At 42.1% G+C, this 57671-nt stretch carries 55 protein-coding genes and 3 pseudogenes; 33 read left to right on the forward strand and 25 right to left on the reverse strand.

Annotated features, from left to right (window positions below):
* Positions 1 to 492: IS66 family transposase (locus tag CZ367_RS00410; RefSeq protein WP_144006005.1), on the forward strand; the 492-nt coding region annotated here is incomplete at its 5' end.
* Between the two features lie 349 nt (positions 493 to 841).
* Here the strand turns inward: CZ367_RS00410 and CZ367_RS00415 are convergent.
* The 6 genes from CZ367_RS00415 to CZ367_RS00445 form a co-directional block, all read right to left on the reverse strand.
* On the reverse strand, positions 842 to 2056 hold the full coding sequence (locus tag CZ367_RS00415) for a BaiN/RdsA family NAD(P)/FAD-dependent oxidoreductase (RefSeq protein WP_077195266.1): 1215 nt from the start codon (positions 2054 to 2056) through the stop codon (positions 842 to 844).
* Positions 2057 to 2156: 100 nt separating this feature from the next.
* Positions 2157 to 2963: an MBL fold metallo-hydrolase gene (locus CZ367_RS00420; RefSeq protein ID WP_077195267.1), complete on the reverse strand. Its 807-nt coding sequence runs from the start codon at positions 2961 to 2963 to the stop codon at positions 2157 to 2159.
* A gap of 608 nt (positions 2964 to 3571) precedes the next feature.
* On the reverse strand, positions 3572 to 4780 hold the full coding sequence (gene mnmA, locus CZ367_RS00425) for a tRNA 2-thiouridine(34) synthase MnmA (protein ID WP_077195268.1): 1209 nt from the start codon (positions 4778 to 4780) through the stop codon (positions 3572 to 3574).
* A 9-nt stretch (positions 4781 to 4789) separates the two neighbouring features.
* Positions 4790 to 5716 (reverse strand): YitT family protein, encoded by a 927-nt coding sequence (locus CZ367_RS00430; RefSeq protein ID WP_077195269.1) that lies wholly within the window; start codon positions 5714 to 5716, stop codon positions 4790 to 4792.
* A 753-nt stretch (positions 5717 to 6469) separates the two neighbouring features.
* Positions 6470 to 7495, reverse strand: a complete 1026-nt coding sequence (locus CZ367_RS00440; RefSeq protein ID WP_077195271.1) for a porin — start codon at positions 7493 to 7495, stop codon at positions 6470 to 6472.
* A 130-nt stretch (positions 7496 to 7625) separates the two neighbouring features.
* On the reverse strand, positions 7626 to 8582 hold the full coding sequence (locus tag CZ367_RS00445; RefSeq protein ID WP_077195272.1) for a YitT family protein: 957 nt from the start codon (positions 8580 to 8582) through the stop codon (positions 7626 to 7628).
* A gap of 795 nt (positions 8583 to 9377) precedes the next feature.
* On the opposite strand from CZ367_RS00445, the gene CZ367_RS00450 reads away from it, so the two are divergent.
* A complete protein-coding gene (locus CZ367_RS00450) occupies positions 9378 to 10241 on the forward strand; it encodes an aldose 1-epimerase family protein (RefSeq protein WP_077195273.1) in 864 nt (287 codons plus the stop codon).
* Positions 10242 to 10821: 580 nt separating this feature from the next.
* On the opposite strand, the gene CZ367_RS14600 is transcribed toward CZ367_RS00450, so the two are convergent.
* Positions 10822 to 11127, reverse strand: a complete 306-nt coding sequence (locus tag CZ367_RS14600) for a hypothetical protein (protein WP_144005919.1) — start codon at positions 11125 to 11127, stop codon at positions 10822 to 10824.
* A gap of 117 nt (positions 11128 to 11244) precedes the next feature.
* Between CZ367_RS14600 and CZ367_RS00455 the strand changes: the two genes are divergently transcribed.
* The 6 genes from CZ367_RS00455 (at position 11245) to CZ367_RS00480 (ending at position 17918) form a co-directional block, all read left to right on the forward strand.
* Entirely contained in the window at positions 11245 to 12072 is an 828-nt protein-coding gene (locus CZ367_RS00455; protein ID WP_077195274.1) for an ABC transporter ATP-binding protein, read from the forward strand.
* A 13-nt stretch (positions 12073 to 12085) separates the two neighbouring features.
* Complete coding sequence (locus CZ367_RS00460; RefSeq protein WP_077195275.1) at positions 12086 to 12823, forward strand: GIN domain-containing protein; 738 nt, start codon at positions 12086 to 12088, stop codon at positions 12821 to 12823.
* A gap of 38 nt (positions 12824 to 12861) precedes the next feature.
* Positions 12862 to 13689, forward strand: a complete 828-nt coding sequence (locus CZ367_RS00465; protein WP_077195276.1) for a hypothetical protein — start codon at positions 12862 to 12864, stop codon at positions 13687 to 13689.
* Between the two features lie 24 nt (positions 13690 to 13713).
* Entirely contained in the window at positions 13714 to 14070 is a 357-nt protein-coding gene (locus CZ367_RS00470) for a GntR family transcriptional regulator (protein ID WP_077195277.1), read from the forward strand.
* A 211-nt stretch (positions 14071 to 14281) separates the two neighbouring features.
* Positions 14282 to 15511: a transglutaminase-like domain-containing protein gene (locus CZ367_RS00475; RefSeq protein ID WP_077195278.1), complete on the forward strand. Its 1230-nt coding sequence runs from the start codon at positions 14282 to 14284 to the stop codon at positions 15509 to 15511.
* A gap of 382 nt (positions 15512 to 15893) precedes the next feature.
* Entirely contained in the window at positions 15894 to 17918 is a 2025-nt protein-coding gene (locus CZ367_RS00480) for a M13 family metallopeptidase (protein ID WP_077195279.1), read from the forward strand.
* Positions 17919 to 18684: 766 nt separating this feature from the next.
* Here CZ367_RS00480 and CZ367_RS00490 read toward each other — a convergent pair.
* The 6 genes and pseudogenes from CZ367_RS00490 to CZ367_RS00520 all read right to left on the reverse strand — a co-directional run bounded on the left by CZ367_RS00490 (position 18685) and on the right by CZ367_RS00520 (position 23634).
* On the reverse strand, positions 18685 to 19746 hold the full coding sequence (locus CZ367_RS00490; protein ID WP_077195281.1) for a relaxase/mobilization nuclease domain-containing protein: 1062 nt from the start codon (positions 19744 to 19746) through the stop codon (positions 18685 to 18687).
* Positions 19730 to 20161: a plasmid mobilization protein gene (locus tag CZ367_RS00495; RefSeq protein ID WP_062433208.1), complete on the reverse strand. Its 432-nt coding sequence runs from the start codon at positions 20159 to 20161 to the stop codon at positions 19730 to 19732. Before CZ367_RS00495 ends, CZ367_RS00490 begins: the two co-directional genes overlap by 17 nt.
* Positions 20162 to 20526: 365 nt before the next feature.
* On the reverse strand, positions 20527 to 21060 hold the full coding sequence (locus CZ367_RS00505; protein ID WP_077195283.1) for a DUF3408 domain-containing protein: 534 nt from the start codon (positions 21058 to 21060) through the stop codon (positions 20527 to 20529).
* A 4-nt stretch (positions 21061 to 21064) separates the two neighbouring features.
* Complete coding sequence (locus CZ367_RS00510; protein ID WP_077195284.1) at positions 21065 to 22051, reverse strand: toprim domain-containing protein; 987 nt, start codon at positions 22049 to 22051, stop codon at positions 21065 to 21067.
* A 93-nt stretch (positions 22052 to 22144) separates the two neighbouring features.
* Positions 22145 to 22381: pseudogene (locus CZ367_RS00515) on the reverse strand (IS66 family transposase); the annotation flags it as partial.
* A complete protein-coding gene (locus tag CZ367_RS00520; protein ID WP_077195286.1) occupies positions 22378 to 23634 on the reverse strand; it encodes a virulence-associated E family protein in 1257 nt (418 codons plus the stop codon). The gene CZ367_RS00520 and the pseudogene CZ367_RS00515, both read right to left, overlap by 4 nt.
* Before the next feature lie 406 nt (positions 23635 to 24040).
* Here CZ367_RS00520 and CZ367_RS16045 point away from each other — a divergent pair, with 406 nt between their 5' ends.
* From CZ367_RS16045 to CZ367_RS00600, 15 genes are all read left to right on the forward strand, one after another.
* Positions 24041 to 24547 (forward strand): helix-turn-helix domain-containing protein, encoded by a 507-nt coding sequence (locus CZ367_RS16045; RefSeq protein WP_237581433.1) that lies wholly within the window; start codon positions 24041 to 24043, stop codon positions 24545 to 24547.
* 7 nt (positions 24548 to 24554) lie between these two features.
* Entirely contained in the window at positions 24555 to 24845 is a 291-nt protein-coding gene (locus CZ367_RS00530) for a helix-turn-helix domain-containing protein (protein WP_077195287.1), read from the forward strand.
* 104 nt (positions 24846 to 24949) lie between these two features.
* A complete protein-coding gene (locus CZ367_RS14605) occupies positions 24950 to 25141 on the forward strand; it encodes a hypothetical protein (RefSeq protein WP_144005920.1) in 192 nt (63 codons plus the stop codon).
* 128 nt (positions 25142 to 25269) lie between these two features.
* The gene (locus CZ367_RS00535) at positions 25270 to 26505 is read left to right on the forward strand and encodes a site-specific integrase (RefSeq protein ID WP_077195288.1); all 1236 of its coding nucleotides are present in this window, start codon (positions 25270 to 25272) and stop codon (positions 26503 to 26505) included.
* Positions 26506 to 26520: 15 nt separating this feature from the next.
* Positions 26521 to 26778 carry a hypothetical protein gene (locus CZ367_RS00540; protein WP_052046524.1) on the forward strand — a complete coding sequence of 86 codons (258 nt, stop codon included), beginning with the start codon at positions 26521 to 26523 and terminating at the stop codon, positions 26776 to 26778.
* A gap of 300 nt (positions 26779 to 27078) precedes the next feature.
* Positions 27079 to 28128 (forward strand): nucleoid-associated protein, encoded by a 1050-nt coding sequence (locus tag CZ367_RS00550; RefSeq protein ID WP_036866514.1) that lies wholly within the window; start codon positions 27079 to 27081, stop codon positions 28126 to 28128.
* Positions 28121 to 29653 carry a hypothetical protein gene (locus CZ367_RS00555; protein WP_077195291.1) on the forward strand — a complete coding sequence of 511 codons (1533 nt, stop codon included), beginning with the start codon at positions 28121 to 28123 and terminating at the stop codon, positions 29651 to 29653. Before CZ367_RS00550 ends, CZ367_RS00555 begins: the two co-directional genes overlap by 8 nt.
* Positions 29626 to 30663 carry a nucleoid-associated protein gene (locus CZ367_RS00560; RefSeq protein ID WP_036866518.1) on the forward strand — a complete coding sequence of 346 codons (1038 nt, stop codon included), beginning with the start codon at positions 29626 to 29628 and terminating at the stop codon, positions 30661 to 30663. Before CZ367_RS00555 ends, CZ367_RS00560 begins: the two co-directional genes overlap by 28 nt.
* Before the next feature lie 47 nt (positions 30664 to 30710).
* Positions 30711 to 31442, forward strand: coding sequence for a DUF6088 family protein (locus CZ367_RS00565; protein ID WP_077195292.1), 732 nt, complete (start codon positions 30711 to 30713; stop codon positions 31440 to 31442).
* On the forward strand, positions 31427 to 32401 hold the full coding sequence (locus CZ367_RS00570; RefSeq protein WP_036866522.1) for a nucleotidyl transferase AbiEii/AbiGii toxin family protein: 975 nt from the start codon (positions 31427 to 31429) through the stop codon (positions 32399 to 32401). The genes CZ367_RS00565 and CZ367_RS00570 overlap by 16 nt, the downstream gene beginning before the upstream one ends.
* On the forward strand, positions 32401 to 33015 hold the full coding sequence (locus tag CZ367_RS00575; RefSeq protein ID WP_036866523.1) for a DNA alkylation repair protein: 615 nt from the start codon (positions 32401 to 32403) through the stop codon (positions 33013 to 33015). The genes CZ367_RS00570 and CZ367_RS00575 overlap by 1 nt, the downstream gene beginning before the upstream one ends.
* A gap of 491 nt (positions 33016 to 33506) precedes the next feature.
* On the forward strand, positions 33507 to 34037 hold the full coding sequence (locus CZ367_RS00585) for an HXXEE domain-containing protein (RefSeq protein WP_077195293.1): 531 nt from the start codon (positions 33507 to 33509) through the stop codon (positions 34035 to 34037).
* Positions 34038 to 34071: 34 nt separating this feature from the next.
* Positions 34072 to 34920 (forward strand): AraC family transcriptional regulator, encoded by an 849-nt coding sequence (locus CZ367_RS00590; RefSeq protein WP_036866529.1) that lies wholly within the window; start codon positions 34072 to 34074, stop codon positions 34918 to 34920.
* A 96-nt stretch (positions 34921 to 35016) separates the two neighbouring features.
* Positions 35017 to 36375: an MATE family efflux transporter gene (locus tag CZ367_RS00595; protein ID WP_077195294.1), complete on the forward strand. Its 1359-nt coding sequence runs from the start codon at positions 35017 to 35019 to the stop codon at positions 36373 to 36375.
* A gap of 151 nt (positions 36376 to 36526) precedes the next feature.
* Positions 36527 to 37813: an IS1380 family transposase gene (locus CZ367_RS00600; protein WP_077195295.1), complete on the forward strand. Its 1287-nt coding sequence runs from the start codon at positions 36527 to 36529 to the stop codon at positions 37811 to 37813.
* A 263-nt stretch (positions 37814 to 38076) separates the two neighbouring features.
* On the opposite strand, the gene CZ367_RS16050 is transcribed toward CZ367_RS00600, so the two are convergent.
* Genes CZ367_RS16050 through CZ367_RS16060 form a run of 3 tightly spaced genes read right to left on the reverse strand, consistent with a single transcriptional unit; the run spans position 38077 to position 39302 of the window.
* Positions 38077 to 38256, reverse strand: a complete 180-nt coding sequence (locus CZ367_RS16050) for a hypothetical protein (protein ID WP_237581435.1) — start codon at positions 38254 to 38256, stop codon at positions 38077 to 38079.
* 60 nt (positions 38257 to 38316) lie between these two features.
* Entirely contained in the window at positions 38317 to 39036 is a 720-nt protein-coding gene (locus tag CZ367_RS16055) for a transposase (protein ID WP_237581437.1), read from the reverse strand.
* A gap of 2 nt (positions 39037 to 39038) precedes the next feature.
* Entirely contained in the window at positions 39039 to 39302 is a 264-nt protein-coding gene (locus CZ367_RS16060; RefSeq protein WP_237581439.1) for a hypothetical protein, read from the reverse strand.
* A gap of 208 nt (positions 39303 to 39510) precedes the next feature.
* On the opposite strand from CZ367_RS16060, the pseudogene CZ367_RS00615 reads away from it, so the two are divergent.
* Positions 39511 to 39924 (forward strand): annotated as a pseudogene (locus CZ367_RS00615) (HlyD family secretion protein); the annotation flags it as partial.
* Positions 39925 to 40136: 212 nt separating this feature from the next.
* On the opposite strand, the gene CZ367_RS16065 reads toward CZ367_RS00615, so the two are convergent.
* Positions 40137 to 40493, reverse strand: a complete 357-nt coding sequence (locus CZ367_RS16065; protein ID WP_237581441.1) for a hypothetical protein — start codon at positions 40491 to 40493, stop codon at positions 40137 to 40139.
* Positions 40494 to 41076: 583 nt separating this feature from the next.
* Here CZ367_RS16065 and CZ367_RS00625 point away from each other — a divergent pair.
* The 9 genes from CZ367_RS00625 (at position 41077) to CZ367_RS00665 (ending at position 46588) form a co-directional block, all read left to right on the forward strand.
* Positions 41077 to 42309, forward strand: a complete 1233-nt coding sequence (locus tag CZ367_RS00625) for a site-specific integrase (RefSeq protein WP_202613102.1) — start codon at positions 41077 to 41079, stop codon at positions 42307 to 42309.
* Between the two features lie 27 nt (positions 42310 to 42336).
* Positions 42337 to 42804: a DUF1896 domain-containing protein gene (locus CZ367_RS00630; RefSeq protein ID WP_077195296.1), complete on the forward strand. Its 468-nt coding sequence runs from the start codon at positions 42337 to 42339 to the stop codon at positions 42802 to 42804.
* Positions 42805 to 42944: 140 nt separating this feature from the next.
* Positions 42945 to 43295, forward strand: coding sequence for a hypothetical protein (locus tag CZ367_RS00635; protein WP_077197312.1), 351 nt, complete (start codon positions 42945 to 42947; stop codon positions 43293 to 43295).
* A gap of 355 nt (positions 43296 to 43650) precedes the next feature.
* Positions 43651 to 44082 (forward strand): hypothetical protein, encoded by a 432-nt coding sequence (locus tag CZ367_RS00640; protein WP_004338373.1) that lies wholly within the window; start codon positions 43651 to 43653, stop codon positions 44080 to 44082.
* Positions 44083 to 44088: 6 nt separating this feature from the next.
* Positions 44089 to 44508, forward strand: coding sequence for a PcfK-like family protein (locus tag CZ367_RS00645; protein WP_036927959.1), 420 nt, complete (start codon positions 44089 to 44091; stop codon positions 44506 to 44508).
* A gap of 4 nt (positions 44509 to 44512) precedes the next feature.
* The gene (locus CZ367_RS00650) at positions 44513 to 45784 is read left to right on the forward strand and encodes a PcfJ domain-containing protein (RefSeq protein ID WP_004338371.1); all 1272 of its coding nucleotides are present in this window, start codon (positions 44513 to 44515) and stop codon (positions 45782 to 45784) included.
* Between the two features lie 22 nt (positions 45785 to 45806).
* Positions 45807 to 46052, forward strand: coding sequence for a DUF6926 domain-containing protein (locus CZ367_RS00655; RefSeq protein ID WP_004338370.1), 246 nt, complete (start codon positions 45807 to 45809; stop codon positions 46050 to 46052).
* Between the two features lie 31 nt (positions 46053 to 46083).
* Entirely contained in the window at positions 46084 to 46365 is a 282-nt protein-coding gene (locus tag CZ367_RS00660) for a hypothetical protein (RefSeq protein WP_004338369.1), read from the forward strand.
* Between the two features lie 4 nt (positions 46366 to 46369).
* Positions 46370 to 46588 carry a hypothetical protein gene (locus CZ367_RS00665; protein WP_004338368.1) on the forward strand — a complete coding sequence of 73 codons (219 nt, stop codon included), beginning with the start codon at positions 46370 to 46372 and terminating at the stop codon, positions 46586 to 46588.
* A gap of 116 nt (positions 46589 to 46704) precedes the next feature.
* Here CZ367_RS00665 and CZ367_RS00670 read toward each other — a convergent pair whose 3' ends face one another.
* The 8 genes and pseudogenes from CZ367_RS00670 to CZ367_RS00705 all read right to left on the reverse strand — a co-directional run bounded on the left by CZ367_RS00670 (position 46705) and on the right by CZ367_RS00705 (position 57663).
* Complete coding sequence (locus CZ367_RS00670; protein ID WP_077195297.1) at positions 46705 to 47601, reverse strand: bacteriophage abortive infection AbiH family protein; 897 nt, start codon at positions 47599 to 47601, stop codon at positions 46705 to 46707.
* A 101-nt stretch (positions 47602 to 47702) separates the two neighbouring features.
* Positions 47703 to 48209 (reverse strand): glycoside hydrolase family protein, encoded by a 507-nt coding sequence (locus CZ367_RS00675; protein WP_077195298.1) that lies wholly within the window; start codon positions 48207 to 48209, stop codon positions 47703 to 47705.
* Entirely contained in the window at positions 48196 to 48681 is a 486-nt protein-coding gene (locus tag CZ367_RS00680; RefSeq protein ID WP_048739829.1) for a DUF3872 domain-containing protein, read from the reverse strand. The genes CZ367_RS00675 and CZ367_RS00680 overlap by 14 nt, the downstream gene beginning before the upstream one ends.
* 12 nt (positions 48682 to 48693) lie before the next feature.
* Complete coding sequence (locus tag CZ367_RS00685) at positions 48694 to 49272, reverse strand: conjugal transfer protein TraO (RefSeq protein ID WP_004339670.1); 579 nt, start codon at positions 49270 to 49272, stop codon at positions 48694 to 48696.
* Positions 49266 to 49424 (reverse strand): annotated as a pseudogene (locus CZ367_RS00690) (DUF4138 domain-containing protein); the annotation flags it as partial. The pseudogene CZ367_RS00690 and the gene CZ367_RS00685, both read right to left, overlap by 7 nt.
* Positions 49425 to 49556: 132 nt before the next feature.
* Complete coding sequence (locus CZ367_RS00695) at positions 49557 to 54071, reverse strand: DUF2958 domain-containing protein (protein WP_077195299.1); 4515 nt, start codon at positions 54069 to 54071, stop codon at positions 49557 to 49559.
* A 92-nt stretch (positions 54072 to 54163) separates the two neighbouring features.
* Entirely contained in the window at positions 54164 to 56245 is a 2082-nt protein-coding gene (gene topB / locus CZ367_RS00700) for a type IA DNA topoisomerase (protein WP_077195300.1), read from the reverse strand.
* Between the two features lie 20 nt (positions 56246 to 56265).
* Complete coding sequence (locus CZ367_RS00705) at positions 56266 to 57663, reverse strand: DUF3945 domain-containing protein (RefSeq protein ID WP_077195301.1); 1398 nt, start codon at positions 57661 to 57663, stop codon at positions 56266 to 56268.
* Positions 57664 to 57671 lie beyond the last annotated feature (8 nt).

Below are 57671 nucleotides of genomic sequence, written 5' to 3' on the forward strand. Positions count from 1 at the left end.
AACGCCGCCCATATCATCGAAACGATAGCCACGCTTTATGAGTTGGAGGAAAACCTCAAACACAAGAAAGCACCACCCGAGGAAGTGGAGACAGAACGAAAGGCTAAAGCTTACCCTATTCTTAAGTATTTGGAGACCTATATGTTGGATGTACACAAACAGTACACCCCAGGCGAAGCTATGGAGAAGGCACTGCGTTATGCCTTCGCCGTATGGATACGCATTGGCAGATATGTGCAGGACGGACGCTTCAACATAGACAACAACCTTATGGAACAGGCCATCAGACCCATCACGCTTGGAAGAAAGAACTACCTGTTCTGTGGTAACAATGAGGGAGCAGAGAACAACGCCATCTTCTATACCTTTATGGCGTGTTGCAGGGAAGCAGGCATAGAGCCATACAAATGGATGAAGGAAGTTCTTTCAAGGTCCCTGCCAGATATGACGGAGGAGGAACTCACGAAAATGCTACCTTCAAACTTCAAATAACAAATAACCCTTATATGCTGCCAGACATATAAGGGTTATTTGTTGGTGTGAAAGGCGGCTAATATTGGATGCTTACATTACTCTGCCTTACTTCAATCTACTCTTTATACACATCTCAGTTTAACTTAAAATTCGTTCCTTTTATCAAGAAGTTGGAGGAGTTCAAGGGATTTATGCCCAAATGCTTATGAGCCCCTACACGCCTTACGCACATTAAAACCTGTTTTAAAAGAAGCTTTCTTTTAGCAATATTTTTTCTTAAACAGAGATATGTATAAAGAGTAGCATTTCAGCAAAAGTTGGATAACGTAAAATAACCCTATTCACTCAAAGGCTCGTATCTTTGTTTTTATTTCTTCCCTGCTATGCGCCCTGTTGTCCACGCTGCTTGAAGATTAAAACCACCTGTAATGGCATCTATATCCAACACTTCGCCTGCAAAATATAGCCCTGAACACACTTTACTTTCCAATGTGTTAGGATTGATACTCTTCAAACTTACACCTCCACAGGTCACAAACTCTTCACGAAAGCTTCCTTTTCCAGCTATCGTATGCATATCGTTGGTAAGCACCTCTATAAGTTTATGAAGCGACTTCTTGCCCAATTCTTCCCAACGCTTGGTTTCTGCTATGCCTGACCGCTGAAGCAGATACTCCCACAATCTACTTGGAAGGTCGAAAGGTCGGAGCGTTGCCACTTGTTTCTTCGGATTTTTCAACGCCAACGCCATCAGTTGTTCCTCTACAATCTGCACATTCCGCTCGTTCACCCAGTTCACAGCCACTTGCGCCTTATAGTCTTGCTCTGCCAAATAACGTGCTGCGTAAGACGATAGTTTCAGCGTTGCAGGGCCACTCAATCCCCAATGGGTGATAAGCAATGCCCCTGTGCTTCTGAACTTTGTAGCAGGAATAGACAACGAAGCGTGTTCTACCACCGTTCCCATTAAGTTGCAAAATGCCTTTTCTTTAATATTAAATGTGAAAAGCGAAGGCACGGGCTGTTCTATCTTATGCCCCAAGTGGACTAAGTATTCCAAACCTGCTGCTCGAGGCGACCCACCAGTAGTGATAATCACCTTGTCAAATCGTCTTGGAGCTTTATCTTTAAATCTCACTTCCAATTGTTCGCTATCCTCCACTTTACTGATACTCGTCAATGCGTGATGTAGGCAAACAGAAACACCAGCCTTTTGCGCTGTATGGGTTAAGCAATCAATGATAGATTGCGAGTCTTGCGAACGTGGGAATACACATTCGTCCGCCTGTGTCACCAACTTTACGCCCCTATCCTCAAACCATTTATAAACATCACGATAATCGAACGTTTTAAAAAGTCGTTTCATAAGTTGCGCTCCACGTGGATAGGCAGTTTTCAAGTCTGCAATCTCTGCAAACGAGTTGGTAAGGTTGCAACGACCACCGCCCGAAACTCCCACTTTGGCAAGTACCCGTCCTGCTCGTTCAAAGATGGTTACTACGGCTTCTGGTTCTTCTGTTTTGGCAGTAATGGCAGCAAAAAAGCCTGCTGCACCACCACCTATAATTGCTATATTGCGCATTGTGTATCTTCATTTTTTACTTAACAAAGATACAACTTTTACACTTCGCATACAAGATAATAATGCAAAATATCTTTGAAAGTTACTTTTTAACCCTTTCTTACAGGGTTAATTCATACACCTCGCTTGGGGTTTTGCGCTTCAAAACCTCCATTCCGAAATCCTTTCCTGCTATCAGTCCGTGACTTCTCAAGATGGTTTCTATGGTTTTGCGTGCCAATTCGGGGTGATTGTTCTCATCGCTAAGATGGCACAACCATACATATTTCAGTTCGGGTGTAGCCTCTGTTGCAATCGTTTCTGCACATTCAGCATTGCTAAGATGCCCACTTGGGCTACTTATTCTGTCCTTTAAGTATTGTGGATAAGGTCCTGCGGCAAGCTTTTCGGGCTCGTGATTGGCTTCTATTACAAGATAGTTGGCACGTCTTACATATTGTCTTATTTCGTCCGTAATATGTCCACAGTCTGTTACCAATGTAAACTTTACCCCCTCACATTCTACAAAGTAGCCCACGCAGTCGTTGCTGTCGTGTGGAACGGCAAAGGGCGTTACCTGAAACTCGCCCACTTGGATAGTTTCACCTTTATTTATATAGCGCACCATCTCTGCTCCTACCTTCCGTTTTACACACCAGTTGCGTGTAATGCCGTCGTGCACTTCCTTTGTAGCATAAACAGGAATATTGTGATCCACGCTCAATGCCCCCACTGCCTTGATATGGTCGGCGTGGTCGTGCGTAACCAAGAGGTTACGTATCATTGATAGTTGCAGTCCGTAGTTGTGCAAATGCTTTTTTAGCAGTCTTATTCCCACTCCGCAATCTATCATTATACAATCGGTATCGGTGTAGAGTAAGTAAGCATTTCCACTGCTACCACTGCCAAGCGACATAAATTTGAGCATTGGATTTTCCTTTTATTGATTTGCAAAAGTAACAAAAGATTTTCGGATAACAAAGAAATGGCACAATTCTTTGCCCAACTTTTTACGCTTCTTGACAAGCCTTATCCCTCCTCAACCCCTCATTTTCTTCTTTACAGATAGACTTTTAAGGAGCATAAAATATTGTTCTGTTTTTCCTCAAACACTATCTTTTTAAAACGAAAAACATATATGTTCGCCCAACTCAAAATCTACCTTTGACAGCGCAAACATATATGGCTGGTTCTATAAATTACCACCGTATATAGTCATTAAATTTTTATGATATACGTTTTGTTATCTTTTGGCTTCTTTTTATATAAAACAGGCTGCGCCTCAACAATTCAAACGAGTTTGATTGCATTCGGCTTGCTCCGTTTTTGGTTCAAAATGTAAGTTCGTTCAGTCGTGTAGCTCGCTACACTCCTTCACTCTCTTGCATTTTGACCTCAAAAATAAGCTCAAAATCTAACAAAGCTAATTTTATAGAACCAGCCATATATTTTTTATTTTTAACCCAAATCGGTCGTTAGACTTCTTCGAGAAAAGCCTTTGCGGGCTAATGAGCGATTTGGGTTGAAGCACATTGCTTACAACGTGATTTCAGCCGAACCGAAGCAACGGTTGTGGTCTTCATCGTAAATAACACAGAACTGTCCAGGGGCAACGCCGTGTATTTTCGCCTCCGAATGTATTATGGCTGTACCTTGATCGATGCTTGTTTGCAAACCTTCTGTCGATTGTGAGGGTACATTGGTCGGTTGTAAAGAGTCGATAGACGATTGCGAAACACTTGCACCTTCATTTATCAGTTCCAAAAAGCCTTTGTGAAATTCGGGAGTATGGCGTATCTTGAAACGAATAGGGATATAGTTTTTAGGCACATCGGCTGAAGTTGAAGCCGTGGGAGGTGTAGGTGCTTCGGTCAGCCAATGCAGGTCGTGAATTTTAAAGTCCTTTTTGTAAGCTGTTTCAGGGTCGTATCCGTGACTCACGTATAGGGTGTTTGTCGTTACATCTTTCTTCACTACAAACCAAGGACCTCCACCAAAGCCGAGCCCTTTACGCTGCCCGATGGTATGAAACCACAAGCCCTTGTGCTGCCCTATCTTGCGTCCTGTTTCCAATTCCACAACCTCGCCCACCTGTTCGCCCAAGTATCGGCGCACATACTCGTTGTAATCGATGTTGCCAAGGAAACAGATGCCTTGCGAATCCTTGCGCTTTGCGTTGATAAGGTGTTCGCGTTCGGCTATCTCGCGTACTTCGTTCTTCTCGTAATGCCCTATCGGAAAGATGGCTTTCTGCAACTGCCACGAGTAGATTTGTGCCAAGAAGTCGGTTTGGTCTTTCACAGGGTCAGGACTTGTACACAACCATTTCTTGCCCTCAATCCATTTTGTTTGTGCATAATGCCCCGTTGCTATAAGGTCGTAATCGTGCCCACGTTTTTCGTGGAACGCACCAAACTTTATCAAACGGTTACACATCACATCTGGATTGGGCGTAAATCCTGCCTTAACCTTATCCATTGTGTATTTGGTTACTTGATTCCAATACTCTTTGTGGCAATCTATCACCTCCAATTTGCAGCCAAAACGATGTGCCACAGCTGTAGCCATCTCAAGATCTTCTTCAGAGTTGCAGTCCCATTCCTCACGCTCTTCAGGACCTATCTTTATATAGAAGCAGTCGGGATGTAGACCGTGTTGTGCAAATTCGTACACCACCACGGAGCTATCAACGCCACCAGAGAGCAGCACTGCTATACGTTTATCTTTTATCTCCGCAATATTCATACTGCAAAGTTACTGATTTTCATCTACTTTAGCAGCATTTTCAATCATCTTTTTGCGCTTTCCCACCTTCATCTTGTCAAATCCTATGCCGTAAACACCATTCACAGCACTTTGCGAAACAAAGGCTTCGGGGTCTATTTCGTCAATGACACGGAATATACCGTGGGCTTCAGAACGACGAGCAAGGATAAAAAGCATTCCCAACTCCTTGCCTGTATAAAAGCCGCGTGCATCGATAAGGGTGCAACCACGGTGTACATCATTGTTGATGGCATTGCCTATTTCTTTCCACTTGTCCGACACAACGAAGAACTGAACCGAACCACGCATACCATTGATGACATAGTCGACCACACCTGACATAATGAAAAGTGCAATGTAACCATAAATAATGTTCTCCCAGTTCTTCAACACTACGTAACCAGAGGTAATAATAATGAGGTCGCAAGCGAGAATAACTTTACCCAACGACACATCGTGATGCTTGTTAATCATTGCTGCCACAACATCCGAGCCTCCTGTGCTGGCGTTGTACTGCAAGGCTATTCCTGTGCCCAATCCTAAGAGCAAACCACCTATAACGCACGCCAAAAAGGGCTCATTGGCAAAGAGCGTGTTGCCTTCCAATAGGGGTTGGAATACTGAAACATATATGCTGAAGAAGGAAACGGAGTAGATAGTACGTGCGCAAAATCGCCAACCCAATACCTTAAAAGCAAGAGTGAGCAATAAAAGATTGAGTGCAAAGTAGGAAACTTGCACGGGAATATTTGTTCCCCAAAAGAGAACAGACGAAATACCTGCAATACCGCCAATTGGAATTTTATGTGAAAGGATAAAAGCGCAACACCCAAAACTTGCAATACCTATGGCGATGGCTATCATAACCAAACTTTTCATCTCCTGAAAAATTTTCTTTTGATTTATTGTACTCATACCTTTTTTAATCGTCTAATTGTTCTTTTCTTTATCCGTTTATAATCGTTTAAAATCTACTTTGTTATTTTTGAGAGTGCAAAGTTACAATAGAAATTTGAAAAAATGAAAGTTTTAAGAGTATTTATTAGAATAATAACGCAAATAAAACGTGATTTTAACGCACAAAAACTAATACCATTAAATTTAGAATACGCACAATATCTATACAAACATCNAAAACTTGCAATACCTATGGCGATGGCTATCATAACCAAACTTTTCATCTCCTGAAAAATTTTCTTTTGATTTATTGTACTCATACCTTTTTTAATCGTCTAATTGTTCTTTTCTTTATCCGTTTATAATCGTTTAAAATCTACTTTGTTATTTTTGAGAGTGCAAAGTTACAATAGAAATTTGAAAAAATGAAAGTTTTAAGAGTATTTATTAGAATAATAACGCAAATAAAACGTGATTTTAACGCACAAAAACTAATACCATTAAATTTAGAATACGCACAATATCTATACAAACATCTAATTATAAGACACTTACAAATAAAACAAGAAAGAGAGAAACACAACCATAAAAGAAGTTATAATTTGTAAGAGAAACTACTACAAGGCAAAGAAAAAGCCCTTTTAACTACCTTTATAGAGGGTTAAAAGGGCTTTTAACACAACGATTACTTATAAATTATAAGTATATCTTCAACGTTTATTTATGTTCCAAAGGGTGTGAAGATTGATCGGTTACAATGTTGACCGATTTTTACAACACCTTTCCACGCCAAGTAACACCAACGTTTACCAACGACATCTTGTCTTGTACAACGCCGTTAGGGTTAGTGTTCTTACCGAAGGCATAGCTGTAATTGCCGTGTACACGTACATTCTTCTCCTTCAAAGGATAGTATTCCACACCTGCACTTACACGTGTTAGCTCTGTACCGTCCATAACTGCGCCATCAGCAGCAGTTCCAGAGTGGTTGACTTCATAGCTTACCTTGCCAAAAAGATTCAACTTTTCAGTAGGTTGGTATGAAAGCTGACCAATTACAGAGCAGTCTTTACCCAAAAAAGCTTGGTGCGAAGCAGCACGATTCCAATAGTCTAACTCCAACTGAACGTTGTCAGCGAAGTGGAATTTGCTACAAAGTGAGATGTAATTGATGTATTTCTTAGGTGCATACTCCATCAAGTTGACAGAGCAGTAAGGCTCTATAAAGCCATAACGACCTGTCCACATTGTGTTGAATGCGTACATATCGGCACTCTTGCTTGTAGCTGCCTTGTAGGGCTTTTGGTATGGACTCTGACAAACCTGCGCATTGAAAGTGTTCTTACCATCGTTTGTGGTGTATTCGCCTACCACACCCCACTGATAGCAAGGAAAGTTGTAGCAAAATTCAGACAAAGAATAGCAGTCGATAGGCGCAGGAAGAAGTTCCCAACCTGCTACCAAAACGATATACTTACCTGTAATAAACGAAAGGTTCTTGGTAGGTTTATAAGTAAGGTAAAGCCAGTCGGTAGCATCAAAGAAGGTGTTGTCCTTGTTCATCTTGTTCAAGCGGTTGCGGAAACCGTATGAGAACTTTGGCGAGATGTCGCCCTTGATAATGATGTTTACTATATTGCCTTTGAAACCCGATTCGTCCTTTATTTTAGAACCGTCTACAGTTACGTGTTGATAGTCGCCACGTGATTCAACGTCAAGACTTACAGGCTTACTTTCTTGTGCCATTGCGCTAAGTGCGCTAAACGCCAATAATGGTAGAATGTTTCTTAATTTCATATTAGGTAAAATTGAAAACTTAGATTTTTATAAAGGTTTATATATCATATAGAGGCGGCAAATTGCTATGCCGTCTCTATATCATTTGTTTATTTCGTGAACACAATATTGTTGTATCCGTCGTTATTTCTTACTTTCTTTTCTTGCTCTTGTTCCACAAACCACGAACCTCGCTTACGGTGTCGGTTGTGCAGAACGAGTCGATATTTTCACGACCGAGGAATTCCATAAGGTTTGACAATTCCTCGTTGGTCAATACGATTTCGAGCTGTGTGCTCTTCTGATGGCTGTAACCGCCGATGACTTCGTGAAGTGTAACACCACGCTTCAATGTGTTGATGACATAGTCTTGTACGCGCTCGTGTTCCTTGGCAATGACGAATACACGGTTCTTTACGTTCATACTCATCATAAAGTGGTTCAAGATGAGACCATTAAGCCAAGTACCAATAATACCAATGATTACGAGGTTTGGAGGGTTGATGGCGAACGCTGTACAACAGATAAGACCACCTGCAACAGCTACCGATGTACCGAGACTTACACCTGTGTACTTGTTGATAATCTTTGCAAGAATATCAAGACCACCTGTTGAAGCATTGATACTGAACAAGATACTCTGCGAAGCACTAAGAATAACAACGAAGCAAATCAAGTCGAACCAAGGGTTGGCAATGAGTTGGGCACCTACGTGCACAGCAAACATTGACTCTTTCATAGGAACAATAGTACCAAGGAAGTCGATCATAGGACCAAGAATAAGCGCAGTGTAAACAGTCTTAGCACCAAACTCGTTTCCAATTAAAACAAAAGATAGCACCAAAAGAATGGCATTGATAATGAAAATAACATTACCTACCGAAATGAACGGCATCAACTTTGCAATTACCAACGAAAGACCAGTGATAGAACCAACAATGAGCTTACTTGGAATAAGAAAGAAGTAAACACCGAGGGCTGCTATGAACATACCCGCAGTCATAATGAACAGTTCTACCCAAAACTTGCGTGTTTTGAGCAAACCGCATACTTGCGACAAAGACTCAGTGATGTTAAATCCCTTGCTTGTCTGAGAATCGTGACTCATAAAAAATTTGATTTAAGTTAGATATATTTTATTTTTCTCGTTTATGCTCCATCAGTCGCCCGTGTGATTTTCTAAGTTTAATGTTAACAGGTGAGCGGCGTTAATGCGGTGCAAAAATACATTAATTAAATGAAATAGCAAATATTTAAGACTTAAATTTGTAAGCAAACACTTACAAATTTTCAATTTTACACTATTTTAGGGCTTGAAACATTCACAAAAAGCGTTTTTTAACCCTTGTTAAACCTAAATCGGGCGTTAGACTTCTTCGGGATTTGCGAGCTTATTTTGAGCTATTTTTGGTTGTTTTTGAAGACGTTTAGCGAGCTAAACAACTGAAAAAAAACAAACGAAAAGAGCCAAAATAAGGTGCAAAGACGAAGAAAAGCATAACATCTAAACGCTTTAAAAAGCCGTTGCGGGCTAATGACGATTTGGGTTAAACCTAAATCGGTCGTTAGACTTCTTCGGGATTTGCGAGCTTATTTTGAGCTATTTTTGGTTGTTTTTGAAGACGTTTAGCGAGCTAAACAACTGAAAAAACAAACGAAAAGAGCCAAAATAAGGTGCAAAGACGAAGAAAAGCATAACATCTAAACGCTTTAAAAAGCCTTTGCGGGTTAATGACGATTTGGGTTAAAGCAAACTAAACTATCAAATTATTGCTTAGAGTAAAAATAAACGCTAATGCCAAAAAAGCACGATAAGTAAGGAGTAAAAAGGGCAAAAATGACAATTTATTTGTATATTTGCACCATAAAACAGATACAAATATTTAAAACTGCAAGATAAACGATGGAAAAAATAACAAACGAATACCTAACCTTGCAGGTTTCGGAACGTGGAGCAGAACTTGTAAGCATAAAAGATGAAAACGGAAAAGAATACCTATGGCAGGCAGACCCAAAGGGTTGGAATCGCCATTCGCCCATATTGTTCCCCTTTGTAGGTGGGTTATGGAACAATACCTTCCGTGTGGAGGGCAAGGAATATGAAGCCAAACGGCACGGATTTGCACGTGACGCAAAGTTTAAATTGATTACACACACGCCCAACCGACTTGTGTACAGCTTGCACAGTTCAACAGAAACCTACAAACAATATCCCTTCCACTTTATTCTCGCCGTGAGCTACAAGTTGGAGGGCAACCGCATACACGTGGTTTGGCACGTGCAGAACACCGACAACAAGGAAATTCATTTCCAAATAGGTGGACACCCTGCCTTCCTACTGCCCGATATGAAGGAGGGAGAACCTATGCGAGGCTTCTTAAAACTCAGCGCAGAAACCCTTGTGCGCAGCCAAACCAACAATGGACACCTAACAACGGCATACCAACCTTTCGAAACCGATGAGACGATAGTGGAGTTTACCGAAGAAACATTCAAAGATGATGCGCTCATCTTTGAACACGCTCAACTGAATGAGGTGCAACTGCTCAACAAGAAAGGGGAGGCAGAAGTAACCGTAAACTTTAATACGCCTGCCTTGGGCTTATGGAGTCCGTATGGCAAGAATGCACCTTTCGTGTGCATCGAGCCTTGGTATGGGGTGGCAGATGTGGAAAATTACGAGGGCGAACTGAAAGACCGCCGACTGATGAACCACCTACACCCTGGGGCGAGTTTTATGGCAGAATACGTTATCACTATCCGATAAATGCTTGCGCTTAGCAAATAGCGTGCCAAAAACAAAATTGCAAAATAGCGATTTAACACTTAAAAGAGCGAAATAGGAATGTTTCTTATTTCGCTTTTTATGTTCTAAAACACAGAAAACGAGTTTACAACTTGCCAAAGTTTAACTTTGACATTGTCAAACATATATCTTTCAGACACCCAAAGTTGATGTTTGGGCTGCCCAAAGGGCAACTTTGAGCGTCTAAGACACCATCAAAAGGGGTGTTTTCTATCCGTTTACTCCTTTTTATACACCTATCTTTCCACTCTATCCCTTCATACTTTTTGCACATTTCGCTCTATATTTCTTTTTCTATCTGTGTATCAATAAGATAGCATTGCACACGCATAAGGCGCATATTTCTCAACAAAGTGGTTGACAAACGCAAATGAGCGAATTATGGAGGTGCACTTTAACACATCTATATATATAAGGTGAAGAATAGAACGATAGAACCGAAAAAGACAAGAGGCATTATACGGACAATCATTAGAGCCTACCTTTATACACATCTCTGCTTACCTTAAAATTCTTTCCTTTTATCAACAAGTCAGAGGAGTTAAAGAGAGTTATGGTCAAACCCAAATCTGTCATTAGCCCTGTCAGACCAGTCGGACGTGTCAGACAAGTCCGACTGGTCTGACAGGTCTAATGAGCGATTTGGGTTAAATGCCTGTGGGCGTAACGTAGGGGCTCGATTTATCGAGCCCCTACACCATAACCCTAACGCATTTGGCTTTAACTCCGAACGAGGAACGAGCCATTTTTTGCTTTGCTCAAGGAAACTTCTCCACTTAACTCCCTCTAACTCCTCAAAAAGCAAAGATAAAGGACTGAAAAACAAGAAATGAAGGGAAAAACACACTTTTTTTGAAAATAATGGGCAAAAAGTTTGGAGGTAATGTATTAAAACCATACCTTTGCAGTGTACTAATTAAGTAGTACACTATAACAAAGTAAAATTCTTAAAACAAATACAGCTATGATAGAGATTAAAAACTTAGAATTTAACTATCCTGGAAACAAGAAGAAGGTGTTCCAAGGATTGAACTTGAGCTTAAAAGAAAACCGCATCTATGGTCTTTTGGGTAAGAACGGAATGGGTAAAAGTACCCTACTCTACCTCATTGCGGGCTTGCTCCAACCTAAGAAAGGTGAAGTAACCGTAAATGGTATAGAGTCGAAGCTCCGCCGTCCAGAGGTGCTTAGTGAGATTTATGTAGTGCCAGAAGAGTATAATCTTCCCAATCTCACACTGAAGCAGTACAAGAAAATACATCAGGCTTTTTACCCTCGCTTCAGTGAAGAGATATTGAACCGCTGTCTGACCGACTTTGATATGCCTCTGGACGCAAACTTCAAGCACCTTTCAATGGGTCAGAAAAAAAAGATTTATATGAGCTTCGCCATTGCTTCGTGCTGCCAATTGCTCTTGATGGACGAGCCTACAAATGGTCTTGATATTCCTTCTAAGGCTCTTTTCCGCAAGGTTGTGGCAGGAAACTTGCCCGAAGACTCGTCGCTCATCATCTCTACCCACCAAGTGCACGATGTGGAACAATTGTTAGACCACGTCTTCATTCTTCAAAATTCGGAGATGATAGTCAATGCTTCGGTGAACGAGCTGGCTGAACAATACGAGTTTAGCTATCGCAACGCTACCGAAATGGACGACAGCGTGATTTATGCCGAACCATCTTTGCAGGGCAATGCGGTAATCGCTCATAAAAAAGCCAACAGCCCCGAAACTACTATTAATTTGGAATTGCTCTTCAATGCAGCAACATTAGGTAAACTTAACAATAAATAAAGGAGGAAAAGATATGAAAAAGATATTTGTAATGGCGTTCAATGTATGCCTCTCAATCGTGGCTTGTGGATTGATATTCACCTCGTGCATACGCAAAAAGCAAGACTTGGGTAAAGAAATCACCAAAAATATTAAGGTAGACAGCTTCCAAGACATTGAGGTATTGGGCAACACTTATGTGGAAATTGTACCCGGCGACACGTTCAAAGTGGTAGTGGAAGGCAAGGAACAATTGGTGAACAACATTGTGGCAAAGGTGAAAGATGGGGTTTTGACCATCGACCAAAAGGAAGAAAAACAATGGAGAAAGGGTGAAATATCATTCAAAGTGTTCTCAAGAAAAGACTATTGGGCAACGGTTCGCATCACAATGCCTGCACTCCGCTGTGTGGCAGTAGGCGGTAATGCCAATATCAACACCTTAGAACCGATGCAAGGTGATAGCGTTAACTTCACAGTAGACGGCAACGGAAGCATTGATATTACAGGATTGAAGACTAAATTGCTGCAAATAGGGGTTGAAGGAAATGCGTCAATGGACTTTAAGAACTTAACCGCTCAACGCACAGCGGTAACAATAGATGGTAATTGTAGGCTCGATTCACACTTCGTAAACTCAGGTGCAGTAGAGATGCGCATTGATGGCAATGCCTCGGTAAATCTTACGGGAACTACCGAAAGCGAACCTGTATGCCGCACAAATGGTAATTCAAGCATAGTGGACAACACTACCCGTATGGTGAAAAAGTAAATTAAGAACAGATACAACAAGCTTTAAAACAGACAATTATGAACAATTTCAATATACAACGATTTGGCAAAGTGTTCTCAAGACTTATGATGATAAATAAGAGAGAATACATCAAGGGTTTCTTGGGATTTACACTTATTTTTGCAGCTATCTTTGTTTTATCCTGCAACCCTTTCAGAGGTGAAGCACTAACAGCTGCGGAATATGTAGACAGACTTACAGGCGCAAGCACCGTGTATGCCATTATTTTGGGATTTATCTTTGTTATTTCAGGCTCACTCGTCATTAATGACCTAAAAAACAAGCAATTGAAGATAGGCGAATTTATGCTCCCTGCCACCAATTTAGAGAAGTTTGTAGCTCGCTTGCTTTCGGCTACAGTGCTGACAATGTTCCTCGCTTTATTGGCTTTCTTTGCTGGCGACTTGTTGCAAATGGTATTCAATATGTTGCTACACAAGGGTACTTATGCTTCTGTAACGGGAATGGCGGTAGATGTTATCAAAGAGTTTAAAGAGGTAGTTCTTGCAAATGAAGAGCTGTACACATCTACTATTGTGTTCGGTGCAGTAATGATTAACACGCTTGGTCTCTATATTTTGGGCGGTATGTTGTTCAGAAAGATGGCTGGACTTTGGACTTCAGTAGCGTTGGTTATCCTAAGCAATATCTTTGGCGCATTGTTCTTTGGCTTCGCTTACGTTCTCGACCGCTACACAGACTATGTTGTAGTAATAGAAGATAGTACATATATGAAATGTTTGACTTGGGGATTTATAGCCGTAACTACCATCGGTAGCGTCTATTTGGCTTACCGCATCTTCTGCAAAATGCAGGCTGTGAACACACGATGGCTGAATGTATAACTTCCTAAAAGAAAGGATTGGATTATGAACTTTAGTAACAACAAGGCAATCTACGAGCAGATGGCAGACCGATTATGCGATGAGGTAATTGCCGAAACTTATAAGGCGGACGACCGAATACCATCGGTGAGGGAATATTCGGTGATGTTGGAAGTGAATACAAACACTGCCGTAAAAGCCTACGAACTACTTGCACGTGAGAAAATTATCTATAATAAGCGTGGCTTAGGCTATTTTGTATCGCCCAATGCACGCAAACAGATATTGGCTCAACGCAAGAAAGGATTTATGAACGATATGCTTCCTGAACTTTTCCGACAAATGACACTCCTCGAAATAGATATAAAAGAGGTTGTGGAAGAGTGGGAAAACAGAAGTTAGATATATATAGAAAAGAGTTTAGAAATTATAGAAGCAAGATTTCAAGACTTAGGGATAAGATTAGAAAGACATAGAGATAAAATTTTAGAGATTTAAAAGTTAGAATGAAAAGATTGGTCGGACTTATTAGAAATATTGATTTGTCCGACCTATTTTATAAAGCTAACAAAACCAACTAATCCAATAATAAAACCAAGAAAGAGCAATGAATATGAAAACAATAATATTATTCGCATTTGCAATACTGCTTTCGGCAACTACCTATGCACAAGAGATTACACCCGGACAAAAGGAGTTTGTAGAGAAAGTAAAGAAGCTAAGAACCGAACAAAGAGCAGCAATAAAACAAAAAGACTATGTAAATGGGGCTAAATGTTGCGAGGAAATACTTCGGCTTACAGCAGCTTTGAAACAGCCAAAACAAAACGTAGAAACCTATTTGGGTATAGTAAAGACGGCTAACCGAATATTCAATTACGACCTTGCTTGCTGTTACGCACAATTGAACAAGAAGAAAGAGGCATTGGCAGCACTCCAAAGAGCAATTGACGCAGGGTATCAAGAATACAGACATCTCAAAACTGACACCGACTTAGATAATATTCGCAAGGATAAAAAGTTTGTTGCTATGTTACAAAGCTTGCGCAAATATGACAAATTGGTCATTCTCCAAGGAGCAAAAGACTATCTAAAGGAAAATACAGACACGATGCCAAAGTTTACTTACGAAATGGGTACGAAGAACCTAAATTACGTACGTGAGTACTTCAAGCTCGACTCTGTGGCTGGAAAGGGCGATGAAGTATCGAAGATTATCAATATTCTCAACTTCGCACACAATGCTATTCGCCACAACGGAAGCAACTATGCAAGGGTAGAAATGGATGCTATCGACTTGTACAATTATCATAAGGCGACAGGTAACGGCATCAATTGCAGACAATTGGCCATTGCGACAAACGAAATGTACCTTGCTATGGGTATTCCATCACGCTACGTTACGTGTCTACCAAAAGACTCAACAGACACAGACTGTCACGTAATAAACACCGTTTACTCGAAGCAATTGGGCAAATGGATATGGGTAGACCCTTCGTTTAATGCATACGTAAAAGACGATAAAGGAAATTTTCTAAGCATAAACGAGGTACGTGAACGCTTACGCAAGAACCTTCCAATGGTATTAAACGAAGATGCAAACTGGAATAACGAAAAGAAACAAACCAAGGAGTATTACTTAGACTACTATATGGCAAAGAACTTGTATTGGATAGAGTGTGTTGTAGACAGCCGTTTCAATCCCGAATCACCTTATCGAAAGAACACAAACAAATACATAGGGCTATTCCCAGCAGAAGGCGAACAAAATGTAAGCAAGCAATCGTACGACCCTCGATACGCTGTACACACTGCAGAATACTTTTGGCAAGCACCGGAGTAAAGAAGAAAGTGCAACCAACAAGCACAAACCACTTGTGGTATAACGGCATGAGTCGGACAAGTCAGACCCGTCAGACTTGTCCGACTATCCTTAAAACAGCCAATAACGTTAAAGAAAACAAACCCAATAGCGTTAATAGCAAGCTACTAAAAGGAGCAATAACTCACCTTAAATTCTTCTAAAAGTCAACTTATAATCGTTATTGCCTTTGGGCTCGTGTATAAAAAAATAGGGTATAAAACTTGCTACTTATAAAAATTATTTATAATATTGCATCAGAAAACTAACTATAACTCAAAGACCTCACAGGCAAACTGCGAGGTCTTTGTGGTGAAATATATACTAAACAACAAGAAAATAAACAATTATAAAACATTAAAGAATGAAAAAGAGAACATTAGTTGCAGCTTGTTTGATGGCTGCAATGGCTACAAACGCACAAAATCTCTCATCAGGTATCGACAAGAAGAATATGGACTTGAGCGTAAAACCTGGTACAGACTTCTATCAGTATGCCGCTGGTGGATGGTTGAAGAACAACCCTCTCGATGCAGAACATACCAGTAACGGTGCTTTCACCGACCTTCACGAGCAGAACCAAAAGCGCATACAAGAGCTTATTATGGAGTTTGCGGGTAAGCCACAACAACAAGGCACACTCGGACAGAAGCTCGGAAGCCTCTACAATATGATGATGGACAGCGTGCGACTCAATCGTGAAGGTTTCACACCTATAAAGCCAACACTTGCACGCATTGCGGCTATCAAGAACAACAAGGAGTATCAGCTCGTAACCGCACAACTCGACCGCCGTGGCGAAGGTACAATGATGTTTGGAATGGGCGTGGGTGCAGATATGCGCAATGCAGATATGAACATCGTTTCGATAGGTCAGAGCGGTTTAGGATTAGGCACTCGCGACTACTACTTCAACGATGATGCACAGACAGTCAAGGTGCGTGAGGCTTACAAGACATATATGAAAAACCTCTTCAAGATGGTAGGCAACGACGAGGCTACAGCTACAAAGAAAATGGAAGCAGTGATGGCTATCGAAACTCGCATCGCTAAGGCAAGCTACTCGCAGGTACAGCTCCGCAACATTGACAAAAACTATCACAAGATGTCATACAACGAGCTTGTAACCACCTTCCCTGGCATAGATTGGGGCAACATTTTCTTTGCATCAGGCTTCCCTACATTCGACAAAGTAGACGTTGGACAGCCTGAACCTATCCACGAAGTAGAAAAAATTCTTGCAGAAACAAGTCTTGACGACTTGAAAGCTTATGCCGAAATCAAGGTCATTGCAGGTGCAACAAGCCAACTTAGCGATGATTTCCGTGCAGAAGCGTTCAAGTTTAGCAGCGTTATGAGCGGTGCACAACAAGACCGTCCACGATGGAAACGTGCCGTAGCAACTGTATCAAGCGTATTTGGCGAAGCTGTGGGCAAGCTCTATGTAGAGAAATACTTCCCTGAAAGCAGCAAGCAACGTATGATAGAACTTGTTAAGAACCTCCAAGAAGCATTGGGACAACGTATCCAAGAATCTACTTGGATGAGTGCTACAACAAAGGCACAGGCACAAGACAAGCTCAACAACTTTATCGTAAAGATAGGTTATCCTGACAAATGGCGCGACTACAGCGGCTTGCAAGTAGACGAAAAGCTATCTCTTTACGAGAATATGCAGAACATCAGCGAGTTCTTCTTGATAGACAAGTTGAACAGAAACGTAAATAAGCCAGTAGACAAGACCGAATGGGGAATGACTCCACAGACCATCAATGCTTATTACAACCCTACAACCAACGAAATCTGTTTCCCAGCTGCTATCCTTCAGCCTCCATTCTTCGACCCTAACGCCGATGATGCTGTAAACTATGGCGGTATTGGTGCAGTAATCGGTCACGAGATGAGCCACGGTTTTGACGACCAAGGTTCACAATTCGACAAGACAGGTAACCAACGCGACTGGTGGACAGCTCAAGATAAAAAGAACTTCCAAGACCGTACAAAAGTGCTTGTAGACCACTTCGGAAAGTTTGAGGTAGTAAACGGAAAGAAGGTAAATGGTCAACTCACCTTGGGCGAAAACATTGGCGACAATGGTGGTTTGAACGTAGCCTTCCGTGCTTTGCAAAACAGTATGAAGAAGAAGCCATTGAAGGTGATGGACGGTTTCACTCCCGAACAGCGTTTCTTCCTTTCTTGGGCTCGTGTTTGGGCTGGTAATGCTCGTCCTGAATACTTGGATATGGTTATCACTACCGACCCTCACTCGCCTAACAAAGCACGTGTAAATGCAGCACTTCCTGAAATCAATGCGTGGTATGATGCGTTCAAGATAAAGAAAGGCGACAAGCTCTTTATCCCAGTGAAGCAGCGTGCACAGATATGGTAAAAGCCGCTTTCACACCTATATAGAGGTGGGAAGAACCCATATATAAATCATAAATAAGACAAGTCGGATAGGCAAAACCTGTCCGACTTGTTTGTTTTATACCCATTTGTAAACTGCTCTTTATACACATCCTTCTTTAACCCAAATCGGTCGTTAGACTTCTTCGAGATTTGCGAGCTTATTTTGAGCTATTTTTGGTTGTTTTTGAAGACCTTTAGCGAGCTAAACAACTGAAAAAACAAACGAAAAGAGCCAAATGTTTTGTGGCTGTGGTTTTGTCCGACCTGCCCGATCTGTCTGACCCGTCCGACTTGTCCGACCAATTATCCAAAACTACCCCACAAGCATTTGGGCATAAACCCCTTTTACTCCTCTAACTTCTTGATAAAAGGAACAAATTTTAAATCAAGCAGAGATGTGTATAAAGAATAGATTTGCAAAAGAGGAAGAATAGACCAATTGTGAAAGAAGAAAAATCTTTTAAAAGTCCATCTATAAACTACTGTAAACAAAGCACTTACAAACGCTTTTCAAAGATAATTTCTAAAATACAACTAATTGGAAATAAAGAAGTTATCTTGTTTGTTAAACTGAATAGGTAATGATTTGGAAACGAGCGAACTACTTGGTGTCGCTGTTTTCTGCCTAACAAAGAACGCTTGTTATTCTGTTTGCAAAGATAATACTTTGTTACCGAATAACAAGCGTTTTCAAAGAAATATTCACGTTTCTGCACTTTGGGTTGTTGCTGTGTGGTTTGGGTTGGCTATAATCCTCTCCCTCGCTTCTTCTTTCTGTTGGCTTGGTATCTGAGCTTACGCTGCCATGCTGCTTCTGCATAATCTTCGCTATGTGAAGATGGTGAAATCATTTCTCCTAACCCTTCCACTATTTCATCGGCTGCACTAATGGCAGCATCTGTTACTGTGCCAATAGTATTAAGTGGTTGTAAGATATCGCCACCTCGTGAGATATTGGAACGGCTTGGAGGAACAAGTTGATAAGCTGTGCCAGAAGTTTCTTTTTCCTTTGGCGGATTATACTCGTGTTGTTGCAGTGTCTTTAGCTCTGCCTTATTGACAAGTTCGAAGTTCTTTTGCAAAGAACGGTAGCCAAACTCTCTGCCTACTTCCGATGCCTTGAACGCATATTCTCCGTATGAGAACTTCAAGCCATAGACCTTGCTCTGCTTGTTCTTCATACGATCTATGGTTACTCCGTGCTTGTTCAACTCATAGAGGAACATGGAATGTCCTGTGATACCTGTACTTTTGTACTTTTCAAGTAGGGCATAGCATATTCTTTGTAGTTCTCTCTTTGTTTCCTCTCTTGTGGGATTGACTTTTGCTTTCTGATGTTTCCTTTTGATTTTGACTTCCTTTGCAATGGTTAAGCCTTTCTCCCTGCTGATTTCCTCTGTTATTCTTGCAGCTTTGTTGCTTACAAAGGTGGTATCATAAACTTCTCCGTACAGGCTGATGCGGTTGGCGATAATGTGGATATGCCTGTTGTCTGTATCCTTGTGCGTTACTGCCACCCACTGATGGTTGTCAAGTCCCATTTTCTTGGCAAACAGATGGGCTATTTGGACAAGTTCAGAAACTGATAATTTCTTCTCGTCCTGTGGTGCAATGCCGATTTCGATGCGCAGGAATTTGTTTCTGCATCTGGTATTGTAATCGCTGACTAACTTCATTTCCTCGTAAATAGCCTTTGATTCTTTGCTACAAATGTTATGGAAGGCAAGCCGATTACCCAGCTTGCCCTCTCTGAAGATATAGTCCAATGCAGTACTTCCGTGCGCTATCGCCTTACACTTTCCTATCATACCTCGGCAGATTTAAGACCTTATATATATCGTCACCAATGCGGAAGTGAGGGTCGAAAAAACGCTTAAATGCTTCCTTGGCACATATGGAAAGATTCTTGGTTATCGGCACCCATGACTCGTCCTTTATCCTGATGAGGTTGGAAACCTGTGCGTAGTACATTCCCGTTCGGTGGAGTACGGCAATGGCTTCCTTTTCATTGTCGGTCATCTTGGGAACGGCAATCACTTCACCTCCCATTAGCATCTCACGGCAGTACTCGGAGAACTTCCGACCCGTACTCTCCGCCTTTGCCTTGATGCGCTGCTTCTCCTCCAAAGTACACCTAACCTTGATGAACTCCGTCTTGTTCATCTGTTTTTCTTCATTGTCCTTCTGCTGCCATTGGGTAGCTTTTCTTCTGTATTTCTTCATATAAGTTTCTCTGAAAGTTAATCATTATGGATGATTCGTTGCTGCTTAATTTCCGAATGATGACCGATGAGAACGGAGTGATTACGGTCTAATCTCCCCGACTGTTTATCGAGGGGAGCAAGCGCAGTTTGTGGGTACAAACTGACGTCTTGCAATAGCTGCTGAAATGCCGATAACGCCTTGGGGCGTTTCCCCTGCCGAAAGTGAATGCACGGCATTCCGTGTCTAACTGCGTTCGTGGCATTCTCACCGTTCAGGCATTGGACTAATAATTATGGTTTTATTTCTTTTGGGGGAGGGTCGAGGGTTTCAGAGAAAAGGGATGACCTTTTTACGAAAAAAAAACTCGACCCTTTTTCTCACGCTTATAGCTTTCTCCACTTCTCTATATCCTCGTGGTATTCCTCCAAATGACTGCGTACAAGATTTTCTATGAAACTTGAGAGATTGCTGCCCCTGTCGCCCAATCTTCGCACGATGAGGTCTGCACGTTCCTGTGTTTCCTTGCTCAGATAGACAGCCTTCCTATTACTGAGTCTAGCAGGTAAAAGATAGGCTTGCTTGTAGGCTTCAAGCGTCTCCTTCCTCATCTTGGCACTGATGCGTTTCTGAACGGGAACGCTCTCGGAGTGCTGCGGTCGTTTGGCATTCTGCGATTGCCCGATATGCCGTGCCATCCTGGATTGCTCTGATTGCTCCGTGGAACACTCCGATTGGATTTTTGCCGTGCGTTTTTCCTGCTGCAGTGCATCCTCTATCGGCTCTTCCATGGGAGCGGTACTTCCCTTTAATGCGACTTCATTTTGCGTTGTCGGCACACTGCCGTCTTCGTCATCTCCTCCGTTCAGAAACCATTCGAGGCTCTTATCCGCTTCTGTAGTGTTCATATTCTTTTCCATGTCTTTATCTCATTTTATGTTTAACTTGTTTTACCTTTATGGGATTGGTTTGTGTTTGTGTCATCGTCAATGATAGGCTTTTCTGCTGTTCACGCACCCTGTGGATGTGATATTCGTTGAGGTCTTTGAAGTTTCTATAATGCACGGACATATCATCTACCTTGAAACCAGCCTCCATGAAATCCTCTGTAGCTCTCCGTCCAGCTTCGTCATTGTCAAGGAAGGTACGAATGGTGGATACTTGCCTGTCATTGAGATAGCGAATGCTCCTTGCCACATTACTCACGGAGTTCATCACAAGGCAATGGCTGATGATTTCTTCTTTCATTGAAAGGAAGGATAGAAAGTCCATAAAACCTTCGAACACGCAGACCGGTTTCATTCTATCCGTTATCTTATCCGTGAACACGGGGGTAATATCCTTCGGAGCAATCGTTCCCTTGAAAGATCCGTTATCCCGAAGCTCATAACCGCCCGATTGGTTGGCAAAACCTATGGCTTGATAGTGCAGCCCTCTTACCTCATAGCTGATACAACGCAGAAAGGGCATCGCCTTTTCTAAGTTGATGCAGCGGTCTTCCTCAAGATACTTTAATAAGTGTGGAGGTAAGGTGTCTGATATTTCTATCAGTCTCCTTACTCCACTTGCGGATGCCATAGGTATGCTACTTCTTTTCATTGCCCTGTCTGCCTTTTGAGAATTGCAAGCAGTATAATCGGGAGCGTTCCGCCCCAAAAGGCGGATGGCTTCCGACAGTGTGCAGCTCTCTAATCTCATACAAAGGTCGATAATACTTCCGCCTCTGCCTTCAGCATAGTCTATCCAAAGGTTCTTCTCTGTGTCCACCTTGAAGCTCGGATGCGTTTCTTCACGGAGCGGTGAGCGATAGAGGGCATAGGCAGGTGTCCTGCGTACTGGTTTGATACCTTTCCTTTCAAGATACTCCACTATGGGGTATCGCTTGATGCGTGATAATTCTTCTTCTTTCATTGTCGTATTGTTTTATTGTAAGCATCCAATATTAGCCGACTTTCACACCAACAAATAACCCTTATATGTCTGGCAGCATATAAGGGTTATTTGTTATTTGAAGTTTGAAGGTAGCATTTTCGTGAGTTCCTCCTCCGTCATATCTGGCAGGGGCCTTGAAAGAACTTCCTTCATCCATTTGTATGGCTCTATGCCTGCTTCCCTGCAACACGCCATGAAGGTATAGAAGATGGCGTTGTTCTCCGCTCCCTCATTGTTACCACAGAACAGGTAGTTCTTTCTTCCAAGCGTGATGGGTCTGATGGCCTGTTCCATAAGGTTGTTGTCTATGTTGAANGTGGGCAGGGGTGGATTTTCCTAATCTTATACACATAGACAGGACTACAACCCTCACGCCTCTTGCTTACCTTTTCAAAGCCAGCCCTTTTGAGTGCTTCGCCCATACGTTTGAGTGTCAAAGGTTGATGCGTATAAACACCTAAATAAGCGAGTATTTCGGTAGTGGCCATGTAAGCACAATGAGGATTGTCCTCTGTTGGCTTTTCAAAACAGCGTAATAGTAGTTCCATTTCTGCGGTCTGTACTTGGAAGTCCTCACTCTCCTTGTAGAGTTCCGTGATTTCTTCATCGTTAAACCAATATCGAAAGCCTGCGTTTAGCAAGGCTTTCGCTTCGTTATAGACGGCATCCATAGAAATTTCCTTTGCTCGTTCAATGTCGATGGCAAGTACCTCAAAGGGCAGGAAGCGTCTGCTTCCTGTCGGGTCGGTCAAAAAGTCATTGCCGTTTACCGATGCTACAAAACTCGCCAAGTGTGGGTGTTCCTCCACATACTTGTCGTAAGGCATACGGTATTTAACCATCGGACAGGTGATGAGGTTCTTCAGTTCGTTCTCGTCACGCTTATTGAGGGCTTTGAGCTGGTCGTCAATGTTTACGATAAGGTTCTGACCGATATAAGTAAGTGTGTCCTTCTCCTGCGGATATATTTTTCCTGTGTAGCTGTAACCATGCAGGGCTGGAGGGCATAGCAAATCAAGAAAGGTTGTCTTGAACTTTCCCTGTTCACCCGTCAGCACGAGGCAGGTATGGTTGCGGCATTCACGGTCGTCCATAGCGTTGGCAACCACTGCAATAAGCCATTTGGTAAGGTACGGCAGCCACTTCTCGGAGTTACGGACGGTAACGCACGATGCAAGATTGGCGATGGCGCATTGGTTTATCTCTATCTTGTACAGCACTTCTGAAGCATCAACCTCTGGCAAAGCCTTGAAATACTCCTGTATGGGATTGATGCGTGGCGAAAAACAGCTTTCAATGATGGAATAAAGATTATCAGCGGAAGTGATGATACCTTCCTCGCTATCAAGTTCCCTGCGGAAGGTATTGATGTCATAACGGCTGACCTTACTATACATATTGGCATACTTGGGAGAAAACTCTGTTCTGCCAAGTACGGTGTTAAACCTGAAGTCATAATGGGTGGAGAGGTAGCTTTCTATCTCCTTGTTTTTGGAAGTTTGCCTACTATGCTTCGGCTTATCTTCTGTGCGTATATTGCTATTATCTGCGCATTTCTTCATAATCGTCCTAAAATGATTTCTGAAAGTGAAGTTAAGGAGGATAATTCTGATAGCCAAGCATTCTCGGTATGCTTGCATAATGTTGCATAGACTTGCTATAAAATTCCTTGTGGGAAATCATCAAACATCTTAGTTTTTAGTGGATTAAATGGAGAAATCAAAGGATAAAAGGAAATGATACAAATACCAATAATTGATTGACTTTGTAACAAACCACATTCAAATGCGGTATTCTGCACATTTGGGTAATGAGCTATAAGTAAAGGAATAACAAAGAACGGATAAGGCGAAAATAACTACCTATTTAAACAAAAAGCAATCCACAAAAAGATGTAAGCAAAAATTAAGAGCTTATCTCTATGTTCTCAGAAATCTTAGAACAAGATAGAAGGCTTATGCCAAATGGTTGATAGTATCTTTATATTCTATTGGCAGTGAAAGAAGAAAAGTGGGCGTACCAGTGTTGATAACGACAAGGAATAAGGAAGAGGATTTCATCGTATTTCCTTTGTTTTCCCTGCTGTTCCTTAGTGCTTTGAGCATAAGGAAACTATCCCTACTTTTGCATCGTGCTGGGGCGCAGAACGCTGCAACACAAGAAAACAGTAACAACGAACAAAACAATAGAAGTATGGGATATTTCATTATTACAGACCAGAGCTGGCAGAAGCTGAGGGACGAGGTGCTAAGCCTTGCCGAGTGCTGCCACAAGGCATTTGGAGAGAAGTGTAAGCACACAGATTGGCTGCACAATGGTGATGTGTGCAAGTTGCTTAACATCAGCAAGCGCACCTTGCAGCATTATCGTGATACAGGCGTGCTGCCATTCGCACAAATCGGACACAAGTGTTATTATAAACGTGAGGATGTGGAAAGGCTGCTCCTTACAAAAACTGACAAACCTAAAAAATAAACAAGTTATGGAAACGGCAAAAGATTTGAATTTTGGCTCGGACGATATGCAGGTGGTGCTTACCGCACTGCATGACGTGGTCAGAAGAATAAGGGAAGTGGCAGAGACGCACAAGCCATTGTTTGGCGGTGAGCATTTCCTCACGGGTAAAGAAGTGTGTGAGCGGCTGTACATCAGCCCTCGAACCTTGCAGGATTATAGGGACAGGAAGATTATTCCCTATACGCAGTTCGCGGGGAAGATACTCTACAAGGCTTCGGATTTGACAAGATTGCTGGAGGAGAACTATAGGGAATAGGAATGTACAAATGGTTTTATCATATTACCGTTTTGTATAATCAATTACATATATTTTACTTAAAAATCTATCCTCAACGGTCAAAAAATGAGAGGACATAGCAAATGATTTGTGAGTCAGTTCGTTCTGATTATTCGACCATTCGGGGGAAAACTGCCAAAAGACGGACTTTTGCCAACTTTGGACAGAGCAGCGTTACTAAAACATTACCCTATATCCAAGTAGGAAGGAATGGCAAAAACGGTAACGAACGAGCTAATCCCCAACTGAAATCTTCTGCAAAGATAGCCCAATAAAGGGAGAAAGGGAAGAAAAAAGGCAAGAAAATGAATGCTTGGAATCTTTCCCGTCAAAGTACAATGAATTGCGTATCAGCGGATAACCTGACAATAAATAGTTTTGTAACTTATAAAGAGTCAGAGTTATGCGAAGTACATTTAAGGTTCTGTTCTACCTCAAAAAGAACGCCCCGAAGAAAGATGGTTCCGTTCCCGTGATGTGTCGTATCACCATCGACGGAAGCATTGCACAGTTCAGCTGCAAATGCGACATACTCCCCAATCTATGGGACATCAAGAGTAACCGGGCTTCGGGAAAAAGTTCCGTCGCATTGGAAACCAACCGCTTTCTGGACAAGATTCGGGTGGGTATCAATGCCAAATACAAGGAGATTGCCGAAAGGGACAACTATGTCACGGCGGAGAAAGTAAAGAACGCTTTCTTGGGTTTGGAGATGCGGCACGAAACATTGCTGAAGGTCTATGCCCAGCACAATGAGGATTTTGCCAAGCAGGTCGATGCAGGCTTGCGGAGCCAATCCACTTACGACAAGTATTGCACAGTCTATAAGCATTTGGAAGAGTTCATCAAGACACGCTACCGCCTGAGCGACATTGCCCTGCGAGAGCTTACACCCGCATTTATCACGGACTTTGAGATTTTCCTTCGAACGGAAAAGCAGTGCTGCAATAATACCGTATGGATCTACATGATGCCTTTGCGCCGAATGATTACCATTGCCCAGAATCACGGCTGGATTGTTCGAGACCCTTTCGTGGATTACAGCATCTCCGCCGAGAGTACGGAAAGGGATTATTTGACCAAGGACGAGATACGTCAAATGATGGATTTGAAGTTTCGCCGCAAATCTATGGAGTTAGTGCGTGACCTGTATGTTTTCTGCTGCTTTACCGGCTTGTCGTTTACCGATATGAAGAACCTGACCAAAGACAATGTGCAAACTTCATTCGACGGCAAATTGTGGATTATGACCAAGCGACAGAAGACGGGCGTGGAATCCAACATCATGCTGATGGACGTTCCATTGAGGATTATCGAAAAGTATGATGGCATGGCAAAGGAAAATTATCTCCTGCCCGTTCCTCAGTACATTACCGCCTGCAAGAACCTTAAAACAATCATCGGACTTTGCGGTATAGAAAAGAACATAACGTGGCATACCAGTCGCCATACCATGGCAACGGAAATTTGTCTGACCAACGGAGTTCCCATCGAAACGCTCTCCAAGATGCTTGGGCATACGAATATTCGCACGACACAGATTTATGCTAAAATCACCCACGAGAAGGAGAGTCGGGACATAAACACCCTTTCCGACAAGTTAAGCCGGATAGAACAGTTTAACGGTATCACCATATAATAAGGAGGAATGTCTATGAAAAGAGAAATCATAACCATTGGCGGGAATGGAGAAATACACATCCCGTCTGCTCCCATTTGGATGTCGGCTTGTGAAATTGCCGACCAGCTTGGGGCATTCGCCAGCAAGGTCTCAGAAATATTCTCACCTTATTCAGAAAAGAGGCCTTTTGTTGAGAATGAGAAAATCAAGAGACTTTTCCATAAGTCTGGTTTTGTGGAATTGTACGACATGAATATTATTACGATATTGTTTTTGCACTTCCATACATGAATGCGAAGAATTTTCACCGATGGGTGGTAGAAAAAATACACCAAGGAAAAGCAAGCCTCAATTTCCCACAGTTATATGCATTGATGATTTTTAAAAAAAATCGTGTTTTCTTTGGTAAAAACACGAAAATATGTACCTTTGTAGTGGTTCAAAATATGAAGCTCAAAATAGCTTAGAACAATGGTGTAGCATTACAAATCATCACTCTTCGCTACGAGATTCATTGATAAAATCAAGAAGCCATTATAATGATGGAAGTAGAAATTGACAGAAGAATATTGAAATTCAAGAGAAAAATATATGGATATTCAGTTTTATACTTTACTAAAAGTTGACAATACGGAAAATACAGTGTCCGTAGAACATTTTGCCAATGCCCAGAATATTCAAGATTATATTTGGGATTTAATCACTAATTGTGTTGATAACGAAGGTGATAGAGAATACATTTTTGAGCCAACTTTGCAGACTACAAAAAATCATATTGATAACATTATTCAAAATAATAATAGAGCTGATGTGTGTAAATTATTGGCGGAAAAATTATTAGCCGTTGAGAATGAAACTAAAGAGAAAATAGCTCATTTAGGTAAGGAAATTCCAAAAGGAATCTTAATGATATCATTTGCAAAAATGACAGATACAGAATATAAGCTTGTGATTACAAAAGCAGATTATTCGGAATTCTTGGAGGAATTAAGTGGCGATAAGAGAAGTGGATTACCTACTAAAAAGAAAATATTCAAGGCGTTTATTCTGAATGCTACATCTAATGGCAGAGAGGAATTTGAATATGGAAAAATAATAACATATGACGCAAATACTTCAACAAAAGCGGTGTATTGGTGGAAAACTTTTTTGGAATTGAGTGAGGTTCGAAATGATGAAAAAAACACGAAAACGGCATACGATGCTATTAAAAAGGAAATAATTAATCCATTGCGACGTAAACACAAGCAAGATTATTTATGTTTGCGAAATGCTACAATTGCTTATTTTAGAGCAGATGGTAATTTTGATATAAACCATTACAAAGATGTTATTATTGGAGATTATCAACCTTTCGATGATTCTTTGGCTATCAATAAATTAAAAGATAAGATAGGAAAATTACCTAACAAACATAAGTTTGACAATACATTCCAAAAAACGCCACGTGTTGTAACTGATAAATTCAAAGATGTAATTCCGCTTACTAACGAAATTGAACTAAAACTAAAACAAGATATCTTAAATATTGAACGAATTATTAAACCACATAAAGATGAACAAGGAAATAGATACATTATGGTATTAAGTGCCGATGGTTATCAATATGCAGAAGGATTAAAAAGAAATCAAAATGAATGATGCAGGTGATAATATTATTCAAGTGCTCTCAAGTTCTTTTGAATTAATTTCAAAACAGGAGACTTGTGATGAATTTATTGCAGAATATCAAGTAGGTGCTTTAAATCTCTCTTCGTCCGAAAATGATGTTATAGATAAGATCAATTTGCGTGATCAGATTGCCATTCACTTTTTTGAAATAGAAGAGATAGATTCCATTGATTATCTATCTTCAAATACAAATAGCTGGAGTGATTTTATATCTGAACTACAAATGAAGAATTTCCAACAAGGAAAGATTCAAATTCATATTGAAAAAAGAATACAAAACAATCAATTGTCTATATATAATATTGATTATTTTACAAAGTACTTAGATACGCTTTCATTATCACAATTTATGGCTGTTCTTGATGAGCGTTTTACGACAGCATTATTTTTTGAAGTTCAAGATAAATGTTATTCTGAATGGAGTACTAACTCGATAGCTTTCATTGCCCAAAATAGCAAATATAAAATATCTGGTGTAGGAAATATAAATAGAGATAATAGAATTAATGAAGCAAGAAATTTGTGCTATCATGAGATTGGAAAATACAAGTTTCTACCAGAAGACTTGTTTTGCTCCCAATATGGTGAAAATCATCCTTTACAAAATGCATTTATTAAGGCATGTATAATTTATACATTTAGTTTCATTTTTGACTATTCGATAATTAAAAATGACATTTACGAATACAAATTGAACGGATTTAGAACTTTAAGCTGGAAAATAAATGTAAAGCAATTATCAAGTATCAATGTGGATATAAACTCTTGTAAATTAATATATGAAATATATCAATGGCTCTATTTGGGTGGAAACAACAATGATAAAATAAATATTGCACGCAATATCATCTCACTTAATATAAACAAAGAATGCTTAAGCATTGATTCTTCTGTTTTTGAATCAATTTTGTCTAATTACAAGATATATGAAAAAGAAAATGTAAAACAATACCTTCAGGTAAGAAACAAATTATCTGAACTATTGATTGACCTCCAAGAGAAAATTTCTGCCATAGTAGATTCCTTCATTGGTGATTTCAAAAAAAACATACTAACACTAGTTTCGTTTTTTATTTCGGTGGTAGCAATTAGAGTCGTTTCTAAAGGTGATTTTGTGGGCGGATTTACAAATGAGATTATCGGATTATCTTTTGTGTTTTTGTTAGTTTCTATAGGTCTATTACTTTATTCTCGCTGGGAATTAACAAAAAAAATAGACTTATACAACAAGCATTATCGCCAAATAAAAGATAGATACAAAGATGTTCTGAGCACTATTGAATTAGAAAGAGTTTTTGAAGAATGTGATCCACAAAAAGATAACACTAATACCTCTTTCGTGTTAAAACAGAAAAAGATTTATTCTTGGCTGTGGTTTTTATCAATTTTATTACTCTTATTGTTTTTAGTTGCTGTTATATTAATAAATAATGATATTTCAATTTGTCGCATAATAAACAAAGTCATATGTTATACACTGAATATGTTTCGATAAAGAATACCGCGTTACACGTAGTTGGGAATAAATTAAACCAGGATAATATCATATTATCCAAGAATGGTATAAGAATTGATTCTAATATAGAAAAAATCCTCTCAAACTATTTCCTCCCCCCCTTAACTTCCGAAGAATACTACCAACTCTACCACGAAAGTGATTTGATATTAAATGAAGTTTATACCTATGCTTCCAAGATTTTCGATGAGCCTGAGCAACTTTATGAACAATCGGTAAATCTGGCAAAACATTTGTATGAGCAAAGCACCCACCCTAAGATTAAAGGCGGAGAGTTTTATACTGTTTATTTTAAAGATTGTATATTGGACGGAGAAACTCTTGATGCTGTAGGGCTATTCAAGTCTGAGAATAAAGATACTTTTTTGAAGGTGTTGCGCGAAAATGGCAATTTCAACTTGGAGAGTGATAAGGGTATCAATATTAAAAAGTTGGACAAAGGTTGCCTAATTTTCAACAAGGACAGAGAAAACGGATATGTAGTTGCTGTGGTTGACAATACCAATAAGAGTGTAGAAGCTCAATACTGGATTGACGATTTCCTACATGTCCGCCAACGTAAAGACAAATATGCTAATACACAAAATTTTATGGCGTTAGCAAAAACCTTTGTAACCAAAGAATTGCCTAAGGAATTTGAGGTTTCCAAAGCAGACCAAATTGATTTACTCAACAAGTCGTTGCATTTTTTCAAAGAGAAAGAAACTTTTGATATTAATGATTTTGCCCATGAAGTAATTGCTCAACCCGAAGTGATTGAAAGATTTCACCAGTATAAGCAACAGTATGAGGACCAAAGTAATATAGTCATTGATAATCAGTTCGAAATTTCAGAATCTGCTTGTAAAAAGCAACAACGCTCCTATAAACGGGTCATCAATTTGGACAAGAAAATCCAAATCGTCATTGCTGGTAATCGCCAAAACATAGAACAGGGAGAAGATGAGCGTGGAAAATTTTACAAGGTGTATTATAAAGATGAAGATTGAATTGAACGAAAAGATATTCGTGTTTTTGTCGGAGTAAAAACGAGTTTATGAACGAAAATATTTCAGAAATAGTACGAAATAAAATAGAAAAAACGGATTATGGTATCGTGTTTTCCGCAAGCGATTTCCCTGTTGAAGTTACCAAGCAAAAGTCAGTAAACAAAGTCTTGGAAAACTTGACTAAAGCTGGTGAAATTCGACGCTTATCGAAAGGGCGATATTATAAAACAAAAATGACAGATTTTGGCGAGCTTATGCCCAGCAGTTATCAGATTGTAAAGGATCTACTGGAAGAGAACGGCAAACTGATTGGTTATATTACAGGATATCAAATTTTTAATGAGCTTGGATTAACTACACAAGTTTCTGCCATTTTGCAGATAGGAACTATCAAAGATAAGAAAAGCACAAAACGTGGTTATTACAGGATAAAATTTGTGAAGCAATGGAATACGATTACAAAAGAGAATATCCTTCTTTTACAGTTGCTCGATTGCCTTCGTTTCTTCAAAAATATTCCTGATACTAACCCTGCGGATAACTGTAAAAAACTCTTGGGACTATTATCTAAGTTAAGCGAAATTCAACGCAGCAAAATTAAAAAACTAGCTTTAAAATACACTCCGCAGACAATTGCGTTATTGGGAGCAATGCTTGAAGTGTTGAATCCGCACGAAGATGTTCTGATATTGCAAACGTCGCTTAACTACCAGACATTTTATAATTTATCAATTCCGCAAGAAGTATTGCCTAATCAAAAGAAATGGAATATAAGATGAGACTGCACGAAAACCAAACACTGTTTGCCCAATTACTCAATTTTGCAGCAAACGCCCTGAATATAAGACCCGAATTTATCGAGAAAGACTATTGGATTACTCGTGCGTTACAGAGAATGTCTCAAAATGTCAATGCCGAGAAAGTAGTTTTCAAAGGAGGAACTTCCCTCTCTAAAGTATACCGTCTAACCAATCGCTTTTCTGAGGATATAGATATAGCTGTCATTGATGCAGATTCTTTTTCTGGGAACCAACTAAAAACATTTATCAAACGACTTGCTAAGGATATGTCAGCCGATCTAAACGAACTTGTCGTACCCAATGTAACAAGTAAAGGTTCACGTTTCTACAAGGCTATTTATCAATATCCAAATTTGGTTGGACTAACGTCTTCCGCCGTGAAAGCAGGACAGATTCTAATCGAGGTCAATACTTATGCGAATCCATATCCATACATCAATAAGGAAATAAGTTCGTTTCTAACTGAGTATCTTGTAACTATTGGCAGAATAGATTTGATAGAACAATACAATTTAAAATCTTTCTCAATCAACGCCTTAGACAAACGGAGAACGATAGTGGAGAAATTGGTTTCATTGTTTCGCTTCTCATTTGATGAGAATTGTGTCAAATCTTTATCTTCTAAAATCCGTCATTTCTATGATTTATATTATTTGATAAACGATGATGAATGTTCCGATTATATCCAATCAGCAGATTTTGGAGAAGATTTCCAAGAACTTTTTATACACGACCAGCAACAATTTTCCGAACCTGATGGTTGGTGTACAAAATCTATCAAAGATTCCCCTTTGTTTAAGGATTTCTCTGGTATATGGTCGAAATTAAGTCCTAACTATCGGAAAGAATTAGTGCCTTTGGCGTTTTCCGAAATTCCTGACGAAATGTTGATAGCGGAAAATTTCATAAAGGTCTTAAATAATTTATTGATTCAGTAATGCACATAGATAAGATATTACTCGATATTGTAGCTATCGAACATGGATTTCAGCATATCCTTGATCGGGCTGAGAAAATCTTTTCCACACACTCAAAGGAACAATGTTTTGAACTTACTCTAGAATTGTTCAAGCACGAAGCCTATCAAGCCCGAATGTTGGCAACAACTATATTGGGCAGATTGGCAACAACGAATAATGATGCACTTCATTTTCTGAAAGAACAAGTAAGCACTGATGAAAATTGGTGTGTGCAGGAAATGCTTGCAAAGGCTGTTGATGAAGTTTGCAAACACAGAGGATATGAAGTTTCTTTACCTCTCATTGAAGAATGGCTGAATGATAACAATCCGAATGTTATCCGTGCTGTAACAGAGGGATTGAGAATTTGGACAAGTCGCCCGTTCTTCAAAGAAAATCCATCAGTGGCTATTGCTCTAATCGCTAAGCACAAGGGATCTGAAAGCGAATTCCTTCGGAAATCCGTTGGAAACGCTTTAAGGGATATAAGCAAGAAGCATTCAGAATTGATACGGCAGGAAGTGCAACAATGGGATTTGTCCAATCCCCGAATCTTGTTCACCTACAAACTTGCAGCAAAGTTATTAAATTGAATATGTACAAATAAAACAAATCTGTTTGTGCGTCGAGATAACAACATTTTCTAAAACACTAAATTTTATGATTATAAGTTCTAACATAAAAGCCATATTTCCATATGATTTGCGTATAGTTTGGCAAGTAGTAACATCCCTAACCAACTATTCGTGGAGAAATGATATTCAAAAAATAGAGGGCATATCAGACACGCAATTTGTAGAAATAACGAAGAGTGGATATAGGACAATTTTCACGGTAACAAGACAAGAACCTTTTTGTCTTTGGGAGTTTGATGTGGAGAATGACAATATGAAAGGACATTGGGTCGGTGTTTTCAGTGGCAATGAAAAGAATGTTACGATTGACTTTACAGAACACATTGAGCCTAAGAAATGGTTTATGATTCCATTTGTGAAAATTTATTTGAAATATCGGCAAGCCAAGTATGTCAGAGATTTAAGAAACGTGTTGAAAAGAGTACGACCATAGAGTTTTGGAAACCATTATGACGAAATTAGAATTGATAATGGCATTTCTCCCAATTGTATTCATGATTCACGAATACGAGGAGATTATTATGTTCAGGTGTTGGCTAGGCTGTAATAGAAATGAATTAAAAAGGCGTTTCCCGAGATTCGAGCAGTTTCTTGCACGTAGGGGACATTTTGATTATTCCACAGCCACATTTGCCATTGGGACTGCCCACGAGTTCATTCTGATATCCCTCATTTCTTTCTGTGCCGTGTGGATAGATGCTTATCAATGGTGGTTCGCTGCATTTGCAGGGTATTCCATCCATCTTGTAGTACATCTTGCACAATGGGCAATATACCGAAAATATATACCTGTTATCATTACCACAATCTTGACATTGCCATATTGTGTCTATGCCTTTGTTGAATTTGTAAAGGCATCTATTCTATCTCCTTTTCAGATATTCTTATGGTCAGTTGTCGGGATTATCCTAACAATGCTTAGCTTACTCTCCGCTTTTTTCTTGATAAGCAAGTTTCAACAATGGCAGAATAAAAGATAGAAAATATTGTCAATCATGAAATTAACAGAAAGAAATGTCCCAATTGCCAATCCATAGAAGTTCACAACTCACAGATTTTGGAGTCTATCTGAAGACAGTCGTCTTCCAAACATCGGCATCTTCGGAAAGATATGCCTTTTCTCATACTGACGACTATTATTTCTTTGGTTTCATCGAGGAAGGGCAATGTCGCTTGAATATAGATTTCAAGGAATACACTTTTGAAAAGGATAGTTTGGTAATCATTCGCCCAGGACAGGTACATCGCATCATTGATGCTTACAATCTTTCTGCAAACTTCCTTACTATTGACTCGGTATTGGTAAACAAGGAGGAGAAACGAATATTGGAGCGGTATGGTTGCCAAGAATCCCAAATATCTGACATATCAGAACTGAAACAGTTATTGTCGCTTCTTGCTCGAAGACTTAGTTGCACAGAAAAATCATTTTCAAAACCAATCATTCAACGATTAACAGCCGTAATAGTGGGGTTGGTTGTAAGGAATGTTGCAGGTGCGGCAGAGGCTCAATCTGAATTGCAGGGGAATATAAGTAGATATAAGGAAATCGTATGGGAGTTTCGGGATTTATTAGAAAGCAATATCCGAACGAACCATGCTCCTTCGTTCTATGCCGAACGTTTGAATATAACGGTTGCCTACCTGAATGAAGCGATAAATGCTGTTTTAGGAACGAGTGTAAGTCGGAATATTCAGGATGAAATCATCTTGCAGGCTAAGCGACAATTAGTCTATACAACAGCCTCTGTAAAAGAGATCGCACGAGGTTTGGGATTTGGCGATTACTCCTACTTCACACGGCTATTTACCAAGGTTGCAGGAGTTTCTCCAACGCTTTTCAGAAAGAATTACCACGAATAGTGCTATCATTACCATTGTCCGTCTATTGTGACAGCCTGTATCTCACCGTACCTTTGCAGCGAACTTTATTTACTTAGAAAGATACAGATTACAAGGATGGACAACGCTGTGAATATTTTGCAAGAAGGAAGTATGATGAAAGCCCTGACAAAGTTGGGGATCCCTATTGTCATCGCAATGCTGATTATGGCGATATACAATGTAGTAGATACTTTCTGGGTTGCACGTTTGGGAACTCTTCCTGTCGCTGCCGTATCAGTTGTTTTCCCTTTATCGTTGTTGTTTCTTGGAATAGGGCTGATGTTTGGTGTTGGGGGCGGAGTGTATATATCTCGCTTGTTAGGGGCGAAGCAGATTGTCAAAGCAGGTCAGGTCGCTTCCGTCTCGGTGATCACCTCTGTGATTTTAGCTGCTCTCATTGCCCTTGTATGCAATGCGTTTCTACCAGAAATTCTGCTTTTCATGGGGGCAAACGAGGAGATGATGAATTTAGCGGAAACATATGGTAGACTATTCATCGTCAGTTGTGTCATAGGAACGTTGAATGTGTCGATGTCCAATATTATAGTTTCTCAGGGGGCTTCAAAAACGTCTGCATCGGCAATGATAATAGGTTCTGTTATAAATGTCGCATTGGATCCCCTATTTATCTATGCTTTCGGCTGGGGAGTGGAAGGTGCTGCGTGGGCAACCATTCTTTCAAGAATCATTACAACAATCATTTACATCCGCTTCTTTATGAAAGCGGAGGTGAAAGTTTCGTTTACCTTGTTCGTCCCAACGATAAGAATGTACTTGGACATCATAAAGATAGGTATTTCAATGCTCTGTTTGCAACTTCTCCAAACACTTTCGATTAGTTTGTTGCAGAGAGCCGCCATAAAATATGGTGCAGAGGCTGTAGCAGCAGTGGGCATAGTTCTGAAAATTGTAACATTGGGAACAAATGTTGTATTCGGATTTGTCAAAGGGCTCCAACCTATGGCAGGCTATAACTACGGAGCAGAAAATTTCCAAAGGTTAAAAGAGGCTGTACGTTGTTCCTTGATACTCACAACCTCATTTTGTGTACTTTGGAGCATACTAATAATGGCATTTACCTCTCCTGTTATAAGCTGTTTCGGCAAAGATGAAACAATGCAAGAAATAGCAAGAATTGCCCTTAGAGCCAATACTATCATGTTTTTCACATTCGGTTTTCAATTTGTGTATTCCACACTATATATGGCAATCGGAAGAGCACGACAAAGCCTTTTGCTCAATATTGGACGACAAGGACTCTTCTTTATTCCTGTAATATTGCTGCTCCCATCATATTGGGGATTGAACGGAGTGCTTTATGCACAACCGGTAGCCGACGTCTTTGCAACTTTAATGACACTGTTCTTTGCCATTCAAATTCATAGGGAAATACGTCATAAATCACATCTCACGACAGAGAATCTACAATGTTGAACATAAAAGATATGATCCTTAATTCCGCAACACTATTATAACTTAAACTTTTTAAGTACCTGAGCAACAAAAAGTTGCCCAGGATTTTGCCATGTCAAAGAATTCACTTATCTTAGTGTTGCAAAACAAGCAAGCAAAACTCTGATATGGCATGGCAAAAATACATATTAAATCCGAGAAACTCACTCCTTTTGGAGGAATATTTTCAATCATGGAGCAATTTGACTCCACATTGTCATCTGTAATCGACTCGACCCTCGGTCTAAGGTGTAGATCATTCGGTTATCAGTACAGCGAAATCATCCGTTCACTCATGAGTATCTACTTCTGTGGTGGCTCATGTGTTGAGGATATCACTACTCATTTGATGAGCCATCTCTCGCTTCATCCGACACTTCGAACTTGTAGCTCTGATACTATCCTCAGAGCGATAAAGGAGCTGACGCAAGAAAACATCTCATACACGTCAGATACGGGTAAGAACTACGATTTCAACACGGCTGACACTCTCAATACTTTACTGCTCAATTGTATGTTTGCATCTGGCCAACTGAAAGAGGACGAGATGTATGATGTTGATTTCGACCATCAGTTCATAGAGACAGAGAAGTATGATGCAAAGCCTACATACAAGAAGTTCCCTGGTTATCGCCCTGGCGTGGCGGTTATTGGCGACTTAATCGTTGGCATTGAGAATAGCGATGGCAACACAAATGTTCGTTTTCATCAGAAGGACACGCTGAAGAGGTTCTTTGAGAGATTTGAACAGAACGGCCTTACTATCAATCGTTTCAGAGCTGACTGTGGATCATGTTCCGAGGAAATCGTAGAAGAAGTAGAGGAACACTGCAAATCCTTCTATATCCGCGCAAACCGCTGCAGTTCGCTCTACAATGAAATCTTTGCTCTCAGAGGTTGGAAAACTGAGGAAATCAATGGCATTGAGTTCGAATTGAACTCTATCCTTGTTGAAAAGTGGAAGGGTAAAGCATACCGACTTGTGATTCAAAGACAGAAACGGTTGGATGGTGTATTGGATCTCTGGGAAGGAGAATACACATACCGTTGTATCCTGACTAACGACTATGTATCTTCCGTAAGAGAGATTGTCGAGTTCTATAACCTTCGAGGGGGAAAGGAACGTATCTTCGATGATATGAACAATGGTTTCGGATGGGACAGATTGCCCAAATCCTTCATGGCAGAGAACACCGTGTTCCTTCTTCTTACATCACTTATCCGTAACTTCTACAAGGCCATTATCCAAAGACTTGATGTAAAGAGGTTCGGACTCAATACAACAAGCCGCATAAAAGCGCTTGTCTTCAGGTTTGTCTCTGTACCAGCAAAGTGGATCAGGACATCAAGGCAGTATATGCTGAATATCTATACCTGTAACAATGCTTACGCGGATGTGTTCCAGACAGATTTTGGATAACGCCTACAACTTATGGGTATGATACTGCGTATTGCCTCAAGTCGCATTGTGGGGTAAGGGGATGTTGTAGGCTGAAGTGGGGATTTCAGTTCTAATTATCTGCAAATTCAGTAATGAGAGGATGTGTACACGCAAGAAGGACGTTGAAAAGTTAAGTTGCGGATTTGAGGATGATTATGCTAAGACTTACTCAAACTGAAGACTTTAAGACAATAATCTCTTTATGCTCTACAACAATAGTTCGTTAAAATTTGAGATAATTGTTACGCAGCTTTCCTCTGCCAGCCAAAGAGTTCTTTGATAGTATGACTAATTAACTTTCGGTTCGGTATGCTCAGACACCTGTCGAAAATTAATTTTGCAATGTATGTGCTCGCCATGAGCTCCTTGAAAGAAGCCATGGAATACGGTAGCCCATTTTCCTTCATCAGCACCTTTGCCACATTCTGTGATGCGAATGATGCGTTGTAGGAGAAGTCCAGCTGATTCTTGTGCCTTGCCTGTCAATGCGCGAGTCCGGTATACTGCTTGGCATCACGGAAGCAAAACTCGATTTGGAATCTTGAGCGGTATGTGCGCAATACTTCTTCACCCGACATGGATGTCTTTGTGGAGAAGAAAAGCTTGTGCTTGCCGTTCGGCATCACCCAAATGACAAGACGCACTTTCTGCTTCAGAGCCTTTGAATAGGCGATGAGTGTGTAGGCTGTGCCTTCAAGTCCTTCGATATGCATCTTCGCCATACGCGTGAGGTCGAGTTTCTTGTAATTGATTTTCCCGTCAAGTGTTTTGGGACGCCCGGGCTTATTGGAACGAGGTCCCGTGTACACATAGTATAGGCTCGCCGTATCCCTGAAACGGCTGACAAGATGAAAGCCTTGTTCCTTGATTCCGTCCACAAACGGACGTATGGAGAAGAAGGCGTCAGCGACGACAATATCGGTGACCTTCAATAATTCTTTCCTGTAGCGTTTGATGACGGCAATGTAATGCTGCACAAGTGTCATGCTGCGTAGTTTCAACTCTCCTGTAGAAGGGGTCTGATGGGCACGAAGCATCATGCAGTTGTTGGCGTAGACATCGACAAGGGCAAGCCCCATGATTTCAAGTCCGTGTTTCATGGTACCTGCACAACCGGACCAGAAAGCACCAATATGCGGAGTCTTCTTGCCTGACTTGCTGATGTAGCTCGGATCTATGGCTATAGCCAGCAGTTCGTCCATATTCAGATAACGCCGGGAAAGGGAGAGGTTGAACTTAACCCAGTTGATGCACTTGGCCCGCTGCGGTTGAAATTCGTCCTGTAGGTCTGCTCGCAATGAGTGCCGTAACGCTCCATTTGAGTGAAATTTATCTTTCGTTGTATCGCCATGTACAATAAGAGTATTTCCAAGAGTAGATTCTCGAAATTTTTGCCTAATTTTGCAGATGAGCTTTTGATGGCATCTCTGCAGATTTCTGTATATTGGTCGAGTGGTTCTGATGTCATTTGCTTTATGTTTTCGCTACTATAAAGTTACTGATAGTCAGCCACTTGGCCAAATTTTATTAGTTATATTAAGTTAATTAACTCTCTCATTTTCAAACGATTACATTGGAATTAACGAAGTATTGATACAATATAAAAGATTTAAAAAACATTGGATAAGTACAGAAGTTGAAGGGATTGAAAAAGGAATAGTTATGTATCTTTCCCAAAGATTGTACGTTATGGTATCACAATTATTACTATTGTGATATTGGGATTGTTAGCAGGTGCATATTTTATCCCTTATCCTGAGACCATCAGTGCAAAGGTACAAATGGCTAATGCCAATCAGGGTACGGTGTCAATTCCCTATAAATATGTAAATACGATGGAAAACAGAATGACAGTCAATATAGAGTTTGAGGGTTACAATGCCGAAAACTACGGAGTAGCTGGTGGCACAATAGTAACCACATCACATACTCCCCATCAAACAAATGAGGGCAGTATGTTCACTGCACAAGTGAGGATAGCAAGCTGTAAATATCCACTCATCAAGGGAATGACTGGCAGTGCGTCTATTCTTGTTAGCCAAGAAAGCGTATTGAAAAGGATAATCCATAGGATAACAGACTGTATATGATTTTCTATTGGCAATCTCTCTCAAACTATAATAAGAATACCTAAGCTGTGAAAGAAGAAGGTTAAATGTAGTTACTATGTAGTATAATTTCGATAATAGCCCAACTACTCGTTAATCCTTTATCTTTCACCGCTTTACCTTTAATGTAGTTATGTAGTAAGATATAACAGTGAAAGAAAAAGGATATAATCAGTAGTCTGTATAACTGCCACTCAGCACCCCTGTGTGCCACCTGTATCAACAATAATAGGAATGAATGTTGGCGCAGAAGATTGCAGCCTTTGGCAGAGATATTTCCTAAACATACCTGCCTCTACGCTGTTAAGATGAAAGGAAAGGGCGATGATAATGGGCAAGGGGCAGAGTGGCGCATAACTCTCCACGCTATCCCCCTGCTTACTTATGCTGCTGGTAGCATTACCTGCTTCTATCTCATAATACTTTAAGCACATAGTCTGTTTTATAAGCCTGACCTTGTGATTAACTTTTTGCCAACTAACTCCGAAAAACTTTGCTAGTTCGCCCTCCGTCATAGCAACCTCTCCCTTTCCTTGACGAATAACACGCATACCATTGCTCCACTCAAAAAAAACTTCGCTCGATAGCTTTTCTTATATTGTCATCGGACTGATTGCACTCTGACTTTCTTTGGTCGTCCTTTTGATGATGCTTTGTTTTCATATTTACACCTCTTTCATTGATTATCTGTTATCATTTTGTGATGCCTGAAAGTTCATTTTCCTCTCTCTCCGCTTTAGGTACTCTGAAATGAACATCAGAGGGAAACCTAAGAAAATCGTAAGTATCATAGCTACAAGTAGTTATGATACTTTTCTTTTATACCCATCCCAAATTTCAGAGTATGCACGGAGGGGGCAGAAACTCCCAAAATGCTCTAAAAAGGCTACAATCAGGCTACACATTTTCAAGGCAAAATAAAAATGTAGCCAAGAGTACATACAGAGTACATAAGGAGTATGCGTAAATTACTGCTATTCAAACAAATATGTTGAACTTTGCAGCGTGATTACAGAGGTATTTTTGTTACCATACACCACTTCGGGCAACAATGTGTCCGACAAGCTACGGCTACAGATGGCAGGTGTTAGGACAAGACCTCTATTCAGGCTACAACTAAAAGCAGTAAAATGTATGAAAGCTATTTTCAGAGCAGTCTTCTATCTCAGAAGCAATTATGTGAACAAGGAGGGCAAGACCCCTGTCATGCTGAGAATCTATCTCAACAACGAACGCCTTTCCATCGGCTCGACGGGCATTGCTGTCCAACAGTCTCAATGGGACAGGGAGAAGGAACGATTGAAGGGAAGGACAACTGAAGCACTTTCCACCAACCTCGAACTTGACAACATTCAGAGCGGACTCCAGACCATCTTTAAGAAAGTAGAGATGACGGACGAGGTGTCCTTGGAGCGTATCAAGTCGGAGTATCTTGGCAAAAAGGAGGATGTGGACACCCTAATGAGCCTCTTCAACAAGCACAACAGTGATGTTGCACGGCAGGTAGGCGTGTCGGTCGAAGCTGCAACCTTACAGAAATACAACGTCTGCAAGAAACACTTCTCAAATTTCCTTCGTGATAAATACGGTCGGTCTGACATCCGCCTGTCCGAACTCGGCTATATTGTGATACACGACTTCGACATTTATCTCCGAACGGTTGTCGGGCAGAATCCCAACACCGCCACGAGGATGATGAAAACCTTCAAGACGATTACCATTCTGGGCAGGAAACTTGGTGTCCTGCACCATGATCCGTTCCTCAACATCCGTTTTCACATGGAACCGGTCAATCGTGGATTCCTCACAGACGAGGAAATCCTTAAAATTGCTAACAAGGATTTCGGCATCGGTCGTTTGGAACTTGTAAGGGACGTGTTCGTGTTCTCATGCTTCACGGGACTTGCGTACATAGACGTGTACAACCTCGCTCCGGAAAACATTGTCACGCTCAACGGCAAGCAGTGGATAATGACCAAGCGGCAGAAGACGAGCGTGGAGACCAACGTTCTTTTACTCGATATACCCAAGAGCATCATTGCAAAATATAGTGGCAAGACCTATCGTGACGGCAAACTTTTCCCCATGCTGACGAATCAAAAACTGAACAGTTATCTGAAGGAAATTGCCGATATTTGCGGTATCAAAAAGAACCTGACCTTCCACCTCGCCCGGCACACATTTGCCACGATGTCCCTATCCAAGGGAGTTCCCATCGAATCCGTAAGTAAGATGTTAGGACACACCAACATCAAGACAACGCAAATCTATGCCCGTATTACCAATAAGAAGATAGAACACGATATGGATGAGCTGGCTGACAAGTTGGGCTCTTTCAATACGGCATTAGGCATTTCCCCAAAATAATGTATATAACCCTAAAATTTTGAATTTATGACAACGACAAAGAAAGAACTTTCCTACTTCCGTCTGAAGTTGGAAGCGTATCTCGGAGAGCATTTTCCAGAGAGAGTGAATGACAATGCGTTTATAACCGCTCGAGCAGACGAGGCATTGACGGCTTACTGCGATGCCGTGGCGCAAGGTTTCTCCTACCCAGAAGCAGAGACGATGGCAAGCGAGGTACTGTACCACGACCTGCATTTCTCAAAGTATGATACCCTTGTTTCCTTACTGGAGCAGGAGTTTGAGAAGGAACTGCCAAGTCCGCTTCCCGAAAGGTTAGCACTAATTTTGCTGAACAACAAGGCAATTCAAGCGGTATTTGCCAAGTACGAACTCACGGACGACTTTGCGGCAGGTACAGAATACGACAAACTGTACACCGAACTGACCGGTACAATCGTGCTGCTCATCGAGGTCAATGGTCTGCCAACGATAGGCGGTGAGAACATGGCTTGATATAACACGAACGGGGGCTTTTGTAGTGTCAAGAGCCAAGATAAATGCTCCACTCCACACGTCAAGAGTTTTGCAAACACTTGTCTTTGTGTTGTGTGCGCATCTTGTTATCGCTCTTGAAACTATTAAAAGCCTCGATTATGAATAATACAATCATCATGAATCAAGACATTCAGCAGCCCGCCTTCATCAAGGCAGACGCATCGTATAAAACCGAGAAGAACAGGCAGCTGCCGACTTCTCCCAAGCAAGTCCGCCGCTTCGGTTGGACACGCTTCATCGAACTCGCCGTTCTGCTTTCCATCGTTATCGGTGCGATTTACCTCATCTCGAAGATAGTTACTCCGCAAGTCGTAACCGCCGTTTCGATTATTCTCGGTTTCCTGATACTACGCTTCATTGTTAAAGTTATTCTGCAAGTAACCTTTACAATCCTGCGTTGGCTGTTCTGGCTTGCCGTCATCTTGGCAATCCTGCTCTGTGTACTCTAAGGCACAAGGAAAGATATTCTTCGATTCATTCTTCTTTATGGGTGGTTATCTCGGTTGAGGTAGCCACCTTTTTCATTTTCCATACCGGCGTTGCACTTTCGCTTCTTAAGTCCATCTATTCCACTTTGATGTGCCATAAGTCGGTGCTGATTTCTTTTTATTCGCAAAGGTAGTAAGGGCTACGGCTTGCACAAGGTCTGTGCCTTTGGTTTGTACGGAAAATCTCCACACCTACATTTCATTCCGGGTAGTATTTTCCTGCAAAACCTTGTGCCGGCTGCGCCCCCTACCTTGTTCTTGCTACAAAAAGGAATCAGCATACTCCGATCTTTGGACGCATAAAAAAAATGTCATTATGGAACAGCAGAAAGTAAATATCACATCTTCGATGAAGAAAAAAGGATATAGCTCCTCCTCTCATTACCGCATAAGTTCGGTGGTTGATGAAAGTGAGCAAGTGTTGGCAACTAAGTTTGTGCAGTGGGAAGTTGAACCGTTGGAGAGCCTTTGTAATAGCAAGGTGTATCTTCTCCGTGTGAAACTCAATCGTGGTGAGCGAATGAGCCGTGAGGAAAAGAATTGGCTTGCCGAAGCGGTGAACACAAACACCTACTTCCGTACAGCCGTACCCCTTATGGGTTATCGGTTTGACTTTATGGACGTATTGAAGAAGTATTTGGTCAATCAATACGGACATTGGGCAGAGTATTACGCACCCGACCGCACCAGCCTAAGAGCCTATTTGTATGGTAGTGTCAATCAAATAGTAGAAATCCCCAAACATTAAACGACTATGAAAGGAACAGAACATTTTACGCGAGCAATAGCCGAGTATCTCAATCAGCGTGCAGCGACAGACCATTTGTTTGCACCCAACTTGATGAAGCCTAACAAGAGCATCGAGGAGTGTGTAACCTACATCTTGAACCAAGTGCAGGCGAATGGCTGCAATGGCTTTGAGGACGATGAAATCTACTCAATGGCGGTACACTACTATGACGAGGATGAAATTGAAGTAGGAAAGGAAATCACTTGCAGAGTGGCAGTAAATCATATTGTGGAACTCACAGAGGAGGAGAAAGCCGAAGCAAGGCAAGAAGCCATCAAGCAGTACCAACGTGAGGAACTTGCCAAGATACAGAGCCGTAACGCACGAGTGAAGAAAACCGAAAGCGCAGCACCCCAAACACAACCGTCACTATTTGATTTTTAAGCCTATGAAACCAAGAAACAAATATGAGAAGGCAGTCCTTGCCGAGAGTAAGCACCTTCGCCCGATAACCAAGACACAGAGCAAATGGGCATTCCGTGAATGTATAGACCATTTCGCCTACCGACTGCCCAAAGGTCGCACAACGTGTATGGATTGTGGGCATAGTTGGACAATAGAAAAGCCTACGGACACTTGCACCTGCCCCCATTGCGGGGCAAGGTTGCAGGTCAAGGAAACCTTTCAACGCAAGATAAGACAAAAGCAATATTTCACGATACTTACCACTTACGGAGAATACCAAATACTAAGAATGTTCCTCCTTTCTGTGGAAATGGAGAAAGGTTGCAAGGCATCTTCATATACCTTTGAAATCGGTCAGTATTGGTGGAACGCACAAGGAAGAAAAACGATTATTGCTGTTCAACGAACATTAGGCAGATACATTGACACCTTTTCTTTCTGTTCGCCAATGGCAGTACGCAACGACAACGAAGCCTACCGCTATATATCGTACTCACCGATATATCCCAAGTTCAAGGTTACGGACACACTCCGCAGAAATGGTTTTGAGGGAAACTTCCACAATATAGTGCCTACTGAACTTATACCGGCACTGCTTTCCGATAGCCGTGTGGAAACCTTGTTGAAGTCGGGGCAAATCCCGCTACTCAAATTCTTCATGCACAATGGTCGAAGAAGCATTGATAGCTATTGGGCATCTATCCGCATCTGTTTGCGAAACGGCTACCATATAGAGGACGGAAGTCTATGGTGTGATATGGTGGATATGCTCAATCAATTAGGCAAGGATATTCACAATGCCAAGTATGTTTGCCCCACCGACCTAAGAGCAGCGCACGACCATTACCAAGCCAAGAGCAGAGCGATGAAAGAGCGTGAGAACATTATCAAGAAGCGTAAGGAAGCAATAGAAGCCGAACAAGAGTACAAGCAACTCAAAGCAAAATTCTTTGGCATAGAGTTTACTGACGGCATTATCCGTATCCACGTTTTGGAGAGTGTGCAGGAGCATTTGGAGGAAGGCACGGCAATGCACCATTGCGTATATGACGCACGCTATTACAGCAAACCGCAGTCGCTTATCTTCTCTGCCACAAAGGACGGAGAGCGCATCGAAACCATCGAGGTATCATTGGAAACGATGAAAGTGGTACAAAGTCGTGGAGTGTGCAACAAGAACACCGAGTACCACGAGCAGATACTCGCCTTGATGCAGAAGAATATGAGAATGATAGCACAGAGAGCAACCGCATAACAATCCTATAATAACAACGATTATGGCGACATACAAGACAATAGAGAAAATTCCAACGTGGAGTTTAGGCTACCTTATCAATGGAGATAGTACAGGACTGACAGACGAAGAAATCGCACTCGCAGACCAATGGAGTAAGGACACCAAAGCGGAGGTTATATCGCCCCACACAGACATAGAGGGGAATATGCAACCTTATTTTACCCACGTTCCAGCCTTTGGACTACCCACCGAGGTAGAGGACTGCACCCTTATTTGCAGAGAGTAAATAAAAACATCAACCTATAAACGACAACAATATGAAAGTACAAGTAGAAGGCATTATTCATAATTTTTCGAGCAAAGCTCTCAACAACTCGTGGGCAGATGAAATACCCAACATCATCGTGAGAGTTATCAATGCCATAAGCATAGCCGAGAACAAGGAGGAGTTGCAGACCGCACTCCTTCAAATCTCCCAAGAAACGGAACTTGACAAGTTTTTTGTCTATGGTTACGGCGCACATCATTTTTGGCTAACCCACCGTTGGCTATCGAATGGTGAACCAATGGAACACAGATTACTAATCGCTGAGTTTTGAAAATATGGAAAGGAAAGTTTACAGAGTACGCACCCAATACGTTTTTGAAGGTGTGTTTGAGGTTGTAGCCACAGACCGAGAGGAAGCCGAGCGGAAAATCCTTGAAGATTGTGGAATGGTGATGGGCAGAGGAATACACAGCACACTGCCCGATGAACAAATCAATTGGGCTTTCGATACCCACCCCGAAGAGCGGATAATTGAAACAACCGAAAATCCCTAACACAATGAGCCACGCAACCTTAAAAAAATGCGTGGCTTCTTTTCTTTTTCTTTGAACGAGCAGGCGACCAAAGAAAAGAAGCAAAAGAAAGTCGCAATAATTGCATTATAATTTAATTACATACAAAAAGTCTGACAATTTGAACACGTAAGTCCTAATTTGTTAATAAAGTCTTTGACTCGCTTAACTTCTCTATTACGCTCTTGGGGATTATTATAGTAAACTGAAAAAAGCCATTGAGTGTTTGATGCAACATTTTTAGCTATCTCCATAAAATATCCAAAATCAATATCGGATAAAGAGTGCCCATAAACAACAATTCTTCTAATTCCAGCTAAATTATTCCAATATCTCGCATTATTACTAATTATGTCAGAAATGCTTTTACGTTGTTCATTTACAACTTTTGCAATATTATCGTATGCTGCATATTCATATATCATTGGGTCTGCAGAAAGGAAATCATTTCCATTAAGGTTATTTATATGCCCAACAACTAAATTGTTAGAACAGCAGCGTCTTCCGTGTATATAATTAATCTGTCTTTGAGGAATGCTGTAAAGTTTCTCTAATGTATCTGTATAGTTGAAAGAAAGAAACAGACTGTTTCTATCAAAATTTGGCAAAGAAACAGGTGAGACATTTATATCTATTTGATTAACCCATTCTTCAAATATACGATGAAACACTTCAAACATCATTTCCAAATAGTATTCTGGAGCATCCTCCATTTGTGCCTGATAACGCATTTCATGGTCTTCCTCTAATTCGACATCTTCTGTTGATTCATCAAATGCATTTTGGAAATCTATATTCCCTAATGCGTATTCAAGGTCGCACCATAGTTCAAGTTTCCCATCTTTATTTTTTGTAGGGTAGCATTCTTCTAATTGTCCTATCCAATAACCATCTAAGCCACATTTTTTCCATGCATACTGTCTAAAATCTTCATAAGAAGATGCTATGCCGTGATGGAGGTCAAAACCATTGCCAATTATACATAGTGTATCCATTTTTTTGCAAAGTTACTCAATCATAACGAAGAAGGCGACTAAAACGACAAGAAAACGCCCCTTGCGGAGCATAAAAAAGTCGCAAGGGGTGTATTTGATAATCAGGGTATATAAAACAGGGCAAACTCCACATTTCGTCGTTTGACAAGTCCTCGCAGAACCTTGCCTTTATATCGACAGAAAGTGACAAATTCACGGTAGAAGTTCCTGTCGCCCGACTCTATCTTTCGTATTAGTCGGCTTTTGGGATGATTACCGTAACCGAGCAAACGACCTATGCCTATATTGTAGGCAAGCAAGGTAAGCAGTAGTGCATCCTTGCCATAGCCCTTGAAATGCTCAAAGCATTTCCATAGGTCGGCACGGAGCAGGGAGTCCGCCTGCCGTTCCGTCATATTGGAAAAGAAATGCTCGCTTGGTTGCAACCGATGACCATATCCGACATACGGATAGCAACCTTTTCTGTGTAGCCCCTCGAAGTATTTCACGACGACCACCGCACGCTCAAAAGGTGGCAAGTCCGCCAGCCGCACCTTGCGCTGGGCAAAGAACGGTTGGCAGAGCAAGCACATTATACAGAATAAAGCAAAGCGTTTAGCTGTTCGCATCGTTCAAGGCTTTGGTTACTACTGCGGTGGACTTTCCCTTTTCCTCCGTTTTTTCGTTGTTGAAGTTGAACGACAGTTTGGCGATTTGCCCGAAGTTGTCCTCCACATACACATCAATGGTTTGTCGGTCTGTGGAAGCAGAGGTGTAGTAAAGTCGGAAAACATCCTTGGTGAGCGGATAGCGGTCGTTGGGCTTGAATACCGTCCCATTGTCCATTCTTAGCGTTCCTTTCCCGTCGGGCTGGAAGTATCGGATGGTGTAGCGTGTGTCGGCAAATTCGCCCCCTCGTTTGAGGGTGCAGCGTATCTCTGCCGTCTGTCCCTTGACGATGTTCTTCTGAACGGGCATCGTCTCGACAGTGAACGGATAACACTGCTGAACATCCAACTCCCTATCACAAGCAGATAAACAAAACACAGCAAGGGTTAGCACTCCCATTACCCATATACTATTAAAAATTTTCTTTTTCATTGTTCCCTACATTTATAGATTAAACCTGATTCCTGCCGATACAGCAGGGCGAAAATGATGAACATCCGTACCAAAGAGTATGCGTCCCTGTCCTTTGAGTAGCAACAGCACATTGTCCGATAAGAAACATTCTATGGATAGATGCACCGCTCCACCATAGACGAAGTGAGAGTCATCGAGTAGTTTTGCGCCATCAAGAAGTAGTTTCTTATCTTCGTTAAGTTCCTCATAGCCACCCAAAGCGGATATTCCAGCATAGGCAAATACATTTTTACCATTGTCAGAAACAATAGGCTGCATATACCCCAAATGCACGAAGGCATCTTTGAGTTTCACATCATAGCTGCGATACGGCATATTTTGTTGCTCATATTCTACCGTAAGAAATGAATAATTCTCACGCTTCAGATAGCGAGTGAGCAAAATACCTATGCCAAAATTGTCTTTGGCAAACAAATTCTCGCCTTTGATAATTGGCACGTTACCTACTATTTCCAAGCCTTTTTGCTTTGGAATCAGCCGTTGTGCCTGTGTGGGCAGCGCAATGGCCACCGCACACATAAGAAGGAAAAGATACTTCTTCATTACCATTTAAGTTTGAGGTTATCAATCTTCTGAGCCAAAAGTAAATCTTGCGGCTCGACATAGAAGGTAAGCGTTCGTCCACCATTATGCTCATAAAGCGTCACTTCAAGCTGTTTATCCTCTGATAGTGAGAACTGTTCCAAGGCAATCGTTTTTCGAACGATTTGGTAACTGAACTCCCTCCTTTTCGCTCCCTTTTCTGCCTGTTTCCTATGATGCAACCCTAAGAAGAAACAAGCAATATCCGCTGTATTTCAGTCAGATATGAGTTTTATGCCATTTTCTGCTTTCTACTCCCATACTTCCGCATAAAACGCAGCCAGTTCTGGCACCTTGATGAACGTCCTAAACCGCTCTTTCTGAATGATGTCATTCGTGATGGAGAACTCGTAGTCGGTCGATTTCTTGGCAAAGACGGCTGCCCATGCATCAAAGCTGTTGATACCTTGCTTTTCCAAAGCCTGCGGACGGAGGTATTTGAAGAGCAGATACAGTTCCGTCAGACTATTGGAAATGGTCGTTCCTGAAAGGAAAGTGGCTCCCAAGTCCTTACCGGACCGCTCCTGTATGGTGCGAATGGCAAAGAGCATGTTTAAGGCACGCTGTGAGCCGTCGGGATTACCCAAGCCCGACACACGGTCGTGGCGGGTATTGAACATCAGGTTCTTGAATTGGTGCGATTCATCTACAAAGAGGTGGTCGATACCCATCATCTTGAAGTCCACGGCATCGTCTTTTCTTTCGGCGATGCTGTCCTGTATGTTCTGCAGCTTTGCTTCAAGTGTCTGCTTGCGCTTCTCCAAGCCTTTGAGCATACCACGTGAGATGTCTCTTCCTTGTTGTCGCAACACTTCGAGATTCTCTTCCACGGAGTCCAGTTCCTTTTGCATAATCGCTTCCTGTATCTCCAAGGCCTGCGGTATCATGCCGAACTGCTCGTGCGTGAGGATGATGCAGTCCCAGTCGTTGTTCTTGATGTCGTTGAAAATGCGTTGCCTGTTCTGCTTGTTGAAATCATTCTTTCCCGGATAGAGAATCTTTGCATTGGGATAAGCCTTGCGGAAGGTATCGGCAATATCGAAGACATTTGCCTTCAGTCCGATAATCATCGGCTTGTTAGCAAGTCCTAACCGCTTCATCTCATAGGCTGCCGTACACATGATAAGCGTCTTGCCCGCTCCCACCTCGTGATCGCAGATGCCGCCACCGTTGGTTTTGAGCATCCACACGGCATCCTTCTGACTCTTGTACAGGTCGGCAATGCCCAATCGTCTGAGGTCAAGGTCGGGAAACGTCTGGTGCGTACCATCAAAGTTGGGTCGCACAAAACAGTTGAAAAGGCGGTTGTACCTATCGGAGAGTTGCTGCTTGAACGTGTCGGGTGTGCGTCCGAGCCAATCAACAAAACCCTGCCTGATTTCCTCAATCTTGGCATTTGCCATCTGGATGGCATGTCCGTCCCTTACCTTAATGGTCTTGGTCTCTCCCGTAACCTTGTCCGTCACTTCCTTGCTCTTGTTGATGTCGGGAATGGTATTGTGAAGTGCATGCTTCAGGAGATTGATACCGTCATAGCGGCGGAACTCCCCCTGTACGGCATACTTGTGCCAGATATTGGCATTCTTTCGGTCGCAGACAATGCTATACTCATCCATATTGGAGTGATATGATACGCCTATCTCCGTCCCAAAGAACTCTGAGGCAAACCTACCATAGACTTTGGCAGGTATCCAACGTTCACCGAGGTTGAAGTCAAGGTCTGCAAAAGGAATGGGTGTTGGCGTGGCTGCACGCAGGGCAGCAAGGCTCTGCTTTGCCTCTTCGTGGTCGGGATGGTCCAAGAGCCACGACTCGATACGCTCCGCCTTTTCTATTACATTGCCCGAAATGAACTTGTCCGCAACCTCATAAGCATTCTCTTCGGGATTGAAATAGATGCGGCCTTCTAAGGAAGAAATGATGTCGCTTTCCTCCATATCAGGTAAAAGCGAACTCATATAGTCAAGTTCCACCGTACCGTACTTGTTAAGCGATGCGCCCAGTGCCTCCATCGGGTCTGTGGCAACGGTCAGCTCCGTGGTAGAAAAAACTGTTGGATGGTCGAAGATGTCCGCCTTGACGTACCTGCCGTTTTCAGAGCGTTCCAAGAAGAGCATTTCCACGCCTGTAGCATCCATCTTGATGATGTCGGTGTTCGCCTTCTGGTTGAAGTAGCCCCAGCGTGCAACATAGTCATCATACAGATGATTGAGCCTGCTTCGGTCTTCCCTGTCTTCTGCATGGTTCTCTGCCTCGTAGTCATAGAGACGATGATAGCACTCCCTTATCTCGATATAGCTTTTTAGTCGGGAAAGCTGCGCATACGGCAAGTCCATCGGGTTAAAGGTTGGATGTCGCTTTAAGTCGGAAAGAAACCCCACCTGACCTTTCTGCACAACAATGGAACCATCTCTCAGGTGAGAGTCCGGCAATGATAGAAAAGGGCGCGGTGATGCGTCAAACTTTTTCTTAACCTCTGTTATCGGTTGTGGCTTCCGCTCTTCGGCTTCATTCATGAAATCAAAGAGAGACGGTTCACGATATGACTGAGAGGAAGTCTTCTTGCTGCTTCTGCCCTTGGTTCTGTGCTGCGCTGCAGTTGTTGGCTGTTTCTCCTTATTCTCGTTTCTTCCTTTATTTCCTGTCTGCTTCTGTTCCTTGAAAGACTGTATCTGTGGATTGGGATCTTCCTTAATCTCGCTATTCACGCGCATTACCTCCTGTGTCCAGAGACTGTATTCCTCCGGAGCGAATAGTGAAGGCTGCTCCGTTTCCTGTCGCTCGTCCATGCTGTTCATCACCGGGTGGTGGTCATCATCAAAATAGACAGTCTGCCCGTTCATCTCCCGTGGGGCTTCCACATCGGTGCGAATTTCTCTCACCTTCTGCTCATATTGACGGTGAAGGCTAAGTACGGGTACGCCCTCTGGGACTGATTCTTCAATAGTAGAGCCTGCCTCTTGTATCTGTACTGTCTGCTCACCGCCCGTTTTATCAACTTGCTCACTGATTTTTTCAACTTGAACTTCCTCTTTGGGTTCTTCCGTGGAAAGGTTATCTTCCATTGTCGAAGTCTGAACTTCAGGTGCATCATCTTCCTTGATTTCCTCAATAATCGGCTCCTTGGTGTATCGCCCTTTTACAATTTCTTCCAATTCGACTATCTCGTGCAATTTCTTAGGACTAAAGTATAAGTCTCGCTCAATACCCAATCCATGTATCTTCACTTCCTCCATTTCGTCAAGCGACATATTACCCAATTCCCAGCCGTAGCCCATCGTGACAGCACCGAAACCTATACGGCTCTTAGGGTCGTACTCCAAGAGATAAGCCGTATATGCTCCCATCGGGAAGAAATAACGTGCGTAAGCGACCTTATCACCAATAAGTTCCTTTTCCGTACTGTAAAGTTTAGGTAGTTGCTTCCTGATACTGTCGGGCATCAAATTATAGGCATTCTCCGCCTCCTTGTGCACTTTGGGATCCTCTTTGGGTAAATTTACCGTTATACCTAACTTTCTCAGTTGTTTTTCGGCTTCTTTCTGCCGTTCCTCCTCCGTCATAGGTATGCCTGTTTCATAGAGTTTGCGGTCAAAGCGTTGCTCAACTTCCAGGGAGAGCTGTGTCCTGATACTCTCTGCCATATCATCAATGCTGCCATCGAAGCGATACTCCCATGCGGGCTTGCCGTAGGGGTCTGTACCCATCTTGCGCTCCGTGGCGATGATACGGTGAGCAATGTCTTTCCAATCTCCTGCAAAAAGTGAGTTGTGCTTGAAGACGACAGAAGAGCCTTCTTCTTTGGGAACGGAAAGAGTTTCTACAAACTGCTGTTCAATCCCTTCGCTGATTTCTTTACCTGTCTGCTTCTGCAGGACGATGAGGTCACTGCCTACGTCCGTTCCTGCATTGTCTGAAAACATACCCGATGGTAGGCGGAGAGCGGAGATAAGGCGGCTGTTCTGCATCAGATAACGACGTATGGCTTCATTGCGGGGACTGTCCAATACACCTTGCGAGGTAATAAACGCAAGAAGTCCGCCTTCCTTGATGCAGTCCAATCCCTTTACAAAGAAGTAATTGTGGATGGCTCGTGTGGATTCTCTCTTAAGAATATCCTTGCCCTTGCTGTACTCTCGGTCATAGACCATGAAATCCCCGAAAGGAATGTTACTTGTAATAAGGTCGTATTTATCCTTGTCTTCTATCTCTCCAATAGCTTCAAAAGGTTCGTTCCGAACGAATATGTTGCCTTTGTCATAAGGGTGCAGGGCTTGGCTGATTCGTGCCGTGAGCAAGTCCTTCTCCATTGCGTCCACAATTCCAGCCTGCCTTGCAAAGGTCTCGGCAAACGCTCCCATGCCAGCCGAAGGATCCAAACATCGACGTATGGGTACATTTACAGAAGTAAGCGCATCGGAAATGGCGGCAACGATGCGGGTATCGGTATAGAAAGACGTGAGCACGCTTGCCTTGATGCTTTCCCAGTACCGCTTGGCGGTATTGGCATCGACGGCTTCGCGGTAAATCATCTGTTTGAGCCTTTGGGTTGGCTCGAAGAGTTGTTGCTCCGACTGGTTCCAATAGCGTAGGTCATCGGGGCTATCACATCGGTTCAGCACGCATTTCAAGCCACCGAAGCCCTGATAGCCACGCAATATATCTTTTTCTGTTTCGGTGGCTTCGCGGCGTTCTTTTTCCAAGCGAAGCACAACACGGATGGCTTCAGTGTTGGCTTCAAGGACGTTTTTCTTATTATATGCCATAGTTTTTTCTTTTTAATTAAGGAGGAAAAAGGTCAGAAGATAAATGAATCTCATCTTCCGACCTATTCTGTTCCGCTTTGTTTCTATAGAGATTATCTCCCTCGTTGTTTTCCTTTCCTGTTTTCAAATTCAAAAGATGTGGTGTAATCTTCATTAAGGACAAGACGAGCATTGAACTTCTTTCCTGCCTTACTCGTCAAGCCTTTAAGGACAGACGTACGACCGGAACTTATCAAGTCACGGATATTATCTTCAGAGAGAAGTATGCCGCAGATTTCACGGAAGATGTGGAAATCACAGCCCTCATGTCTGCATTTGGCAACCTTGGTATAGATGCCTACGCTCTCATTGCCACATTTGGGGCAGCGATAGGTGGGATAAGACTTCTGTTTGGGGGCAAGAGAAAGCAGTTCCTCGCAGATGGTACCAACGTAGGAGTTGATGCCTTGCGCGAACTTTTCAGGCGGCATCTGTCCTGCTTCAATGGCGGCAAGTGTCAGTTCCCAGCTCCCTGTCATCTCCGCATTGGCGATTCGCTTGTCCTTGACAATCTCATAGACAGCCAAGCCTTTTTCGGTCGGTATAATTGCTTTCTTGTCCCTTCGGATATAGTCACGCAGGATAAGTGTTTCGATGATGTTGGCACGGGTAGCTGGTGTTCCTATACCGCATTCTGCCATAGCTTTTTTGCTTTCTGCATCCTCGACCTCTTTCCCAGCATTCTCCATTGCTGAAAGTAAAGTAGCTTCCGTATAGAGTGGTTTTGGCTTGGTCTTATCCTCGGTGATTTCTGCATCAAGTACAGGCAAGTTTTCTCCCTCTATCAGGTTTGGCAATGAAGACAAAACCTGTTCTTCACCCCCTTCTTTCTTTTCTGCTTCCGCTTCTTTACCTTTCTGCACGGCTTTCCAACCCAAGGAGATTTGTCGGCACGCTTTCCAAGCAAAAGTGCTGTTGCCGTCCGTGAAACGAACCAGTATACGCTCTTCCTCTGAATCGGGAGAAAATGCTTCGATGAAACGATTGACCACCATTTGATAGATAGTTGTTTCATCTGCCGACATTCCTGAAGGCGTTTCCCCAGTAGGAATAATGGCGTGGTGGTCAGTTATCTTTGCATTGTCTACCGAATGGCGATTAAGTGGATTTGATAGTGAGATGCCTATCTTGTGCAGCAGGGCGGGTACTTCCTCGAAAACATCCTCACTGATGTATCGGCTGCCTGTGCGGGGATAGGTCGTGATTTTCTTCTCATAGAGACTTTGGGCAATTGACAGGGTCTTGTCTGCTGAAAAGCTGTGGCGTCTGTTGGCTTCCTTCTGCAAGGCAGTAAGGTCGTACAAGAGTGGTGGTGCGGTATGCGTTACCTTTCTTGCGACCGATTCTACCGTAAGCTGGCTCTGACTACGAAGTGCAGCGAGGGCAGTCTGTGCCAATGCTTCACCCTCATAGTCTTTACAGCCAACGGCTTTCAGCGATATGCCCTCTTTCTCCAAGAGAGCGGATAATTTCCAATAAGGTACGGAAGAAAAATCACGATTTTCTATGTACCGACGGCAGACCATAGCAAGAGTTGGGGTCTGTACCCGTCCCAAGGAATAGCCGCCTTTGCGGGCGATGGACAATGCACGGCTGGCATTGATACCCATGAGCCAGTCGGCTTCGCTTCTTGCCTTGGCTGAATAATAGAGATTGTCATAACACTTTCCTGATTTAAGATTGGAAAGTCCTTCACGGATAGCTTTGTCCGTCAATGATGAAATCCAAAGACGGTCGAAAGGCTTTCTGCAACCAAGATGTTGATAGATGTAGCGAAAGATGAGCTCACCCTCTCGCCCCGCATCGGTGGCGACAATGATACGATCCGCCTTGTCAAAGCAGGAACGGATGACTTTAAGTTGCTTTAATGCGGCAGGGTCTGATACATACTCCTTGTCCTTACGTACTTGTCGTACCACTAACTGAAAGGGATTGGGACGAATGGGCAGGTCTTCAGCTTTGTAGGCAGAAAAGCCATAGGCTTCAGGCATGGCAAGGGCGATGAGGTGTCCCATTGCCCAAGTAACGACATAGCCGCAGCCTTCCATATATCCGTCTTGCTTGCTCGTTGCTCCTACGATGCGGGCAATATCTCTGGCTACCGAGGGTTTCTCGGCAATAATACAAGTTGTCATAGTGCTGAATGGTTTTAAGGTTACATTCTACGTCCACGAGACTTTTTCTGCTTGTTCTCGTCCTGCTTTTGTTTCTGCTCGGCAGTAGGTTGTGTCTGTCCCGTTTTGAGTGGTTCTTTCACATTCTTGGTGGCTTCGTTGGTCTTGCCGTGGTTGTTCACGGCTACCTGTGTTTTGTGTTCTTCCGCCACGGCTTCCACCTTGCCGCTTTTCTGGCTCTTGTCCGGATTCCATTTATAGAAGCGTGGGCGGTTCTGTTCCTTGTCCATGCGAACGTATGCGTTGAATGGTTGCCCCTGTTTGTCCACCATATTTTTTAGGTATAGTGTGCGACCGCTATCCAAGGCTTCACGCTGTTTATCTGATAACTCCAAGCCGCAAAGCTTATGTGGGACACCTTGCTGCTGTGTCTGCTGCTGGCGTTCCTTAAATCCACGGTTATTGTCAAAGATGAACTCAATGCCTTTTCGCTCGGCATTGACTTGCAAAGTTGCATCAAAGGTCTTGCCGCTTTTGGCGGTCATGCCTTCCACCTTCACGGCTTTACCTTCCACAAGGTCTTTATACTGAGTGTCAGAAAGTGTCACACCTTTGATTTCCTTGGGGATGTTCACACGGTCAGCACGCAGGGCGATAATCTCATTGGTCTGCGGGTCGATGGAGACGTAGGCAGAGAAAGGCTCTCCGTTCTTAGGTGTTACCTCAATGGTCTTGCCAAGATTACCCGTAGTGAGAAGTTGCTCCTTTTCTTCGGGAGAGAACTTGTAGCCCATATAGGGAAAGTCAAGCTGTGGCTCCTTGCGTAAAGGGTGGATAGCCAAGCCGACATTGCCGCTATCGTCCGTGCGGAATGCAAGACGTGCTTCGGTGTAGATAGTTGTATCACCAATAGGTACGGCAATAGTAACAAGGTTACTCTTCTGCCAAGAAAGCATCTTTTCTAACTCTCCACTTTGTTCCAGTCGTTCACGGGTAAGTCCGAGATTATCGAGTTGCTTCCAATCAATCTTCGACTCATCGATGGCAGTAGCATTCTTCTGCTGGGGCAGATAGTCCTCAAAGGGAATGCCCATCTCTGCCAGTTGCTGTTTGCTTTCGGGCTTTTTACGGCTTTGTATCATAGTGCGCAGGTTGTCCACGCCTTGCTCCACATTGTTAGACAAGACCTTGTACAGTCCAAAATGAGTCGGGTTATTGAACTGTTTGAGGAAGTTGGTCATGAAGTTTTTGAGAAGTCCATCCTTGTTGTTGAATTTCAAGAACGCTGCCTGATTGGCAGCGATTGCCTCGGTGGTTTTAAGGTTTCCCTTGTCGTCAATACCCGACACAACGGACAACTTGCCCGCTTCCTGCTCACTTTTTACTTCCGTGCGGTCTTCCAAGACCAGCACGTAATTGTCATTGTTATTTGATTCCATTGCTTGAT

The sequence above is a fragment of the Prevotella ihumii genome (genome assembly GCF_900155655.1).
Classification (GTDB): Bacteria; Bacteroidota; Bacteroidia; order Bacteroidales; family Bacteroidaceae; genus Prevotella; species Prevotella ihumii.

Excerpts from the sequence above, each read along its gene's own strand:
- CZ367_RS00490 (WP_077195281.1), bottom strand. The coding sequence starts at position 19,746 with ATGATAGGAAAGTGTAAGGCGATAGCGCACGGAAGTACTGCATTGGAC.
- CZ367_RS00675 (WP_077195298.1), bottom strand. The coding sequence starts at position 48,209 with ATGCGAACAGCTAAACGCTTTGCTTTATTCTGTATAATGTGCTTGCTC.
- CZ367_RS00480 (WP_077195279.1), top strand. The coding sequence starts at position 15,894 with ATGAAAAAGAGAACATTAGTTGCAGCTTGTTTGATGGCTGCAATGGCT.
- CZ367_RS00645 (WP_036927959.1), top strand. The coding sequence starts at position 44,089 with ATGAAAGGAACAGAACATTTTACGCGAGCAATAGCCGAGTATCTCAAT.
- CZ367_RS00575 (WP_036866523.1), top strand. The coding sequence starts at position 32,401 with ATGCACATAGATAAGATATTACTCGATATTGTAGCTATCGAACATGGA.
- CZ367_RS00640 (WP_004338373.1), top strand. The coding sequence starts at position 43,651 with ATGGAACAGCAGAAAGTAAATATCACATCTTCGATGAAGAAAAAAGGA.
- CZ367_RS00660 (WP_004338369.1), top strand. The coding sequence starts at position 46,084 with ATGAAAGTACAAGTAGAAGGCATTATTCATAATTTTTCGAGCAAAGCT.
- CZ367_RS00565 (WP_077195292.1), top strand. The coding sequence starts at position 30,711 with ATGAACGAAAATATTTCAGAAATAGTACGAAATAAAATAGAAAAAACG.
- CZ367_RS00570 (WP_036866522.1), top strand. The coding sequence starts at position 31,427 with ATGGAATATAAGATGAGACTGCACGAAAACCAAACACTGTTTGCCCAA.
- CZ367_RS00505 (WP_077195283.1), bottom strand. The coding sequence starts at position 21,060 with ATGGAAAAGAATATGAACACTACAGAAGCGGATAAGAGCCTCGAATGG.
- CZ367_RS00465 (WP_077195276.1), top strand. The coding sequence starts at position 12,862 with ATGAACAATTTCAATATACAACGATTTGGCAAAGTGTTCTCAAGACTT.
- CZ367_RS00560 (WP_036866518.1), top strand. The coding sequence starts at position 29,626 with ATGTTATACACTGAATATGTTTCGATAAAGAATACCGCGTTACACGTA.
- CZ367_RS00420 (WP_077195267.1), bottom strand. The coding sequence starts at position 2,963 with ATGCTCAAATTTATGTCGCTTGGCAGTGGTAGCAGTGGAAATGCTTAC.
- CZ367_RS00695 (WP_077195299.1), bottom strand. The coding sequence starts at position 54,071 with ATGGCATATAATAAGAAAAACGTCCTTGAAGCCAACACTGAAGCCATC.
- CZ367_RS00555 (WP_077195291.1), top strand. The coding sequence starts at position 28,121 with ATGAATGATGCAGGTGATAATATTATTCAAGTGCTCTCAAGTTCTTTT.
- CZ367_RS00470 (WP_077195277.1), top strand. The coding sequence starts at position 13,714 with ATGAACTTTAGTAACAACAAGGCAATCTACGAGCAGATGGCAGACCGA.
- CZ367_RS16055 (WP_237581437.1), bottom strand. The coding sequence starts at position 39,036 with ATGGACGAACTGCTGGCTATAGCCATAGATCCGAGCTACATCAGCAAG.
- CZ367_RS00550 (WP_036866514.1), top strand. The coding sequence starts at position 27,079 with ATGGATATTCAGTTTTATACTTTACTAAAAGTTGACAATACGGAAAAT.
- topB (WP_077195300.1), bottom strand. The coding sequence starts at position 56,245 with ATGACAACTTGTATTATTGCCGAGAAACCCTCGGTAGCCAGAGATATT.
- CZ367_RS00630 (WP_077195296.1), top strand. The coding sequence starts at position 42,337 with ATGACAACGACAAAGAAAGAACTTTCCTACTTCCGTCTGAAGTTGGAA.
- CZ367_RS00670 (WP_077195297.1), bottom strand. The coding sequence starts at position 47,601 with ATGGATACACTATGTATAATTGGCAATGGTTTTGACCTCCATCACGGC.
- CZ367_RS16060 (WP_237581439.1), bottom strand. The coding sequence starts at position 39,302 with ATGACATCAGAACCACTCGACCAATATACAGAAATCTGCAGAGATGCC.
- CZ367_RS00705 (WP_077195301.1), bottom strand. The coding sequence starts at position 57,663 with ATGGAATCAAATAACAATGACAATTACGTGCTGGTCTTGGAAGACCGC.
- CZ367_RS00635 (WP_077197312.1), top strand. The coding sequence starts at position 42,945 with ATGAATAATACAATCATCATGAATCAAGACATTCAGCAGCCCGCCTTC.
- CZ367_RS00450 (WP_077195273.1), top strand. The coding sequence starts at position 9,378 with ATGGAAAAAATAACAAACGAATACCTAACCTTGCAGGTTTCGGAACGT.
- CZ367_RS00655 (WP_004338370.1), top strand. The coding sequence starts at position 45,807 with ATGGCGACATACAAGACAATAGAGAAAATTCCAACGTGGAGTTTAGGC.
- CZ367_RS00510 (WP_077195284.1), bottom strand. The coding sequence starts at position 22,051 with ATGAAAGAAGAAGAATTATCACGCATCAAGCGATACCCCATAGTGGAG.
- CZ367_RS00595 (WP_077195294.1), top strand. The coding sequence starts at position 35,017 with ATGGACAACGCTGTGAATATTTTGCAAGAAGGAAGTATGATGAAAGCC.
- CZ367_RS00685 (WP_004339670.1), bottom strand. The coding sequence starts at position 49,272 with ATGGTAATGAAGAAGTATCTTTTCCTTCTTATGTGTGCGGTGGCCATT.
- CZ367_RS16065 (WP_237581441.1), bottom strand. The coding sequence starts at position 40,493 with ATGCGTGTTATTCGTCAAGGAAAGGGAGAGGTTGCTATGACGGAGGGC.
- CZ367_RS00430 (WP_077195269.1), bottom strand. The coding sequence starts at position 5,716 with ATGAGTACAATAAATCAAAAGAAAATTTTTCAGGAGATGAAAAGTTTG.
- CZ367_RS00590 (WP_036866529.1), top strand. The coding sequence starts at position 34,072 with ATGTCCCAATTGCCAATCCATAGAAGTTCACAACTCACAGATTTTGGA.
- CZ367_RS00530 (WP_077195287.1), top strand. The coding sequence starts at position 24,555 with ATGGAAACGGCAAAAGATTTGAATTTTGGCTCGGACGATATGCAGGTG.
- CZ367_RS00475 (WP_077195278.1), top strand. The coding sequence starts at position 14,282 with ATGAAAACAATAATATTATTCGCATTTGCAATACTGCTTTCGGCAACT.
- CZ367_RS00495 (WP_062433208.1), bottom strand. The coding sequence starts at position 20,161 with ATGAAGAAATACAGAAGAAAAGCTACCCAATGGCAGCAGAAGGACAAT.
- CZ367_RS00460 (WP_077195275.1), top strand. The coding sequence starts at position 12,086 with ATGAAAAAGATATTTGTAATGGCGTTCAATGTATGCCTCTCAATCGTG.
- CZ367_RS00440 (WP_077195271.1), bottom strand. The coding sequence starts at position 7,495 with ATGAAATTAAGAAACATTCTACCATTATTGGCGTTTAGCGCACTTAGC.
- CZ367_RS00600 (WP_077195295.1), top strand. The coding sequence starts at position 36,527 with ATGGCAAAAATACATATTAAATCCGAGAAACTCACTCCTTTTGGAGGA.
- mnmA (WP_077195268.1), bottom strand. The coding sequence starts at position 4,780 with ATGAATATTGCGGAGATAAAAGATAAACGTATAGCAGTGCTGCTCTCT.
- CZ367_RS00540 (WP_052046524.1), top strand. The coding sequence starts at position 26,521 with ATGAAAAGAGAAATCATAACCATTGGCGGGAATGGAGAAATACACATC.
- CZ367_RS00665 (WP_004338368.1), top strand. The coding sequence starts at position 46,370 with ATGGAAAGGAAAGTTTACAGAGTACGCACCCAATACGTTTTTGAAGGT.
- CZ367_RS00680 (WP_048739829.1), bottom strand. The coding sequence starts at position 48,681 with ATGAAAAAGAAAATTTTTAATAGTATATGGGTAATGGGAGTGCTAACC.
- CZ367_RS14605 (WP_144005920.1), top strand. The coding sequence starts at position 24,950 with ATGATTTGTGAGTCAGTTCGTTCTGATTATTCGACCATTCGGGGGAAA.
- CZ367_RS00650 (WP_004338371.1), top strand. The coding sequence starts at position 44,513 with ATGAAACCAAGAAACAAATATGAGAAGGCAGTCCTTGCCGAGAGTAAG.
- CZ367_RS00445 (WP_077195272.1), bottom strand. The coding sequence starts at position 8,582 with ATGAGTCACGATTCTCAGACAAGCAAGGGATTTAACATCACTGAGTCT.
- CZ367_RS00625 (WP_202613102.1), top strand. The coding sequence starts at position 41,077 with ATGAAAGCTATTTTCAGAGCAGTCTTCTATCTCAGAAGCAATTATGTG.
- CZ367_RS00415 (WP_077195266.1), bottom strand. The coding sequence starts at position 2,056 with ATGCGCAATATAGCAATTATAGGTGGTGGTGCAGCAGGCTTTTTTGCT.
- CZ367_RS00455 (WP_077195274.1), top strand. The coding sequence starts at position 11,245 with ATGATAGAGATTAAAAACTTAGAATTTAACTATCCTGGAAACAAGAAG.
- CZ367_RS00535 (WP_077195288.1), top strand. The coding sequence starts at position 25,270 with ATGCGAAGTACATTTAAGGTTCTGTTCTACCTCAAAAAGAACGCCCCG.
- CZ367_RS00585 (WP_077195293.1), top strand. The coding sequence starts at position 33,507 with ATGACGAAATTAGAATTGATAATGGCATTTCTCCCAATTGTATTCATG.